General features: G+C 39.7%; 36 protein-coding genes and 1 pseudogene. 17 read left to right on the forward strand and 20 right to left on the reverse strand.

Translation table 11 applies throughout. From position 1 onward, the window contains the following. Positions 1-22: 22 nt before the first annotated feature. The gene (locus tag ACM0OR_RS18215) at positions 23-265 is read right to left on the reverse strand and encodes a hypothetical protein (RefSeq protein WP_414577835.1); all 243 of its coding nucleotides are present in this window, start codon (positions 263-265) and stop codon (positions 23-25) included. Positions 266-562: 297 nt separating this feature from the next. On the opposite strand from ACM0OR_RS18215, the gene ACM0OR_RS18220 reads away from it, so the two are divergent. The 4 genes and pseudogenes from ACM0OR_RS18220 (at position 563) to ACM0OR_RS18235 (ending at position 2,687) form a co-directional block, all read left to right on the forward strand. Next, complete coding sequence (locus ACM0OR_RS18220) at positions 563-745, forward strand: hypothetical protein (RefSeq protein WP_414577836.1); 183 nt, start codon at positions 563-565, stop codon at positions 743-745. Further along, positions 735-1,124 carry a type II toxin-antitoxin system VapC family toxin gene (locus ACM0OR_RS18225; protein WP_323265794.1) on the forward strand — a complete coding sequence of 130 codons (390 nt, stop codon included), beginning with the start codon at positions 735-737 and terminating at the stop codon, positions 1,122-1,124. Before ACM0OR_RS18220 ends, ACM0OR_RS18225 begins: the two co-directional genes overlap by 11 nt. 95 nt (positions 1,125-1,219) lie before the next feature. Further along, positions 1,220-1,291, forward strand: a pseudogene (locus tag ACM0OR_RS18230) (DNA-binding response regulator); the annotation flags it as partial. A gap of 34 nt (positions 1,292-1,325) precedes the next feature. Then, the gene (locus ACM0OR_RS18235) at positions 1,326-2,687 is read left to right on the forward strand and encodes a DUF3370 domain-containing protein (protein ID WP_323265793.1); all 1,362 of its coding nucleotides are present in this window, start codon (positions 1,326-1,328) and stop codon (positions 2,685-2,687) included. A 162-nt stretch (positions 2,688-2,849) separates the two neighbouring features. Here ACM0OR_RS18235 and ACM0OR_RS18240 read toward each other — a convergent pair whose 3' ends face one another. Further along, entirely contained in the window at positions 2,850-3,005 is a 156-nt protein-coding gene (locus ACM0OR_RS18240) for a hypothetical protein (protein WP_190707252.1), read from the reverse strand. A gap of 114 nt (positions 3,006-3,119) precedes the next feature. On the opposite strand from ACM0OR_RS18240, the gene ACM0OR_RS18245 reads away from it, so the two are divergent. Further along, positions 3,120-3,944 carry an S-adenosyl-l-methionine hydroxide adenosyltransferase family protein gene (locus ACM0OR_RS18245; RefSeq protein WP_414577875.1) on the forward strand — a complete coding sequence of 275 codons (825 nt, stop codon included), beginning with the start codon at positions 3,120-3,122 and terminating at the stop codon, positions 3,942-3,944. A gap of 89 nt (positions 3,945-4,033) precedes the next feature. Continuing rightward, complete coding sequence (locus tag ACM0OR_RS18250; RefSeq protein WP_414577838.1) at positions 4,034-4,690, forward strand: DUF2301 domain-containing membrane protein; 657 nt, start codon at positions 4,034-4,036, stop codon at positions 4,688-4,690. Positions 4,691-4,929: 239 nt separating this feature from the next. Here the strand turns inward: ACM0OR_RS18250 and ACM0OR_RS18255 are convergent, their stop codons facing one another. Together ACM0OR_RS18255 and ACM0OR_RS18260 are read right to left on the reverse strand one after the other, a co-directional pair. After that, complete coding sequence (locus ACM0OR_RS18255; RefSeq protein WP_414577839.1) at positions 4,930-5,892, reverse strand: hypothetical protein; 963 nt, start codon at positions 5,890-5,892, stop codon at positions 4,930-4,932. A 9-nt stretch (positions 5,893-5,901) separates the two neighbouring features. Continuing rightward, positions 5,902-6,840, reverse strand: a complete 939-nt coding sequence (locus tag ACM0OR_RS18260; RefSeq protein ID WP_414577841.1) for a hypothetical protein — start codon at positions 6,838-6,840, stop codon at positions 5,902-5,904. A 393-nt stretch (positions 6,841-7,233) separates the two neighbouring features. Here ACM0OR_RS18260 and ACM0OR_RS18265 point away from each other — a divergent pair, with 393 nt between their 5' ends. From ACM0OR_RS18265 to ACM0OR_RS18275, 3 genes are all read left to right on the forward strand, one after another. Continuing rightward, positions 7,234-7,992 (forward strand): class I SAM-dependent methyltransferase, encoded by a 759-nt coding sequence (locus ACM0OR_RS18265; RefSeq protein ID WP_414577843.1) that lies wholly within the window; start codon positions 7,234-7,236, stop codon positions 7,990-7,992. Between the two features lie 127 nt (positions 7,993-8,119). Then, positions 8,120-10,519 carry a lyase family protein gene (locus ACM0OR_RS18270; protein WP_414577844.1) on the forward strand — a complete coding sequence of 800 codons (2,400 nt, stop codon included), beginning with the start codon at positions 8,120-8,122 and terminating at the stop codon, positions 10,517-10,519. A gap of 394 nt (positions 10,520-10,913) precedes the next feature. Next, a complete protein-coding gene (locus ACM0OR_RS18275; protein ID WP_414577845.1) occupies positions 10,914-11,498 on the forward strand; it encodes a hypothetical protein in 585 nt (194 codons plus the stop codon). 107 nt (positions 11,499-11,605) lie between these two features. Here the strand turns inward: ACM0OR_RS18275 and ACM0OR_RS18280 are convergent, their stop codons facing one another. The 9 genes from ACM0OR_RS18280 to ACM0OR_RS18320 form a co-directional block, all read right to left on the reverse strand. Continuing rightward, entirely contained in the window at positions 11,606-13,207 is a 1,602-nt protein-coding gene (locus tag ACM0OR_RS18280) for a mechanosensitive ion channel family protein (protein ID WP_414577846.1), read from the reverse strand. Between the two features lie 78 nt (positions 13,208-13,285). Then, entirely contained in the window at positions 13,286-14,908 is a 1,623-nt protein-coding gene (locus ACM0OR_RS18285; RefSeq protein WP_414577847.1) for a mechanosensitive ion channel family protein, read from the reverse strand. A gap of 114 nt (positions 14,909-15,022) precedes the next feature. Continuing rightward, positions 15,023-15,418 (reverse strand): slr1659 superfamily regulator, encoded by a 396-nt coding sequence (locus ACM0OR_RS18290; protein ID WP_323265789.1) that lies wholly within the window; start codon positions 15,416-15,418, stop codon positions 15,023-15,025. A 9-nt stretch (positions 15,419-15,427) separates the two neighbouring features. Further along, the gene (locus ACM0OR_RS18295) at positions 15,428-16,045 is read right to left on the reverse strand and encodes a DUF6272 family protein (RefSeq protein ID WP_414577849.1); all 618 of its coding nucleotides are present in this window, start codon (positions 16,043-16,045) and stop codon (positions 15,428-15,430) included. Positions 16,046-16,098: 53 nt separating this feature from the next. Continuing rightward, a complete protein-coding gene (locus ACM0OR_RS18300) occupies positions 16,099-18,195 on the reverse strand; it encodes a CHASE2 domain-containing protein (RefSeq protein WP_414577851.1) in 2,097 nt (698 codons plus the stop codon). Positions 18,196-18,207: 12 nt separating this feature from the next. Continuing rightward, a complete protein-coding gene (locus ACM0OR_RS18305) occupies positions 18,208-19,137 on the reverse strand; it encodes a DUF928 domain-containing protein (protein WP_414577853.1) in 930 nt (309 codons plus the stop codon). Positions 19,138-19,157: 20 nt separating this feature from the next. Beyond that, positions 19,158-21,827 (reverse strand): CHAT domain-containing protein, encoded by a 2,670-nt coding sequence (locus ACM0OR_RS18310; RefSeq protein WP_414577855.1) that lies wholly within the window; start codon positions 21,825-21,827, stop codon positions 19,158-19,160. 74 nt (positions 21,828-21,901) lie between these two features. Further along, positions 21,902-24,904: a filamentous hemagglutinin N-terminal domain-containing protein gene (locus tag ACM0OR_RS18315; RefSeq protein WP_414577856.1), complete on the reverse strand. Its 3,003-nt coding sequence runs from the start codon at positions 24,902-24,904 to the stop codon at positions 21,902-21,904. A gap of 57 nt (positions 24,905-24,961) precedes the next feature. After that, positions 24,962-25,567 (reverse strand): PEP-CTERM sorting domain-containing protein, encoded by a 606-nt coding sequence (locus tag ACM0OR_RS18320; RefSeq protein ID WP_414577857.1) that lies wholly within the window; start codon positions 25,565-25,567, stop codon positions 24,962-24,964. Positions 25,568-26,105: 538 nt separating this feature from the next. Here ACM0OR_RS18320 and ACM0OR_RS18325 point away from each other — a divergent pair. Together ACM0OR_RS18325 and ACM0OR_RS18330 are read left to right on the forward strand one after the other, a co-directional pair. Further along, positions 26,106-28,538 carry a hypothetical protein gene (locus ACM0OR_RS18325; RefSeq protein ID WP_414577858.1) on the forward strand — a complete coding sequence of 811 codons (2,433 nt, stop codon included), beginning with the start codon at positions 26,106-26,108 and terminating at the stop codon, positions 28,536-28,538. Next, positions 28,535-29,527: a nucleoside hydrolase gene (locus ACM0OR_RS18330; protein ID WP_414577859.1), complete on the forward strand. Its 993-nt coding sequence runs from the start codon at positions 28,535-28,537 to the stop codon at positions 29,525-29,527. The genes ACM0OR_RS18325 and ACM0OR_RS18330 overlap by 4 nt, the downstream gene beginning before the upstream one ends. 127 nt (positions 29,528-29,654) lie before the next feature. On the opposite strand, the gene ACM0OR_RS18335 is transcribed toward ACM0OR_RS18330, so the two are convergent. Together ACM0OR_RS18335 and ACM0OR_RS18340 are read right to left on the reverse strand one after the other, a co-directional pair. Beyond that, the gene (locus ACM0OR_RS18335; RefSeq protein ID WP_414577861.1) at positions 29,655-33,395 is read right to left on the reverse strand and encodes a HEAT repeat domain-containing protein; all 3,741 of its coding nucleotides are present in this window, start codon (positions 33,393-33,395) and stop codon (positions 29,655-29,657) included. 185 nt (positions 33,396-33,580) lie between these two features. Continuing rightward, a complete protein-coding gene (locus ACM0OR_RS18340) occupies positions 33,581-33,874 on the reverse strand; it encodes a TIGR03792 family protein (RefSeq protein ID WP_414577862.1) in 294 nt (97 codons plus the stop codon). A 136-nt stretch (positions 33,875-34,010) separates the two neighbouring features. Between ACM0OR_RS18340 and ACM0OR_RS18345 the strand changes: the two genes are divergently transcribed. The 3 genes from ACM0OR_RS18345 (at position 34,011) to ACM0OR_RS18355 (ending at position 35,827) form a co-directional block, all read left to right on the forward strand. After that, complete coding sequence (locus ACM0OR_RS18345) at positions 34,011-34,334, forward strand: phasin family protein (RefSeq protein ID WP_190707293.1); 324 nt, start codon at positions 34,011-34,013, stop codon at positions 34,332-34,334. A 78-nt stretch (positions 34,335-34,412) separates the two neighbouring features. After that, positions 34,413-34,937: an FKBP-type peptidyl-prolyl cis-trans isomerase gene (locus ACM0OR_RS18350; RefSeq protein WP_414577864.1), complete on the forward strand. Its 525-nt coding sequence runs from the start codon at positions 34,413-34,415 to the stop codon at positions 34,935-34,937. 164 nt (positions 34,938-35,101) lie between these two features. Further along, positions 35,102-35,827 carry a class I SAM-dependent methyltransferase gene (locus ACM0OR_RS18355; protein ID WP_414577876.1) on the forward strand — a complete coding sequence of 242 codons (726 nt, stop codon included), beginning with the start codon at positions 35,102-35,104 and terminating at the stop codon, positions 35,825-35,827. A 349-nt stretch (positions 35,828-36,176) separates the two neighbouring features. On the opposite strand, the gene ACM0OR_RS18360 is transcribed toward ACM0OR_RS18355, so the two are convergent. Next, entirely contained in the window at positions 36,177-36,899 is a 723-nt protein-coding gene (locus ACM0OR_RS18360; RefSeq protein WP_323265775.1) for an SDR family oxidoreductase, read from the reverse strand. 51 nt (positions 36,900-36,950) lie between these two features. Next, on the reverse strand, positions 36,951-37,706 hold the full coding sequence (locus tag ACM0OR_RS18365) for a glucose 1-dehydrogenase (protein WP_414577866.1): 756 nt from the start codon (positions 37,704-37,706) through the stop codon (positions 36,951-36,953). 90 nt (positions 37,707-37,796) lie between these two features. Here ACM0OR_RS18365 and ACM0OR_RS18370 point away from each other — a divergent pair, with 90 nt between their 5' ends. Continuing rightward, positions 37,797-38,186, forward strand: coding sequence for a winged helix-turn-helix transcriptional regulator (locus ACM0OR_RS18370; protein WP_414577868.1), 390 nt, complete (start codon positions 37,797-37,799; stop codon positions 38,184-38,186). Between the two features lie 17 nt (positions 38,187-38,203). Here ACM0OR_RS18370 and ACM0OR_RS18375 read toward each other — a convergent pair whose 3' ends face one another. Beyond that, positions 38,204-38,419 (reverse strand): hypothetical protein, encoded by a 216-nt coding sequence (locus tag ACM0OR_RS18375; RefSeq protein ID WP_323265772.1) that lies wholly within the window; start codon positions 38,417-38,419, stop codon positions 38,204-38,206. A 244-nt stretch (positions 38,420-38,663) separates the two neighbouring features. Between ACM0OR_RS18375 and ACM0OR_RS18380 the strand changes: the two genes are divergently transcribed. Beyond that, positions 38,664-38,897 carry a hypothetical protein gene (locus ACM0OR_RS18380; RefSeq protein ID WP_323265771.1) on the forward strand — a complete coding sequence of 78 codons (234 nt, stop codon included), beginning with the start codon at positions 38,664-38,666 and terminating at the stop codon, positions 38,895-38,897. A gap of 13 nt (positions 38,898-38,910) precedes the next feature. On the opposite strand, the gene pbpC is transcribed toward ACM0OR_RS18380, so the two are convergent. Beyond that, positions 38,911-41,208, reverse strand: a complete 2,298-nt coding sequence (gene pbpC / locus ACM0OR_RS18385; RefSeq protein WP_414577870.1) for a penicillin-binding protein 1C — start codon at positions 41,206-41,208, stop codon at positions 38,911-38,913. Positions 41,209-41,454: 246 nt separating this feature from the next. Here pbpC and ACM0OR_RS18390 point away from each other — a divergent pair, with 246 nt between their 5' ends. Further along, the gene (locus tag ACM0OR_RS18390) at positions 41,455-47,181 is read left to right on the forward strand and encodes an alpha-2-macroglobulin family protein (protein WP_414577871.1); all 5,727 of its coding nucleotides are present in this window, start codon (positions 41,455-41,457) and stop codon (positions 47,179-47,181) included. A gap of 85 nt (positions 47,182-47,266) precedes the next feature. On the opposite strand, the gene ACM0OR_RS18395 is transcribed toward ACM0OR_RS18390, so the two are convergent. After that, positions 47,267-47,540 (reverse strand): DUF5615 family PIN-like protein (locus tag ACM0OR_RS18395; protein ID WP_414577873.1); only part of this gene is annotated, 274 nt, incomplete at its 5' end.

The following is a 47,540-nucleotide window of genomic DNA, read 5'->3' on the forward strand; positions in this document are numbered from 1 at the left end:
CGATTCACTCAGCCCTGCTGTGTTATCTTGCATTGCTTAGTCTAAACTCCAGAACTAATGCCGTCACCGGAATCATCACAGCAGATCCAGATTTCGCAGAGGAGGCGATCGGTGTCACCACAATACCTAACAGTTGATTGGTTTGGGGATTGACTTTCACGCGATTAATGCCACCTGTTGCCTGAAATTCATCACCATGTCCAACGTGAGCAAATACAACAGTGGGCGCACTGATAATTAAACTGGCTGCCAGAATGGAACTCAATAAGCATATATGAAAAATGCGAATGTTGTCTGTCGCTCGTATACTCGTAAAGCCGCAGAAAGCGCAATTCTAGGAGTTCTTAATAAATCAGTTGATCCAACGCTTGGTCATTAGCTATGATGCGCTCAATTCCATTTTGTGACACAGAGGAATAAGGGTTTGAGAGAGTTTTTGCGTAAGCCCTGATAAAGTAGATGGAGTTGGCGCAGCAATCGCAGCGATTATCTACGACCTTAAGAAAAGGAGGAGAGAATGAGTGTTTCCATTATCAATGAAGTGATCAAACGGCTAGAAATAATGCCGCAGCACTTGCAACAACGAGTGCTTGAATTTACTCAAGCGTTAGTAAAAGCTGAAGTTCGAGGAACTCCAGGGCAGCAATTGCTACGTTTTGCAGGTTCAATCCCTCCGGACGATCTCCAGGTAATGCGTGAGGCGATCGAGCAGGATTGTGAACGGGTAGATGTCGATGAGTGGTAAGTATTTGCTTGATACCAACATCATTATTGCTCTTTTTGCAGATGAAGCGATGGTCAAAAGCAATCTTGCTCAAGCCAACGAAGTTTTCATTCCAAGTTTTGTGATTGGTGAGTTGTGTTATGGAGCCAGAAAGTCAGGACGAGTTGAAGCAAATTTGGCCAGAGTTGATGAGCTAGTTGCTAGCAGCACGATATTGGGATGTGACGCTGAAACCGCACGGCAATACGGTGAGGTCAAAAACAAGTTAAGGCTCAAGGGTCGTCCGTTACCTGAGAACGATGTCTGGATTGCATCTCTTGCACTGCAACACGCTCTGATTCTAGTAACACGCGATGCTCATTTTCAAGAAGTGGAGAGTCTACAAGCAGTAGCGTGGTGAGTAAAGCTGCCGCATAACAACCCGGTCGGAGCGGACTGCCGAAAGTCCTGAGTGTGGATGCAAAGGTGGCTTGCCGCCGCACAACTTCACTCAGTATAGTCAAACCGTTTGTGATGGCAGAATTGCTGGTACGGTTGCGCGCCCTTCAGAGGCGATCGCAATTCCAATAATTTGATATGTGGAGGTGAATATTTTCAAGCTATGTTGGATTTATTACTAAGCTTACTCGTCGCTCAATCTACTCCTGCTGCACCACCATCGGAAGAAGTGGTACAACCGCAACAAGTGCGCCCGTTACCAGGACAATTGGATGCAGTACCAACATTTAATAGCAATAGCCCCGAATTGGTTTTAAAAGAGGGGATTTTACTTTCTACCTTTCCCGCAGAGGGAAAAAAAGTACCATCAGCCCATTTGAATTTTCCCTTTCGCGGTAGATTTGATGTGTTTGCTCACCACGTCGCCAAAGCTGATCCGCCGGAGGATTTACGCTCATTATATTTAGGGATAATTTTACATAACCCCACGGCTGAAGCAGTAACAGTCAATGTGTTGCAAGGAGCAAGTTATTTAAGTCAACCGGATGCACCGTTTATTCAGTTACCGGCGTTTAGTCCAAATTTATTGGGTAATGTGTTCGCTGGGCCAGGCGATCGCGTTATGCTAGATGTCCTCAGAGGACGGCGACAAGATATTTTCCCTGACCAAATTGTGATTTCACCAGGGGAAAGTCGAATGCTACTCAATCAGCCGATTCCCGTGAAAGGACTCACACCACCCCTGAATGGTCGCTCAACTTTGGCACGACTGCGGAGTAATGGTACAGTCTATGCAGCTAGTTTGGCTATGTTTGCTCAGACTAATGCTGATGGTAGTGAACGTGCGCCGACCGTGGAAGAGTGGCAAAACTTATTAAATAATAGTGATGTATCTAGTCCCAGGGATAAAGTACCCACACCCTTAGAAGAAACTGGTAAGCCACGTATTTATGGCCGGGTGGCTGGGGTAGCGCGTGGGGCGCAATGGCGAGCCTTTATTGTTGATAGTCTCAAAGCCAAGTATTTAACTATTCCCCAACCAGGACAAGCATTTTCTTATGGTCTTAGTACCCTGCATGGTGGGACTTTAGGAACAGAGCAAATTCAAAGTGCGCCGCTTTTGGTACGTTACCCTGACACCGCTTATCGCGCACATGGGAATTACGGTCTTCAATATAGTTTGAAGTTACCCTTGTATAACAATACTCCTAGTTCTCAGACTGTTACTGTATCAATACAAACCCCACTTAAAGAAGACCGACTTACACAACCCGGACTACGCTTTTTTACTACTCCAGCCCGTCAAGTCTTTTTTAGGGGAAGTGTGCGGATACGACATAGAGACGATAATGGCCAGCCTAAGACTAATTTTATCCATTTAGTGCAGAGGAGAGGGCAACCAGGGGAAGCATTAGCTGTATTAAACATGAAAACAGGCGATCGCCGATTAGTAGAAGTAGATTTTCTCTATCCCCCAGATGCGACACCACCGCAGGTGTTAACAGTCTCTACCCAGGCTAAATAAGACTAGGGGATATTTTCACTGTCCGTTTGCTCATTTTGCCATTTTGAGAGGTAATTATCTCAAAATAAGCCAACGGACAGATGCCAGTCCCTAATAATAAAAAACCCGCCTAGGCGGGATTACACACAACAACACTTATTAACAATGAAAAGAAAACTAGACTTAGCTAAAATGTCTCATTTCTGCTTCTAGTTGCCGAATTAGCCTTTGATCACCATGAGCTTTAGCTACTTCTAAGCGATGCTCGATGTTTCTTTGAATATTTTGTTTGTGTAGTTCTTTGGCAGCACTCACTGCTCTGAGTCTATTTTGGCTCATAGTAGTTAAACCCTTTAATTTTCTTCTCTATATTTGTTATCCCTAACATAGCATAAAATTTAGTAGCCGTTGTTACAGAAACTTTCAACTTAATATACATTAACTTAAATTATGATGTTGGAACATCATGTAAATCATGCACTTGTGACCCTATTAAGCGATTTTGGCGATCGCGATGTTTATGTGGCTGTAATGAAAGGGGTAATTGCCCAAGTCAACCCTAAATTGCAGGTGGTGGACTTGATGCACCAAGTTCCAGCCCAAGATATTGCTGTTGCTAGATTTTGTTTGATGAATGCTTATCCCTATTTCCCGCAGGGGACAGTACATCTAGGCGTTGTAGATCCGGGGGTGGGTAGTCAAAGAAAGGCGATCGCCGTAAAATTTGCTGGTGGTTTTTTGGTAGGGCCAGATAATGGCATATTTAGTGGTGTATTAGCTCAAAATCCTGCAATTACATCTGTTGAACTCACTAATTCTCAATATTGGAGAACTTCCCAGCCTAGCAAGACTTTTCACGGTAGAGATATTTTTGCACCTGTAGCTGCTCATCTTGCCAGTGGTGTCTCAATACAACAGCTAGGACAAGAAATTGATCCACGATCCTTAGTAAAACTTAATGTTAAGCAGTGTAATCAAACAAAAACTGGTGTCGCGGGTTGCATTCAATATATAGATCACTTTGGTAACTTAGTGAGTAATATTCCAGAGAGTTATGTGCAAGCTAAAAAATGGTGTGTACAAATCTCAGGTGTAATGATTCCAGGGTGTGAAACTTACAGTGATGTTCCGTTTGGAGATGCTATTGCTTTAGTTGGGAGTCATGGCTGGGTAGAAATTGCCGTTAATGGTGGTAATGCACATTTACAGATGCACATCAATTTTTATGATCAATTAGAAGTATTATTTTTGCATAAAAATCAGAATGCTTTGGCATAGTTATCTATAGTCGAAAATAGTACAATTGGCCTATCAGCTAATTACCTGAGCTGTTTACTGAAAAATTGCAATTCTACTGTGATATTTATATGACTACATCAACAGTATCTACACCAGAAGTTTATCAAGGTCAGTTTGGGGAGTTTACAATTACTCAGAGCGATCGCACAGGTGTAATTATCTATCGCGCTGGGTTAATGGTAGCGGCATTGAGTTTTGCGATCGGCAGTGCTTTAGTATTATTCAACAACAATCCCATTGTTATCCAGGCTGTTACTCCTTTATATACTTGTTTCTGCCTGGCTCTTGGTGTGAGTTTATTAACAATACATATTTACATGGCATCGTTGCACAGACTATTGCAAGCTTTTTGGTTGATTGGTAGCATTTCCGCATTTGTAATAGGGCATTATGACAGTGAACCTTTTGCTATCACCGTCTACAATCAACCACTAACTTTATTTGGTGTTGGGTTTACCTTCGTTGCTTTGACGGGGATTTATTTTAAAGAAGCTTTTTGCTTTAATCGCGCTGAAACTAAAGTGTTAACTGTCATAGTCCCTCTGCTATTATTAGGGCATTTGTTAGGTATTTTACCTACTCCAGCCGAACAATTTTTGTTAGGAGGATGGGCAATTTTATTTTTGGTATTTGCTGCCCGTAAAGCAGTGCAAGCAATTCCTCCTGATATTGGTGATAAATCTGTATTTACTTATTTAAAAAACAAGTCATCGGTCGGAGTTTAATACCCAGAAAAAATCAATCGCCTATTGCTCAACTAACACCTGAAGAGGCTGCTTCCCGGACTGGCTACAATTTCATTTTTAATGCCCTATCTGACACCAACATTTTTTGAATTGGTATCAAATAAATTTGCTGAATTTATGTTAATGGTAGTCAAATTTTGAGTCTTGAGGTATTGCAAAACATCTTGATATATTTGACTGCTAACGCAATCGCCTAGTTTGCAATTTTCTAATTTGATTCATCCTGCTTTTTGGGCGGAGGTATTGGATTGTGGGACTGCATAGTCATGCACAAAGGTAAACCATCCTCGCTCACGGTAGGACTGACTAATGATTTCAGCGTAGCGGCGGGTATGGAATGTTCCAACTAAAAAGGCGCGATCGCCCAGCGAATAATCTTCTTGTGCTGCTGATAATTCAGCTACAACCGTACTTTCTTGATCCTGTTCTGGATGTACAATCACCCCGAACCAAAAACCGCTTTCTTGGCCGATATACTGATTAGTCATAGCTGTTAATTCTTCTGCAATCAAATCCTCATCCGGCGTGATTTCGTTATCCGCAGCGATCAAAGATTGGACTAAATCACCAAACAGTGCAACCTGTTCTTTTGGAGGTTCTAATCTCAAGTATTCGGTAACGGACTGAAGCAAATATTGAAACTTGTCAATGCCTTTTTCTGGCGGTTGATAGTTAAGAATATCTTTAGTATCGATGTTCCAAGCTTTCGCAAAGGTTTCAATATACTGACGCTCCCGTTCATCCAGGCGATCATCTAACCAGGCTAAACGGTGCAAAATTCCCAGTAACTGTTCTTCTCCAGTTGGCTTGGTCAAGTCTTTAACTAGATTGCCTATTTCATTCTGTTCTTGTCGTAGAGACCGGAAAAACTTTCGCCAAAAGCTTGTGCGTTTGCCACCTTTCACCCACACCCCAATGCCAATCAGGAGAAACACGCCATCGTTGACCCCCATAAGCAGATAATTAGCTGCACTACCTAAATCGAGTTTGACCAAAGAACTCATTAAAAACGGGATGATAAAAGCAACGGCGAGGATTCTAGCCCCCACTGAGACACTCTCGGCAACGATGGGTTCGTGTTTACGGCTCCAAACTTTATTAATGTTTAAATAAACCATAATCGCAGTAGTGATCACAGCTATGTAAACTAAACCTTCAATAATAGATTCAATAGTTTTCATAATCCCGTCTCACTTCGGTACAGCATATTCATACACAACCGTGAACCATCCCTGTTGACGGTAAGATTCACTCATAACTTCAGCATAGCGACGAGTATGGAACGTTCCGGCCAGAAAAGCATGGCCACCGAGTAAAAATTCCGCCTGAGCTTCTGGTAAAGCGTTGCGAACTGAATCTTTCTGTTCTAAGTTACGAGGATGAACAATGACACCAAAATAGTTAGATGCTCCTTGACTGATGTATTGGTTGACTATTGCGGCCATTTCCTCGGCAATCAACTCTTCTTCTGACGTAATCACCTTGTCTGCTGAGATGAGAGTCTTAACCAAGTCATTAAACATTTGAACCTGTTCTATTGGTGGTTCTAGGTTTAAGTATTCCTTCACTGCTTGACGCAAATACTGAAAACTCTCTACCCCCGTTTCAGGAGGTTGATGCATTAAGATATCTTTTGTGTTGATTTCCCAAGATTCTGTAAAGGTTTCGATGTAGTGGCGTTCTTGCTCACTCAAACTGCCGTCTAGCCAAGCTAAACGATGCAAAATCTCTAGTAATTGTTCTTCACCAGTGGGTTTGGCGATTGCTTTAATCAAGTTACCTGCTTCTTTTTTCTCCTGTCGTAGCGATCGCCAAAGTTTTTGCCAAATACTAGTACGTTTACCATCTCGAACCCAAAATCCAATTCCTGTTAGGAAAAGAATAATATCGTTGCTGAACAGGATTAAGTAAGAAAGCACAGAAGGCACATTTGCCTTAAAAATGAAGTTGAGGATGAACGGTAAAGAAACCAGTATTGATATGGATCTACCGCTAACTGAAATACTTTCAGCCACGGCGGGTTCGTGCTTGCGGCTCCAAATTTTGTTGATATTGAGATAGACAGCGATCGCAACGATCACAATTGATAAATTGACCAACCATTGAAGAATTAATTCAAAAACTTGCATAAGAAACAAAATTTTCCTGAAGTCTTAAATTAGGTCAGCTTGACGTAGAAAACGCCAAAAAGCCTATCTAGCCTTAGATTATTTCTTTTAACTCAATCTTTTATTGTTGAACTCAATTACTTGGGTAAATGATTATATGCCGATTATCTTGTTGAGCGCATCGGCCACTTGTGCTATTTTAACAAAATTTAAGTATGATTTCAATATGGTATATTCTACTAGGTCATTGATCCTAGTCAAAAATAGGACAGATATACGATGCGTTGAGCAAGGCGATCGCTGTAAGATTATGACGCCAATAATGTAAGCAAAATTTAGGCGATCGCCTAAATTTTGTAGTCGAGCTTAGACTAACTTAACGATCTTGATAAATATCTAACGCCATTTTTGAAAATGATGAATCAACAGAATCAGACTGAGTTTATTCAGAATATGTTGTATCGCCAACCTGCACTTTATGAACAAGTATATAAAAGTGACAATTATGGGGTTGTTAAGGAGATAATTGAACGTTACCTGAAGCGTCTACCAACATCAATTCTAGATATTGGATGTGGTACGGGACGAGATTTACAGTATCTCTCAGCACTTTGTTCTGATTGTGTTGGTATAGATTATTTACCTGGGATGATTGACTATGCCAAATCAAATTATCCCAATCTGAGTTTTCATGTCGGCGATATGCGTTCATTCCGTTTAGGGCGAACTTTCGATACTATTCTCGCTCTCGGATGGGTGCTAAATTATGCCTGGACAGAGGAGGATTTGGCTAAAACTCTAGAAACTTGCCAAGCACATGCACAACCAAACACATTGCTGATATTAGAAATGTTGAATGGTGGCCGTTTAATTGGTAAAACTTTTCGTGATTTCTTTGAAATTGACATTGATAGCTTCTACGCTCAAGCAACGGCTAGTTATCAATATTCGCGTCACCAACAGATACTGACACGCGAACGAGTTTGGAAACTTCCCGACAGCGAATCAGTAACCGACTGCTGCCAGTATCGTTTGTACTTCCCTGCTGAGTTAAAACGCTTACTTCGGCAATATAATTTTGAAATTGTAGGCTTATTTGATGATCGCAGTTTACAAACTAGCGAACTAGACGGGGAATTATTGTTTGCCGCAGCTGTCTATCACGGTAAATAGCAGAAGTATGTGATTAGAGACTTCCAAATTAAAAACACTTCAAAAGATTAGTTATTTTACTTATTGGAAGTAGGAAGTCCCTAAAGTTTGAACATAATTTTTTTGCATTGTTAAGGATAATATTCTCATGGAAACGACAGAAAAGCGAATGCGATACGATAAAGATTCATTGGGAACAATGGAAATTCCCAATGAATTTTATTACGGGATTCAAACAATACGCGGAATAGAGCTTGCTGGTGATGTAACGGGTATGCCAATGGGAAAATACCCACGGTTAATCACCGCCCTGTGCTGGATTAAAAAAGCCTGCGCTAAAGCGAATGCATCAATCGGCAAAATATCGCCCGTGGTGTCAGAAGCAATTTGTACGGCTGCCGACGATGTAATTTCTGGTAAAATTGATGCCAGTCAATTTCCTAGCGATATTATTCAAGGTGGAGGTGGTGTCACCATCCACATGAACATCAATGAAGTCCTAGCAAATCGGGCGAATGAAATTATCACTGGACACAAAGGATATGATTTTGTTCATCCCAATAATCACATTAATGTCGGACAATCTACGAATGATGTTTTGCCGACAGCAATGAAATTGCTGCTACATTTAGATATTTTAGATGTAATTAAAACGGTTCATTTACTAGAAATAGCTTTGGCTGAAAAAATTGAAGAGTTCCAAGGCATTGTTAAATTAGGTCGTACTTGTCTGCAAGATGCTGTACCGATTATGGTCAGTAGTAATTTCAGTGCCTATCTCTATGGTGTAAAAGAGGCTAGTCATTACTTAAAGGATCTTGCCGAAAAATGCCTAGAGCTACCCTTGGGAGGTACTGCCATTGGTACAGGTTTAGGTGTCAGTTATGGCTACGTTGATCAGGTTTATCCTTATTTGGCAGAGGTAACGGGTCTAAAAGTGCAGCAAACCGAAAATATCTATGCTGAAATGCAATTTGGAGGGTTGTATTCTCAGGTTTCTGCCACTTACAGAACAATAGCGATTACCCTTTCAAAAATGGCAACCGATTTGCGGATTTTATCTAGTGGTAATCGGACAGGGCTGATGGAAATTATATTGCCAGCAGTACAGCCAGGATCTTCATTTATGCCTGGTAAGGTTAATCCAGCAATGCCGGAGTTACTCAATCAGATTGCCTACCAAATCTGTGGCAATGATGTTGCAGTGACAATGGCAGTTGAAGGAGGCGAACTAGAGTTGAATGTCTGGGAACCAATTGTTATTAAAAATATGTGCGAGTCAGCCCAGATGTTAACTCGTGGCATTCCTCTGTTCGTTGAAAAATGTTTGCGTGGGTTAAAGATTAATGAAAAAGAAACACGCCGCCAAGCTGAAAACACGCTATCTATCTCTTCAGTAATTGCCACTATATATGGCTATGAAGCTGGTCTTAAATCAGTTAAGTATGCCTATCAAAATAATACTACACTTAAACAGGCAGTGGTTGAATTGGGCATAATGCCTGAAAAATTAGCTGACGAAATTCTAGATCCAAGTGCTTTGTCCAACGTGGAGCGAAGTACAAAAGTTGCTCATCAGTTGCTGCAAGAGCAGAAAACAAAAATTGACAGCTTAGTTGCGAACCTTTCGCTATCAACCCGGCAGAAAGTTTTTGATGCTTTAATAAACATGGCTTGGGTTGATGGTTCTCTAGCCAAAGAAGAGTCGCTAGTGATGGAAGTTGTCGCTAATGCTCTACAGCTTGGTTTGACAGCTGATGAGGTATCGCGTGAGCTTCAACGAAGTTCCCGTAATTTAGAAGGTTTAGATGCAATATCATCGCGCGATCGCGAGTTAATCTATCTGTGTACCAGTTGGCTTTCTCAAACTGATAAGGAAGTTGCCATCAAAGAGCTGGAGGTACTCAAGCAATTGCAAACGTCTTTAGGTATCTCTGACACCAGAGCAGAAGTTCTAGAACAAAGGGTAACAAAGATCCGCACAGAAAAAGCAGAATTTGTACCACAATGGGAAGACCTACCTTGGTGGGAAGAGTTCAAGACCGTTTTAGTGCGTGCATTAGACCTTGCTAATGTTGGAGAACTTGATTTATTTACTCGCCAAGAAATCTTTGAGTTAATGGGACGGGTCGCTTTAGCTGACCAGGAAGTTACATTTTCAGAAATTAAAGCCATGGAAACAGTTGCTGAAGCTTTGCAACTTGGTATGACAAATGATGACATTGCTGAATGGCTAAAGTCACTAAGTCAAGGCAATATCACCCCTCAAAAATTGGACAGCAGCGTACCTCTAAAGGATCGCAAATTGGCTTATTTTTGTGCGACTTGGTTAGCAACCATTGACGAACAGGTAGCTGAAGAAGAGATATCTAAGCTTGAAGAGATACGAGCTGAACTTGAGCTTGATAAAGACACGACAGATGAGTTGTTTAAACAAGCTAAAACCCTTTGGGCAGAACGAGGCTCATTTAAAGCTTCTAAGACTAACTTTCCTTGGTGGGAGGATGTAGAAAAGTTATTAAACCGAGGTCTATCGCTAGTTAACTGAGTTATTTATCTCGGACAAGCACACAAGCCGTAATTTGAAGATGGTTCTTCCGTTTGATGGTGAAAAAGCTTATGCTTAACTAAAATCCGTAATAGGTTTTCACTAAAACTACGGAAGAATCATTTGAGATACGAACTTTAATTTAACTGGCTCTCCTAGACTAGTTATAACAAATTAATACCTTATATCAGGTTAAATCCTTATATAGTCAGGGATTAAAGAGGAATAAAGTCAATTTTTATTAAATCCTTGACTTTATTTTAGATAAACCTTGTTATATCAATCGTTTTAGCCGTTTTTTAGTGTTAATTTATCAACCCAAGGATGGGAGAGCCATTTAACTTTACTATCCCTTCTGACAAAGCCTGACATCTTTCCTGACAAACTCAATATTATGGAAAAACCTAATATGCAACCGCAAAAACCAGTTCAAGCTGCTATTGAGGACTTGCAGAAAAAGCATTCTCGTCCTTTCAATAGACGGCAAATATTTTTCAATACCTTCAAGAAAAAATATCCCAACTTTCACACTTTTTATGTATTTTTCAACATCCTTGCTATGTGGACTGGCTCTTTCACTATATTTGAATCATGGGCTAATGGAATAAATCTGTTAGAAGCACTCGCTCCTAAAGTCCCTCCAGAAGTTATTCTGCGCTTTCTTAGTTTGTTATTACTTGGTCTGATAATGCTTCTCTTAGACGATCTATCGTTGAAGGAGTTGCTATTTGGAAGAAAAACTCCTTCTGAAAAACCTTTTGACGCTATGAATTTTAGGGAAAAAATATTTCATCAATTTAAAAACAAGTATCCCAATTTCTCTACTATTTATACTCTCATTGCCATCATCTTATGCTGGTGTGGTGTCTGGGGTTTCTTTTATACAATTCCGATACAACCCTTTTTGCGTGCCGTACTATCAGTATTTGGTGGTTTATTCTTGCTTTATATTGACGATATGAAGTTGGACGAACTTTAGGGTTCTCGGATAATAGAGGATATAATAATCGTTCTTTTGCAAGTTTTTAAGCTCATCCCACCCCAAAAAGCAAGTGGGGTTGCCTCTGCTTGGGTAAATTGCCGAATTCACGTTATATTGCTAGTATTGACATTTTGAGACTTGAGATATTGTAAAACCTCTTGATATATCTGACTGCTAACGCGATCGCCTCGTTTGCCGTTTTCCAGTTTGATATCATCTACAAATAAATTGAGTCCAAATTTCATATAGGCAACTCCTTCTTCATATTCCATCCCTTTAACCGAAACTTGGGGATCTTGCCATTTTTGTCGTGGTTCTTTAAATCTTTCCATCAACCATTTGTTTAGCTCTAAAACATAATCATCTAAGCGAGTTTCTTCACGTTGAGGATTAGAAATTTTCTGATAAAGCTTCTGTACTCGTCGCTTGATTAAATTTATTTTCCGTTCCCATTCATCAGAAATTAAATAGCTGTCGTTATCTAGAAGATTTGGGTCACGAATGCAAGCACGATACCATGCACGAACTAGTTCAATCAGTGTATCTTTAGCACGAGTTTCATTAAAGGTAAAAATAGAGCGATTGTTTTGCATTTCAGTGATGGATTCCAACCCAATTGAGCTAAGAATCTCTCCATATTCTTGCTGTATATTTTCGATCTCATCTTGGGTGAGACCGCCTTTTTCTGCAAATTGCAAGGTAACTACTAATGCTTCAAGTCCTTGCTGAATTTCTTCTAGTTTTAAATTTACTTCTTGTTCTGCAAGTAAGCGTATTCTACCGATTTCACGTTGTTCTGCTAGTTCTGCTAACTGATAGTAATTATCTAGTATTTTTAATTTGCTATCTATATCGCCTAAAGTATCTGGATGAGCTAGAATTGCCTCCTGGATAACTCGCTTTACTTCATAGAGGTCAAACTCAGTTGGCAGTCGCAGTTCTGTAGAAAAGTGATAGTAGGATGTGGGACGGCTGAGATTGGTAATATTTTGGCTTTGGAGATTGCTGTTGGGAATATAAATATCACAATGTTTTTCCGGTATATACAGTTGAGTTACCCGTACCCCAATTCTGCGTAATATGGCAACAGAGTTATTATCTAGCAGCAACACATCCCCAAATTGAAAGGGTGTATCAATTAGCAGAACTACACCACTAAAAAAGTTTGCCAAAATTCCTTGAGCTGCAAAGCCAATAACAAAGGTAGCCCCACCCAGGGCAACCCAAATGCCTGTAAGATCGACCCCAAACGATCGCAATACAAACACGCCAGCTAGAGTGAAAATAATTACAGGAACTACTGCTTCAACCAAAGGTAGCAGCACATCATCCCACATGGCCTCAGTTTGTTGGGTGTATTCTCTTAGGTAATAAATAAATACTTGTAGCAGAAGTTGTACTAACCAGTAGCTAATGGAAATAATCAAACCTGCTGCTAAGATACTTTCCAACCCATCAATAATTTGATTATCAGGTAACTGATGTAATGTGAACTTTAAAAGAGCTAATACAAAAACTGTCAGTGCAGGATAGGCAGAAACATTAAGTGTTACTAATGCAATGTCTCGTTCAAATTTGCGGAAAATGGAACGCAACACATAAAATAAAATGACATAAAGTAAGATGCCACCAACAACTGTAATTAGTAAACTACTCAGAACGAAAGCCCAAGTATTAGTTTCAAATGGTAAAAGTTTGTTTAGCATTGTAGTAGTTTTATTGCTTTTATTTATAATGGATTCATTATATTAGTAAATCTTACCTTTCTACCTCCTAACTGTTAGCTAAGTCCATCGTCCTACTACATAACTTTGAAGACATTTGATAATTTCGCTGTAAATCTCACTACTGACGCGATCGCCTCGCTCGCAATTTTCTAGCTTAATATCATCAATATAGTATTCAAGCATAAATTGAATAAAAATTGCACTACTACCGTAGACAGTTTTATCCATTAGCACTTGTGGTGCTTGCTGTTGACTTCGAGTTTGTTTAAACCTTGTTTTTAGCCAAGTGTTTAACTCTATGACATAGTTATCTAGACGAGTTTCTATCCGGCTAGGATTAATAATCTTACGTTGTAATTGTCCAAGTCTACGCTTCAAAACTTCAATTTTATATTCCCATATTTCTGGTAAAAGGTATTGGTCTTCCTCGTGTAAATTTGGATCTCTTAACCAAATACGATACCAATCTCTGATTAAACTAATAAGCGAATCTGAAGTGTTAATTTCTTTAATTTGAATCTTGGGTTTTACAGAATTAAAATGCCAAGGTCTACTTTTATTTTTAATTCGCACAAAAATAATTTGTAGTCCTATTAAATTCAAAACATTTTGATACTCTTCTTGAATAGTTGTAATATCATCTAGGCTGAGTCCTCCACGCTCTGCAAATTGTAGAGTTACCACAATTGCTTCTAGTGTTTGTTCAATTTCTGTCAATTTGAAATTGACTCGGTTTTCTGCTAACAGTCTATCAGCTCCATTTTTTTTCTTTTCTAGAAAACCATCTTGATTATTTTCTCTAATAAAATACTTATCTAGACAACTCAACTTCGTGTCTATATCTCCCAATGTATCAGGATGAGCGCAAATGATATCAGACATAACTTGACAAGCTGCATCTAAATCACCTTCTGGTTTTAATAAAATTGGTTTAGAAAAATGAACTGATGCAATAGGACGATTAAGATTAATAATGGTCTGTCCCTGTAAAACACTATTAGGAATATAAGCTTCAGTATGGCTATCAAATAAATAAACTTGTGTTACTCGTAAACCTATTTTTTTGAGTATACCTAATTCTCCATGTTCTAACTTTAAAACATCCCCAAATTGGAATGGAGTATCAATTAATAAAACAATACCACTAAAAAAATTAGCTAAAATATCCTTTGTCGCAAAACCAACAATAAAAGTTGCTCCGCCTAAAGTAACCCAAACACCTGTCAAATCAATATTAAAAGCAAGTTGCAATATTAAACCAAAGCTTGATAAAGTAATCAAGAAAGGAATAACACCTTCCAGCAAGGGAATAAGAACGTCATCCCACATAATTTCGGTTTGTTCGGCAAATTCTTGTAAATAATAGACAATAACTTCCCGAAAAAATTGAATCATCCAGTAGGCGACTGTACCAATAATGGCAGCAATTAATAGTTGATCTATCCAAGCAAATTTTGTATGCTTTAAATCATCAAAAGTCAACTTGATACCAATTAGAATAAAAACAAATAGGACTGGATATATTGACACGTAGAGTGTAACGAGGGCAAAATCACGCTCAAACTGTCGAAATATAGCTCGTAGCCCATAAAACAGGATGCCATATAAGCAAGCTGCTCCAAGTGCGGTTAATATTAAGTTTTGTAAAAACGGTATTGTCCGATCAATGTCAAAAGGCAATGATAATAAACTCGGTGCAGAGTAGTAGCTTAGGTATGTCTCTATCATAATTAAGTTAAATGTCAAAAAGCTTAAACCCAGCAGTAATAAGGCTTAAGCTTCTTAGTTTATTTATTATTGAATTTCTAGTTTGAGACCAGGGAGCAACCGCTCTAGATTTTTCAACGATTTTCCTTGCCAAGGCATAGCATTTGAACCTAAAACAATCAACTGAATTCCTTTTTTCTTACGTAAACTTAGGACAAATTTTGATAACATACTAATACCGGAACTGTTGAGAAATCCTAAATCTCTTAAATTCAAAGTCATCATTGCCGGATCAGTTGCGGCAATTTCATTGAGTAGATTAGTAATTGGTTCATATTCACTTGATCCCCCAAGACTCAGTTCTCCTTTAAAGTTGACTGTTGCAGAGTCTTTATCACCTTCAACTGTGTAATCTTCACCTTTAACTTCTTGCATAACCATATTATTTTTTCTTCCTAAATCAACAATAATTGAATCAGACACCGACGAATACTATACCTTGATTTGTGCCATTGTAGTTACAGCCATGATGAGAGATTCTTTCTGAATAGTTTCTAACCTCCAACCAATTTTGGCTGAATAGTCATTAATCATCGTTAACAGACCTAAGCCGGAAGAACCATTTTCTTCAGCACTTTTTTCAATTTGGCGTACATACATTTCATGGGTGTCTGAAGCTAGTAATTCTTCAATAAATTTTCTCAATTTAGCTTCACCGCCTGGTCTGATGCTATTGCTGGCAAAAATTACGGCAGTGACACTATCTGAGTCATTTAAGAAATGAATGCCAAATCTTACTTTGTAGCTAGAAATATCATCATTAAATTTCATAGCATTTTCTAGAAGTTCGTTGGCGACATAGCTAACAGCACTTTTACTTTCTTTAATTATTTTCTCTTGATTTGGTTCATTTTCATCTAGAGGTAAAAAATTGGTGAAGTAGTCAGCAAAAAAATGTGCTGAAAGTCGATTGTTTCGCCAACGTTGTTTGATTGGGCGAGAACTGGGTGTAAAAGAAAGTTCCAGAGAATCATGCTCTGGAGGAAAATCAGAGATAAAATCGCCAAATAATTCAGTCTTGATGATAGAGCCTGTAGATATTTGAATCATAGATTTTTCACCTTAAAACAATGATAAAAGAATATTCTTTTTATTTTTCATTATTAATTCTCAAAAACTTCTTCTGGTCGCTTGAATACGAGCAATGTGATGTCATCAAATACTTTTTGTTTGCCAATATGTCGCCGCACATCTAAAATTACTGCATCTTTAATTTCTGGTGCTGATTTGTGCCAGTTTTGACTAATAATTTCACATAATGGTTCTAGACCGTATTGATTCTTATTCATATCTTTAGCTTCGGTAATACCATCGGTGTAGAGAACAACTCCATCACCGGGTTGTAATTCCAGGGTTATATTACTAATAAAATCAGCAATGTCATCATCTAAACCTATGGGGAAACCCAAGTCCATCGTGTCAATCAGCTCAATTTCTCCACCTTTGCGGACGATAATCGTTTCTTCATGCTGTCCACTGATACTTATTTGCCCTTGAGTATAGTTAAGAATCACCAATGTCAAATTCTTCTCAGAGTTCATCCGTTGCACGTTTTTGTAGATGGTGCGGTTGAGTGTGTCCATGAAGCGCACTGAGTCATATTCGGGGATTTCTCTGAGGAGGCGAACTGCGGTTTGCGTCATTAGCATTAACAATCCGCTTTCCAGTCCATGTCCAGTCACATCTCCAATCCCAAGTGTTACTATTCCATCGGTGTATAGTACGTCGTAGTAATCGCCGCCGACTTCATCCGCAGCTTCCATAAAACCAGCGATATCTAGTTCTTCAATAGCTTCTAGTTCCTCTGGTTTTGGTAGAATCATCTGCTGCATTTGCCGAATTATATCGAGTTCGGCACTCATGCGGAGGTTTTCTCCTTTGAGTTTTTCATTAAGGAGACTGATTTCTTCATTAGCTGAGGCTAGTTCAGCAGTGCGTTCTTTAACTTTAATTTCTAGATTGCGGGCATAATCTTCCAACTGCCGATAAGAAAGCATCAGATTTTGCCATAAAACCTGCATAAGACCAATTATTAACGCACTGACAACAGTCAATATTGGTGTAAATACAGGAATTAACCAACCACTAAGAAAGGCAACATAAGCACTGCTAAGAATAATCACTACAGCCAGTAACAAACCACCTATGGTCAGCCAACGTTTTTTGATATAAATTGCGCCAAGGGTGGCACTATATCCAGACCAAAAGAAGATTAATAACCAGTTTAGAGGTTTAATAGTAGCTCGCATCATTGGCCGGCCATCTATAGCGGCACTGAGGATCTGGCTGGCAAGATTCGCGTGAACTACGACTCCAGGAATTAGCTCTGTAGGAAAAAATAAGTTGTTATTGTAAGGGGTACTATAGTTATCATTTAAACTGGGAGCTTTTGCGCCGATCAAAACGAGGCGATCGCGGATAAAATTAGCCGGTATACGATTTTCTAAAACATCGGTCAGAGAAATATGGGGAAAGCTGTTAAGTCCGCCTCGATAGTTCATTAAAATTTGATATCCCCCCATGTCGGCTTGGTTGTATTCTCCATCATTACTAGATAGAGGCACAAACTTAGCTTTGCCTAAACCATAAATTTGTTTATCTGCGTTGATTTCTGTTAATTCAATGCCTGATTTTTCTAAATATGTTAAGGCTAGTTTTACTCCTAGACCTTGAGCTAAACTTTGATCGGGTTTACCTAATAAAATAATACCCCGGCGAATTTTGCCATCTGTATCTAAGAGTAAGTCATTGGCAGCTACTTGACCCTGTTTAGCTAGAATTGGTGGTGGTGCAATTGGGTTGCCGGCAACTTTTTCAATGCCAATAAAATTGGGAGTATTTTGGAATTCTTTGACTAGTTCTGGGTGTCCTGGTTCTACTGGTAAATCTCGATAGATATCGATGGCGATCGCTCTTGGTTGTTGGGCTTTGATATTGCGAATCATTTTAGCCATGACACGATCAGACATCGGCCATTGCTTGACGTGTTGAATATCTGGCTCATCAATTGTGACAATCACAATTCGATTATCTACAGATTCTTGGGGACGCAGACGAAATAACTGATCTAAAGTTGCCCATTCTAAAATTCTCAAAATACCGATATTACTCCCCGCAATTACTAATCCAGCAACACAGGGAGTAATTATCAGTGTTCCTTGCCATTTTTTCAGTGAGTTTTTGAGTTTTTGCCCAATCATTTTATGATCACATTAAAAAGCTTCTGTTAATGGTTGAGAGGCAATGTCTTCTAGTCCAACTTGCTTTAGTAAATCGTGCCATTCGGTCACAAAAGCTTTGTTATTTGGCTGCGATCGCTTTGCATCTACTAAGACTTTGATAGTATCGTACCATACACCAGTCTCAGCATATTTAGTTGCTAATTCGACAGGAGAGGAGGCTAATTCTTGTTGATTAAATGTTGGCTCAACTCGTTTGATCCAGCCTGTTACAGAATAATTATCAGGTCGAAGAACTCCGCCTGGTTCAATCGGTGCAAAATACCATAGGTAATTTTTATCCATGACCAAAGCTGGAGCTGTTAGCGGTAAGGTAATACTAACGACACCGCCATCGGGAGAGACTTTCAGCATTGTGGAGTAAAGGAAATTTCCGTCTTCATCTTGGAGGCTGAAAAACACAGTTTCTGCACCAACCGGAGGTAAATAAGCAAAAACGGTGGGTCGTGCTAATACCGTGCGTCCCTGTTTGTTGGGAGGAACTAATGCTGTTAATGGTAGGGTTTTTCCCCTTGTTCCGCCACCTATGCTGCTTCTGGGGGTTGAGTTTCCACTAGGTAGAGTTAATTGCACGTTACCTCTAGTTCCGCCACCAACGCTGGTTCTAGGTGCTGAACCTCCTGGTAAGCCGAACTGCACGTTACCTCTAGTTCCGCCACCAACGCTGGTTCTAGGTGCTGAACCTCCTGGTAAGCCAAATTGAACTTGGCCGCGAACACCACCACCGACGCTGGTTTTCGGGGCTGGATCTTTGGGGGGTTTAAATTCCAAACTAATAAGAACTTGATTGCTAACAGTAGAATGCTCTTGAGGGAGCAGGCTGGCTAATGTCGTCTTACTTGTTAAAAGTAGTATGTTGCTAACAGTAATAAAGAAAAGTATTTGAGAATTAAATTTCATCATTTCCGCATTTTTTGTGATGTTTACAACCAATTACCGACAAGAACGAAAGAAGACCAAAAATAGGGATGTTTGTATAAAGGATTAGCCATGATTTTTATTTGTGCCTGTCGCAATGCCTCCGCTTTGTTGAGTTTTGGGTTACTCAATTCGGCATAAAATTCTTTCATCAAGGAAGAAGTAGATTCGTCACTGACTGACCACAAACTAGCTATAGTGCTTTTAGCTCCAGAACGCAAGGCAAATCCAGCTAAACCTAAAGTTGCACGATTATCACCTACGGCTGTTTGACAAGCACTCATCACCAATAATTCAATCGGTTCTAAATTTTTTTGTCTTCTATTTTTAAATAAATTGTCAAAATCTTGAATGGAAATGCGATCGCCCCAGGTCAACAAGAAGGTTTCTTCTGGGTTGGAACTAAATTGACCGTGAGTAGCTAGGTGAACTATGGGGAAAGATTTATTGGCGATCGCTGTTTTTAAGGTATCGCTGGTAAAATTATTATCTAGCAATACTTGAGAATTAGCTTCTGTTGTGACTTGTTTAATTTCTCCTGTCACTCCTGGTAAGGGATTGAAGCCTTGGCGCGCTTCCGTTAGTCCAGCAGCTAACACGCTCAATTTTTGGCGTTGTAGTCCTTGAGGAAATAGTTTTAAACCAGGACTGAGGGCGACACTGTAATTTTCAATTAAATACTTTTTACCATCATACAGAACACCCATTGGTAAGTTTCGCAGCAAACTATCTGGCACAAAAACTAAAGTTTTGATATTACTTTTGGTGAGTGTCCCTTGGGCAGGTGCAACCAGCCAGTTATATACTTCTTGAGAGAGTCGCAAACGCTCGTCATTGGGATAACCAGGGGACAGGGAAGAGTAAAGTTGTTTTAAGGTCGTTTCAACTTGCTGCTTTGACAGTAGGGTGCTGTAATGGCGTAGAGGTTGATTAGGGACTGAAAGAATGACTTCGAGGCGATCGCTTAAAATAATTGGATAAAGAACAGCTGCGTGCAAGTCAATTTTCTCTAAAACTACAGGATTGTTATTATCTAAACAAGCATCGCGAAAAAAGTTATCTAGTTCAGCTATTTGCAAAGCTTCCATCACTTGCAGAGCTTGTTTCAGGTTGCTTTGATTATCTTTTTGCAACAACAGACTGACGTAATTTCGATAGATTGGTTCAATACTTTCTTTAAAATTAAACTGGACATCTCGATTAATCGCGACTAAATCACTACGCAGAGATTGCAAGTTATTAAAAGCAATCTCATAAGCGGCGATCGCCTCCGGCGGGGCGTAGCCCATCGCACTATTATTATCTCCTTGTTGTTGAGCAACTATACCTAACTGTCCCGCCGCACGCGCCACTAAATCAGTAGCATTAATTTCTTGAGCTATTGTTAGTGCTTGTTGTGTCAACGTCGCTGCATCTGCCAACTGGTCGTTTTTTTGGTAAAGTTTACCTAGTTGGTTAATAGAATAAGCTTCGGCTCTTAGATCTTTGATGTCTTTGGCTTGTTGAATAGCTGTTGCTAACAATTGAGCAATTTTGATGGTGTTGGTGTCTGAAACTGCTTTTTTGCTTTTCCCAGATGCTTCTAAATTTATCAAACTTTCTGTGAAATTAATCTTGGCGTAAATAGCAGGACGACTCGGAGGAAGTTGAGCAAGATTAGTTTCGATTTCTGGTATTAGTGTTTGTGCTAATTCCCAGTTTTGGAGTTTAACTAATAAGCTCAATTGATTTAATTGTGCTTCTAATTTAATCTGTGGTTCTGGAGATAATTTAATGGCTTCTTGGTAGTATGTCCAAGCAATATCATCTTCTTGTAAGTCTTGGGCAACGTTACCAATACTAAATAAAACTGCACTCACATCAGTTAGTGAGTTGAATTGTTTACTAATTTCCCAACTTTTATCTAGTATTGTTTTGGATTGCTTTAAATCACCAACAGTTTGCATAGCAATCCCTAAACTTCTCAATCCTTGAGCTTTCAAGAGATTATCAGGTTGATTTTGCAATTCTTTCACCAATTCTTCTAACAAAGTTTTGGCGCGGTTATATTGTCCCGATGCTTGCAAACCTTGTGCTTGATTAATTTGGCTGATGAGTTTACCTGTTTTATCACCTGTGCGCTCATAAGTTTTTGCTGCTTGCTTCCAAGTATCTATAGCTGTGTCAGTTTGTCCTTGTAGTATTTGGAGCATCCCTTGGGTATTTAATGCCTGTGCTAATAGTAAAGTGCTTTTAGCATCGAGATTTTTTAAACTTTTACTGATGTTTATACTTTCAGCAATCGCAGTTTGCGCTTGGGGGATTTTTCCTAAATCTTTATATGCTAAAGCTAAATAATTTAAAACTTGAGCTTGATTAATCAATTCTCTTTTTGATTGATAAATTTTCAGAACATTTTCCCAAATTCTGGAAGATTCGGTGTATTGTCCAGCTTGATAGTATTTTTTTCCTTGTTGTAATAAATCTGAAGGATTTGATAGTTGTTGATTTTCCTGATTTGCATCTGATATTATAGATTGATTTGCAACAGCAGGAATATTATTAATAGTTAATAATAGGCTTAATGTAAAGCAAATACAAAAAAGCCCAATAGTATTAATTTTGATTTTAAAAAATGACAAAAATTCTTTTTTGTTTAAATATTTATGGCTCTTTTGCCTAGATATTTTTTTCATATTAATTATATTTTTATATTTAAAAATAATTTATCTGGATATCTTATATGTAAAATTTATTAATTTATCAAAGTTTATAAATCTCTACAATTAGGATGTTTTGACGATGAACTCTCTTGAGGTAAAGATGCTACTAATTCTACTTGTCCTTGGGCATTAATTATCCAATTTGTAGCTGCGATAATTTGTTGTCTTGTGGGAGGAATTGCAGAAGAAGTATTTGCTTGATTGCTACTTTGTGTAGTTGTAAAATCTCGTGTGTCTGACAAAAGAGTTTGACTACGAATAGTTGCAGTGGGGTCTGTGGGTAAACCTCCCCTACCTGTGATGGTAAAAGAATTACCCCCTGTGGATGTACAACTAGCAGTAACGATTTGATTGTCGCGATCGCTCTGTGGGTTTGATAATTTGATCAAAGCTGAACTCGGAGCAGCGTCTTGTTCATCAATTAATCCAAGACTAGAAACATCTAAAGTAGGACTAGGCACTTCTGGTAGTGGACTAGGCACTTCTGGTAGTGGATTAGGAACTTCTGGTAGTGGACTAGGTACTTCCGGTAGTGGATTAGGAACTTCCGGTGATGGATTAGGACTTCCTAATTTAATGTTGCTGGCAGTAATATTACTGAATGGGGTAGGTGTATCAGAAAACTCGATTCCTTGAATATCTCTGGCGTTAATATCAATATTGCCACCACTACCAAAAAAAGCATTAGCTGAAATATCACTGTTTTCTTCAGGAACAGCGAAGAGTAAATCTGTTTTGATAGTGATGTTAGCACCATTTCCACCTGTAGTTTCATTCCCTGCGATCGCCGAAATCCGACTTCTACGGCGTAATGATAACAAATCTGCTATCTGTAAGTTAATATTAGCCCCTTCCGTACTAGCTGTTTTTGTAGAAATTACAGCTTGATTGTCGAGGGTTAATTTATTTGCTTGAATATCTATACCACCACCAATACCACTTCCTTGGCTATCGGTGGAAATAGCAGCACCATCGCTAATCTCAACAAGTTTAGCATTGACGAAGATATTACTACCATTACCAATAGAACTTAAAGTTGTCTTAGAAAATACACCTGTATTCGCACCATATAAAAGAACTTTGTCTTCAGCTTCGATTAATATATTGCCAGCATTTCCTAACCCTTCTATTTGAGAAAATACCTGACTACCATTAGTAGCGGTCAAGGATATAGTATTAATCTCTATATTGCCTGCTTTCCCTGCATCTGCACCTATGCTCTGGCTGCCTATTTTGGATTCATTTAACAAAATTTCATCCGCATTAATCATGACTTCACCAGCATTACCACCATTGCTGATGGTAGATAATTCAGCTTGGTTCGCTTCTAAAGAATTAGCGGTAATGATCAGCTTCCCACCTGTTCCTGTTGCGCCTTGATAAAGATGACTTTTTACATCGTTACTCAAGAAAATAAATGGTGCATTGAGGATCACATCACCGCCTTTTCCTGCACCATAAGAAGCACTTTCAATAAATGATTCTCTACGTGGAGCTTGTTCTTGAATAATGGCAGATTGACTCTTAAAAGTAATGTTACCACCCACTGTCCCGGCAGAAATAATTCGTGATGATGGCGGCATAACTATATCATCATGAGCGAAAAGTGTGATATCTCCACCAGGTTTGGAAAATGCCAATGTAGAAGCATCAATGCCAAAACTCGACATAAATTGAGGAGTAATAATTTTCCCCCGTGAATCAATCACAATATCACCACCTTTGTCACCACTACCAAATATATTCAGTGCCGATTTAACTGTGATATTGCCCGGTAAGGAAGAATTCGGTTGATATTGATTGGTTAAAAAGACCAGTCCGCCTGAGTTGATAATTTGATTGATAGTAATATCTGCGCTTGTTGGTTGACCCTCTGTGCTAGGAATAGGTGAAAAAACGTTCGTATTCCCTTGAATTCCTGTTGTGTTAAAATTGGTAGTTCCAGCCCTAATATCAACAGTAGGTTGATCGCTGCCATCAATGGAAATTTGTGTTACTCCATCAGAGAGAGTGACTGTTTGATTAATAAAATTAGTTGTATCTGGACTGTTAATATTAATATTATTAATAGTGACTCTGCCACCTGCAAAAATATGGATGGATGCTCCTGTATAATTATTAAAACTCACATCTCCACTTGAACGAATAATAGGGTCATCAAAGCTCTTTAAATCTCCTCTTTGAGAGTTCATTTGTTCGATGCTAAAGTTACCGCCACTAAAAAACTGAGCGTCCCCACCAATCGGATTAGCGGAACGGAACACCATATCTTTTCCAGAAAAGAAGCCACTGGAAGGATGATTTAATGCAGAGATGTCTATTTTATTGCCTTGAGCTAATAGTTTTTGTTCAGCCGAGGCTATGAAAGGGTTATTGAGGCTGTCCCGAACTTTTAGTGTATCGGTAGCTTGCAAAACTAAATTACCACCTGCTCTCAATTGCCCTTGTAAGTCAAGTTTTGTCCCAATTAAAGTCAAGTTTTGTCCAACTGATAAGTTACCAGTATTGGCGATCGCACCTTGGGGCGGTAACCAACTCTCTAACCCCGGCTGAAGATTGACCCTTAATAAAGGGGGTGCTTTGGGATGTTGAGTAGTAAATTGATCACCGTTCTCAAACAGAAGGGAGTTGCTGGTGCTAGCAAAAAAAGAACCAGAGATATCCAAACGCGCATTTTTGCCGAAAATTATCCCGTTAGGATTAATCAAGTAGAGGTTGGCATTTCCCAATACTCCCAGTGTACCGAAGATATTAGAAGCGTTGTTTCCTGTAACTCGACTCAGGATATTTTCGACTCCAGCCGGATTAGAAAAATAAATCCGTTGCTGATTACCAACGTTCAAATCTTGAAAACTATGGAATAGGTTACTACCTCGAATCGCTCCCCCATCTATGCGATCAATCTGACCTTTGGGACTTTGGACATTAGGTGTAAAAACAGAGTGTTCGACTCCTAAACTGTCGTCAGGAACTACCTCAGCTACAGCAGTCGTTGACGAACCAAGAATATAGGCGATCGCAACACTCCTTGTTAAAATTTTCATCAGCATGGTAGCCCTATCATCTCCTCTGTTTCAGCAATACCTGAATTTTTGTTCCACTTGAGGTCAATAATCTTGAACTTTGATTAATTTACGCTTGAGTAGATATAGGCATCCCAACCCACTTATAGCTAAAATTCCTATCACTGGACTAGGTTCAGGAACACTTGCGGAAACAACAGATGTTACTAAATTGACATTAATATAAGTATTTGTATCGTATGATAGTCCTTGCAAATTAACACTAATGGTATCAGCCGTAAAACTGATGCGAGAGTCATTAGCATCTAGTCCGACCATATTAGTCTCTAATATAAATCCCGTTAAAATACTACTATCGTGAAAGTCTAAACTAGAAAGTCTAAATCCGTTAAATAGGCTAGGGAAAAATCCAGAGTCCTTGAAAAAATTAACGATAAACCCTTCTGTTTCTGGGTTGACCGCAAAGATAGTATCCGAAGTGCCATCAGTTTGATTAATCAGATCGGCGAGTCCAGGCTGAACCAACCTTGTAGTAGATGCCAATACTGTGCTTGAATCAGGGATTAAGTAATCATACTTAATTGTATCACCAATCAATGAACTTGCTGTGGCTATTTCAACTTTCATTCCCACACCTATGGTGACACCCGCAGATATCACTATGGTCAGTAATTTATTAATTAAGGACATTTTTTACCTAAATTAAAGATTTTTATCGCAGGCCTGATTATCCTATAGTTTAGTTAAAAAAAGCACTATTAATAGAAATTTAACAGGATTCGACTTACTTCTTCATCAAAATTTTAATTTTGTTGCTTTGGTGTTGTGATATATGTGCCTGAAAACACTGACTGTTTGAACTCTAAAATTGCTCCCTTTTTTTAAGACTTGTCATTAACAACATTTTTCACGCTAGTAAGTGATAAAATCTTCGTCTCAGCAAACAACATCGTCACTATAAGTTAAGTTACAATATTTAATTTTATTTGTGTCAAATTTAGAAGTACGATTGATTTGGTTTTAAACTTTGGAAAAACTACACAGTTAGGGTGTTGATTTGATTTGCTATTGTGACAAATATTCTTCTATCAATAATAAAATAATTTCAAAAAATATACAGCAGATGATGATAGTTTTGTCAACAACATCAACAAAAATCATACAAAGGCACTTACAGAAATATTACAGCTAAACGCTGCAACCAATCTTTGAAAATTTTATAAGAATTATGAATTTAAATTCTAGTAAATATGTTGAAGAGATTCAATTGCTCCAGGTTGATCGATACCTACCAGAAAAAGTCAGAACTTACATCGAAGAAAATTACTATGCCAAAGTTAATCAGCAAGCAGAGTTAGATTATGCTGCTAGAAATGAAGATTTTATCGCCAATCCCCTTCAGCACGTTGCACTTTATTCTGATCATGGTGTCGTTCACGTCAGAGATGTTGCTCGCAATATCTTAGTTGTGCTGGAAGCCATTCATGGAGTTCTCATTCCCCAAAGAGAGCCTCTGTGGTTTGATTTTATGAAAGGTTATGGAATCATAATTGTCTATAACCATGATATGGGAATGCTTGATTTTTCGGCATTTGGTCGGGCGATGCACCCAGAATTTGTCACCCAAGAAGTATTCAGCCCAGCTTTTGATCAGGTAATCGATACGATTTGGACTGAAAATTGTGGCAATGTGTCTTGGCGTTTAATTAATTTAGCTGATCAAGGAGCATTGACAGAAGATCCTAAACTTGTGTTACGTGAAATGGTATCAATGGGGGTTGCCCACAGTAAAAGCAAAGTTCCTATTGAGGTATTGAATAATCCGCAACAGCTCAGACAGGTAATGAGACAAATTGCTACGGTTAATTTGCATCACCTTTATCACCAACAACAAGTAACTAAAGCCGAAAATAAATTAGCTCAGGCTAAAAACTCTCTACAAGAACAGCTGAAAATCGAGAAATTAGAAATAGCTTTACTGCAAGTTAAATCGACTCAGGCAGAATTTCTCAAACAGGGAACTAGCCCCCGTAACGAACGCATCGATCAATATTACAGTGATTTTGAAAAACAGGCATTTTCCTGGCTGGTTTGCGATCATCCAGAAACACAAGCTTTAATTGTTGATGTGAGTGACACTATCCGTGCTTTGCGAGCCGCCGATGCTTTGCGACAGAGAGGTACAGTTTACAAAACATCAGGAGGTTATCAGATTTTTGTTGACCAAAATACAGCTAAGGCAATTTATGCTTTGCAAAAAGGAAGCGGGGAATTATTTTTATTAGAAGCAGCAAATCCTCTCAATGCTGGAGAAGCAAACATTGCTAGTAGTGAATTAACTGCTAACGGCGATTTAAGAATATCTTTCAATCGAGGTTCTTTTTCTAACCAAGATGCTGCACAACGGGCTGCTTACAATTTAGCTGTTGTAATTGACGACATTCAACGCGATATTATCGACACCTTTAGCCGACCAGCTAACGCCAATGATGTGATTAAGAAGAGTGAAAACATTGAAATTTTATTAGAAAATACTGACGACAACCTAGATTTTGCTGAAGCTGTGCAAACAGAATTAGGGAAAATCGCTTCAGAGATAGGATTGAAGAGCAGAGTTGTCCCCTCACTCAAAAATATTGACCCGGAGGAACGCGATCGCTATTTGATTGCTAAAGAACTAGATTGGTCGCTGGAACAGAAACAAAAAATTCTGCTGAGAGTTTCTCAATCTGGTCATAAAATCCAAAATATTGATCCGCTCAAGGCTTTTACTGATGTGTACTTATCCGTCCTTAAAGAAGGTGAAACATTAATCAAAGCGGGATCGCCTCCTGGTTTTGTTTATATTCCTATGGGTATAGGGCTAGTAAGTAACCCATTAGGTGGGTATCAACCCCAAGGTGTAAAACCTTGGATTCCATTAGGTAATATTCGCGTTATTCGGGGAGATCAGCAGGAAGCAACCATTACAGCCGAACAGCAACTTGAACTCCTGATCATTCCTAAAGAGATTTACCTCAAATATTGGCACAATACCTACAATGCCGAAGAATTTTCGCAGCAAATCTTGCGTATTTACGCCGAAGATAATTTGCAAGAGTTAGAGCAGATTTTTAATATTCTCCGCCAAGTTGCCCTAATTGACAAAACTTTGGATGATACCGAAGTTGACTTCATTCAACAACTACTGGGATCTTACCGAATTAACTACTCCACTGAAGAAGTTCGAGAAAAGTTGTTAACTGGTGAAGATAGCGACTTTGTTAGTTTACGGCAAAGCGTACTAGATTATCTCTCATTAGATCCGCCTTATTTTCAAGTAGGGAGACTACGAGATTTGTTAAATCTGTTAGTAAAAGTTGACGAGGAGATTTCAGTAGAAGAATCGCTGATTCTGTCAGAGTTAAATAATTTACTGGACAGTTATTTAGCAGATGAGACGATCCCAAAACAATACAAAGTCTTGATTATTCCTACTACTTCTGAGCAAAACCAGGGAATTAGAACACTATTTCCCACCGCCCCAAAAGTTGAAAATCCTTGGGGAAAAGCCTATCTATGCGGTTCTTTCTACTCGAAGGAATACGCCAATATGATTTTGCAAAGGTATCGCAATTTAAATTTCTACGCCATTCTGGAAGACGAGGAATATTCAGCATGACAAACTCCCAAAATCAGCCTATTCCAGTGATTATCGATACAGATGGTGGTGTTGATGATGCCTTGGCACTGATTATGGCATTGAATTCACCACAATTAGACCTGAAAGCAATTACAGTTTTAGCTGGTAATATTCATGTAGACCAAGCAGCTAATAATGTATTGCGGGTACTAAGTATTGTTGAACCCAAAACTTTACCAATTGTTGCTAAAGGTTGTGAAAAACCTCTGATTAAACCGCCCTTGAATGCTGCGGGTATTCATGGTGCAGATGGGCTGGGCGAATTAGATCAATTTAAAGCAGCAGATGGTACAGCCCGCTATCCGCAACTAAACATTGAACCATCTACAGAGAATGCGATTGATGTCATTCTCAAGGTAGCCCAAGAGTACGGCAATAGTCTGAATATTGTTGCTTTAGGCCCCCTAACAAATCTCGCAACGGCAATTCAAAAAGATGCCGCAACCATGAAACAAATAGGGCGGATTATCATCATGGGTGGGGCTATCACCGTACCTGGAAATATTACGGCCGCGGCTGAATTTAACTTTTTTGTAGATCCTCATGCTGCTCAAATCGTGATGGAGTCAGGAATTCCCTTAACATTGGTGGGTTTAGATGTGGCAATGAAAGCTCCTCTTCCCCGCCGAGTTGTGGAAGATAATTTACAGCGTCGTCCTGCAAAAGTTACCCAGTTTATAGCCGATTGTACTGGAATTTATATGGCTTTCTATCGTGATCATGAAGGCTTTCATGGTTGTTATTTACACGATCCTTTAGCAATGGCAGTTGCTATTGATCCGAGTCTAGTTACGACTGAATCATTCTATATGATGGTTGAAACTGAAGGACGATTTACCACTGGTTTGTCACTAGCAGATCGGCGCGATCGCCGAGATGATAAAACTAATCCACCTAATGTAGAAGCCTGTTTAGATGTTGATACTGAAAGGTTTTTAAAGCTGTTTGATCAACTTATCTCGCCCTGACTACTTAATGTATTTATGGCACTATTTCTCTGTGTTCTCTGCGTCTCTGTGGTATGCGCTACGCGTTAGCGGAGCTTTCGCTTTAGCGATACGTTATTCCGTAATTTGTGCGTAAGTCCTATTGACCTTACTTTGTTTTCTCATTCAACAAAGCCAATTCTACGAGTTTTTTATGAATAAACTCTCGCACTTGTTCGTCTTGGTCATGTTCTGCTCTGTCGCGTAATAGTGGTAGCGTCTGGGGATGATGAGGATAATGTTCAATAATTATTTCTAGTGCTACTTGTCGGGGGTTATGTTGAAAATTATACTCACGGCTAAAGGGATCATTAATGGCACAGTGGTAGAAAACCTCAAATATCTCAGGGTGATCTGCAAAACCTTTAGCTAATTCTTGCAATGCGACTTGACGTACATCTGCATATTTGTCTGATGTAGCGCGTTTCGTCAGGATGGAAAGGGTTTCAGGATCATTAGGGAAACCTGCGGCTAATTCTTGTAATGCAGCTTGGCGCACATCTGCATATTTCTCAGATTTAGCACATTTTTTGAGGATGGGGAGAGTGTCAGGGTGATTATGGAAACTCCTGGCTAATTCCTGGACGGCTGTCCGTCGTACAGATTCATTATCGTCGGCAATGGCGCGTTGTTTGAGGATACTCAGAGTATCGAGGTCATATTTAAAGCCTCTGGCTAATTCTTGCACGGCAGCGCGACGCACATCTGAATAAGTATCAATAACGACACGTTGTTTGAGGATAAAGAGGGTATCAGGGTCATCTTTGAACACCCTAGCGAGTTCTTGCACGGCGGCGCGGCGCACATATTTATCTTCACTAGTAGTAGCGTGGTGTTTTAGCCAGGGGAGGGTATGGGGGTCATCTTTGAACACCCTGGCTAACTCTTGCACGGCGGTTTGGCGAACATCTGAATATTTGTCTGCGATCGCACTTTGTTTCAAAATACAGAGAGTATCACGCTCATCTTTGAATACCCTGGCTAATTCTTGTACTGCGGCTTGGCGCACATATTCATTCTCGTCAGAGGTGACAGCTTGTTTGAGGATGCTTAAGGTATCAGGGTCATCTCTAAAACCCCTGGCTAATTCCTGCACGACCGCTTGGCGCACAGTCCAATCTTCATTAGTGGTGGCACATTGTTTCAACCAGGGGAGAACATTAGGGTAATCTTTGAATCCCCTAGCTAACTCTTGGATTGCTACCTGGCGCACAGTTCCATATTGATCCACATTGGCACGTTTTTTCAACCAAAATAAGGTGTTGGGATTATCTTTAAAACCTCTAGCTAATTCCTGGACTGCTACTTGTCTTACATATTCACTATTATCTGCGATCGCGCGTTTTTGGAGAATAGGGAGGGTATCAGGGTCATCTTTGAAACCCCTGACTAATTCTTGCACTGCGGCTTGTCGTACAGTCCAATCACTATCATTTGTGGCGTGTTGTTGCAGCCAAAGGAGAGTATCGGGGTCATCTTTAAACCCTCTTGCTAACTCTTGTAAGGCTGCACGGCGGACATAATCTTTATTATCATCGGTAGCTAGTTGTTTGAGCCAGAAGAGAGTATCGGGGTCATCTTTCCAAGTTGTGGCTACACACACAACTGCTTTGGTGCGAATTTCTTGAACTAGTTTCGTTTCTTCTTCGTCTAAATAAGGTTTGTAGTAATAGTTAAGATCGTATTTGGTTAAGGCTTTGATTTTCTCTAGTAATTTAGTAGATACTGACGCTACTAATAAGCGATTTCTGACTTCTGCTAGACATTTAGCTGCTAAAAATAAGTTAATAAATTTTTCTTTTTCACCATCTTGAGCTATTAAATAATCGAGGATTTCGCAAACGAATCTCGATTCAATCATGGCGATAATTAAGCGTAACACTTCATGCCAAGTTTCATCTTGCCAGTGTTTACCAAATACTTCACAATTGAGTCCTTTAATAGAGATAACTTGTATCTCTTTAAACTGCCAGACAAATTCCCAAGCGCAGAAATACTCTAAAAAAGTTCGATGCACAAAAGCATAGTAATCTGCACCTAAAAAACATAACATAAAGTTGCGAGTCCGTAGTTGGTTAATCATCACTCTGGCAACTTTTGTTGGTTGTTCAAATTCGATATTCTTGAGATAGCGAATTAAAATTTTTTCTAAATCATTGGCACTAATTAAATTGCCTACTAAACCCTTAGCACTGGTTTGCATATGATAGGCAACTTGCCGCAACATTGCTTGTTTATCTTTATAATCAATGGTTTTAGGATCTAGACGATAATCTTCTACTAAAGCACGTTCTACATCCCATTGATGTAGTAGTACCCGTGATGCTTGCTCATACAATGTTGCCCTATCTCTGGGTAATTCTTGGTTACGGTTGAGAATTGCCATCATTGTTAGCAAGAGGGGATTTCCAGCTAGTTCAGTAATAGCTTTTGATGTATCAATGGCTCTTTGTAATCGTTCTCTTTTTCGGTGTCTATCTCCCTGATCTTGAAAATTTAATTCATGCCAACGGTTGATAAAATCTTGGATTTGCTCTGGCTCTAAATCTTGAATCATGAAATGCCGAAATTCCGCATCTCTTAATCTTTGGGGTTTATAGCCAATCACGCGAGAAGTTACAATCACCCTGACATCAGGATATTGATTGGTAAAGCGATGAATATCTGTAATTACATCCTCTCGCTTGGCAATATCAAATACTTCATCTAAACCATCAAACATTACTAAAGCATTGCCAGCTTTGAGTTGTTCGTGGAGTTTATTTTGATTGAGATGATGGACTATACCACTACATTTATGAAAAAATTCTAAGAAATTATGGCATTCATGATTTTCTCGTCTGCGGATATAAGTGCGTAACTCAATTAATAATGGAATTGCTGAAGAGACGACATTATTTAGAGGTGTTTCTGCCCAGTTTAAAGCTAAAAATTGTAATAAGGTTGATTTGCCAGAGCCAGGATCGCCTAAGATAACTATATAGTTATAGTTTAGAGTATCATTGATAATATCTAAAACTGAATTTGTTGACTGTTCAAAATAAATTTTTTTGTAGTATTCTAATGCTTCTGGAGTAATTTCCTCATCTAATTGTTTACTTTCTCTTAGTCGTTTGAGGTCTTCTTTGGGGAGTTCATGCACCTGTGCTAATACTTGATGAACTTCCCGCACTTGTTGAGGGATAAACATCCGCCATAACTTTAATTCGTTGTAGGCGTAACCAGTAGTATCTAAACTATCTAGTTTTAAATTACCATATCTCTCGCGCAGTCCTTCTTGGTATTTTTTTAAGTCGAAATCTGGGGTAATACCATTAATTTCTAGCACGGTATTATTTAATGATTCTAGATGCAGAGAATCTAAAATAGGGCGTAATTCATCTGACTCACGAATAATTGCTTTAACTTTTTTCAGATAGCGTTTAGCCAATCTTTCCCAATCGAATTGCTGGGGTAGATTGGGTAATTTCATTTCATGCCAGGTATTGGTTAAAACTTTGGCATTTATAAGTTGGCAATTTGGTTGAAAAGGTTCACCGAGAATTAGCTTAATTGATTTATGATTAATGAATTTTTTTAAAGCATAATTATATTGTTGCAGTTCCGTTTCTTCTAAGTCTGCATCTTCTAATTCTTGCTGCATTAATTGCAAGAATTCTTTCAAAGCTTTGCCCGCAGCAATGTCAATATCTTCTGGCTTGAGTTGCTGTAAAATGTTACCAGGAATACCTTTTAATAAGTCTTTCGCCCAGTCTTTAGCAGCATCTTTCGCTAAATCTTCAAAAATTGACTTAAAAGCAAACCCGACAGCTTGAGTTATGCCCCAAACAGCTAACCAATCTAATATCATACTCGCGTCTGCTGAAGTGGTGATTTTGAGTATATCTAAGAGTTGAGAAAATCGCTCTAGATTTCAACATAATTGCAGAAATTGGGTTCTACTGGGTAAGTAAGTCTTATCGGGATTTATGCCCAGCGATCGCAATTTCTCTGCTAGTTTTTGGGAGCGTTGTTCTGCTTGTTGAATACGTTTGACTACTGTACTTGATATTCTTTTGACTCGACTAACTCATAGGTATTACCTACCGCTTGGGCAAATTTTTGCTCGATCGCCTGTAAATCTTCTAGGGGTATGGCTTGCCATTGTTCTTTCGTTGCCCAACGAATAATAAATATAATTTCTGTGGAGTCTTGCGGATTAATCCAGACTTCTTTACCCAAAAACCCCGGATACTTAGCCAAAACAGTTGTCCAAATGGCTGCATCCTTTTGCAGATAATCTTCTCGTGTACCAGGGGTAACTTTAAACTTAAGAAATTCTATAACCACACCCTTTCATCCTATGTGTTTGCCAATTTGCCAAAATAGAGTTGTAGGCTAGAATAACGACGCTTCCAGCATAGCTTGATTGCACACACTTAAAAGCAAGGGTCGGCTGGTTTGAAATAAATAACAGGAAGGATATATGGACAGCAACAACTGGTTGCAACAACTAATGATGCTTGGTATTGGGACAACTTCTCTCGTAGCGGAAAAACTGAAGGAAGTGAGCGATGAATTGGTAAAGGACGGCAAACTCAATCCTGAGCAAGCAAAGGCGGTGATGGATGATATTGTACAGCAGTTAAAGTCAGAGCAGGGAACGTGGGAAACGCAAATGCAACGGCAAATGCGAAATATGATGCAGGATTTGGGGGTAGCGCGTCAGTCTGAGGTGGATGAATTGCGGGGTAGAATTGACCGATTGGAACGGCAAGTCCGAGATTTAGAAAATAAGCTTTGGCGTTAGTATCTGCTTGTGATTTAAACTAATTTTGTTCTGTTGGTAATTTTCATCGCCAAACTACCCCTGTAGGGAGGACTAATTTTGAAAGCAATTTTACTTAGCGTGGGTATCATGCTGGCCTGTGTTGCGGTTTTAGTATTGTCACAAATCGGCGGTAAGCAGGAATCTGCCTTCGCTGCGACTGTGACTCCAACCCCACCAGCAACCACCATCGTTACAGAAAACAATACCTTAATAGCGAACAATCATATGTCTGATGCCTCCAAAGTCGTTACTACCCCTTCTGGTTTGAAGTATGAGGAAATAGAAGAGGGAACTGGTGCAACACCTGTCAAGGGACAAACCGTGACAGTGCATTACACCGGTACTTTAGAAAATGGGACTAAATTTGATAGTTCCCGCGATCGCAATCGTCCTTTTAGCTTTACCATCGGTGTCGGTCAGGTAATTCAAGGTTGGGATGAAGGACTTAGCACTATGAAAGTAGGTGGTCGTCGTCAGCTAATTATCCCCGCAGAATTAGGTTATGGTTCTCGCGGTGCTGGTGGCGTGATTCCTCCCAACGCTACCTTATTGTTTGATGTGGAATTATTAGAGGTTAAGTAGAGGTTAGGGGTGTAGGGGCAAACAAATTTCAAAATTTAAAATTATACTCCTGCGGAGAAGCAAGCTACGCGTTAGCGTCACGCAGTGAAGAATTTTTGACTTTTGAGTTTTTCATGCCCTATGCCCTATGCCCAATTCCCTATGTCCAACGCCCAATACCCAAAATGTCTAAAAATTCTTCCTACAATCCTCTATTTTCCCTCAACACTCAACAAGAAAAATGGCAGCAGAGGGTAGCGCAGGTAGCATATCGCTTCAATAAACAGTATCAAAATGAACCATTTGAACTACCTGAAGAAGTACAGTCGATGCCGATATTTCAAGAATGGAAATCGGGACTGTTGACAGGGAGAATTGTTTCGCCTTTCTGGGAAATTGCTAAACCCCAAAAAAATCAGCACTGTTTGGATATTGGTTGCGGTGTCAGCTTTTTGATTTATCCTTGGCGAGATTGGCAAGCCTTATTTTACGGGCAAGAAATTAGTAATGTGGCGCGAGATACTTTAAATTCTCGTGGTTCGCAGTTGAATTCTAAATTATTTAAAGGGGTAGAATTAGGGGCAGCACATCAATTAAATTATGCCCCAGAGCAATTTGATTTAGCGATCGCTACAGGATTTAGCTGCTATTTTCCCCTGGAATATTGGAGTGCTGTGTTAACAGAGGTCAAACGTGTATTGAAACCCGGTGGACTATTTGTATTTGATATCCTCAACCCTGAACACTCTTTAGCAGAAGATTGGGCTGTGCTAGAAACCTATTTAGAGGCGGAAGTATTTCTAGAACCTGTAACTGAGTGGGAGAAAACCATCAAAGCTTCTGGAGCGAAAATTATGACACGCCAACCAGGAGAATTATTTGATTTATACAAGATACGTTTTCAAGCCTAGTGGAGATGTGATAATTCGCTTCTGCAACCAAGGATATATTACTCCGTGTGCAACTTTCTCTCAAACCTAACCCCCAACCCCTTCCCTACATTCGCGCAGCGTGTCGTTCGCGTTAGCGTTGCGTAGCAAAGACAGGGAAGGGGAGCAAGATTTAAAGCCTCTCTCCTTGCACGGGAGAGGTTTGGAGAGGGGTTTCAAAAATAAGTTGCACATCGCGTTATATTTTAAATTAAATTGTGGAAATGAATGTAGAGAGGTATCATTGCTACCTCTCTACAGGCGTTATTATTTCGGCAAATTATCTGATCCGAAGCATATTGCGTGCCGACTCGCTCTGATTACCGTGGTGCTAAGTTGCAGGCTTTTCATACAAGCGCAGTAGACTACTATTCACCATAGATGCTTCTGACGAAGCCAGCCAAGCTGTAAATTCGCCAATGTCATCGGCACTTATCCAGGTTGGTTGACTGCGCTCTTGACTGCTGCGAGTTGCCACCCAGCTATGAACAATGACTTCATTAATTCGGACAGAACTACCCTTGTTTTCCTGCATCAAAACCTGAGCCAGCATCAGCTGTCCAGCAGCAGTAATGCTGACAGGGCTGACATTGGGAATCGGTACTTCAGCTGCTGCGCCACCAATCAAAGTGTAGCTAGCACCCTGATTTTCTTGCAGAACAGGTAGGAAGGTGCGGGCTGCGATGAAGTGACTGGTTAAATTACTATCTAGATATTGTTGCCATTCGGCGATTGAGACTTCGGTTACAGGTTTGTTACCAAACCACCAACCACCAAGGGAAGCAACCACAGCATCAAGTTTGCCAAATTGTTTCAGCAGTTGATCGCGAATAATCTCGGCACTCTCAACTTGACTAATTTCTCCCACAATCGGCATAAAGCGATCGCCATGAGCAAGTTCACCTAAATAAGTGCGTAGTTCTTCGAGTTTTTCGGCTTGGCGCGACGGTACAACAACGATCGCCCCTGCTTTGAGAAATGCTCTGACAATACCTTCTCCCACATTGCCTGCACCACCAAGAATTAATGTAACTTTGTTCTCTAGTTTGCTCATGATTGCTCCCGCATTAATTTTTTTTTCGCGAACATCCACATAAAGTAGTAATCACGCTGCCAATACCCCGCCATCGACAGCAAGGGTATGACCGTTCACAAAATCAGTAGCATCAGAACACAACCAGATCACAGCATTAGCAATGTCATCGGGTTTACCTAAACGTCCGGCGGGAACAGAACTCTCAAAAGCTTTGGGATTACCACCACTTGCTAGACTAAGCATTTCCGTTTCAATCGGCCCTGGTGCGATCGCGTTTATGCGGATTTTTCGGGACGCATATTCTAGTGCTGCGGCTTTTGTCAGCATCACCACGGCAGTTTTAGAGGCATCGTAAAGCGATAAGCCAGGGGCTAAGGGACGAAAACCATTGATGGAAGAGGTATTGATAATTGCTCCACCATCCCCTTGAGCCAACATCTGGGCAATTTCGTGCTTCATACACAGAAAAACCCCCTTAACATTGACTCCAAAAACCCGGTCATAACTTTGCTCTGTCTGCTCTGCCAGCAAGGCATTTTGACCCAGCAACCCCGCGTTATTAAATGCGATATCAAGCCTACCAAACTTATTAACAACGGCAGCAATGGTTGCTTCTACATCAGTTTCTTGAGATACATCGGCTTTCACAAACAAACCGTCACTTCCTACCTCATGAATCAATCTGACAGTTTCATTCCCTTCTTCTTCGCGCCGTCCGACTACAACAACTTTAGCACCAGCATCAGCAAAGGCGATCGCTGTAGTACGTCCAATTCCAGAAGTACCACCAGTAACGAGGGCAACTTTGTTTTCTAACGGTTTCATCCAAATCTCTCCATTTTCACCGACTAGAGCAGTGTGCCTGATTTGGATTCTTCTTTACAAGAAGGAACTTCCAGGTGATATAGTTACCTCATGGTTCCCAAAAATGACCGAATAGTCCTCAGTGCCGACTGTCCTATACGGCAGATGCTCGATTTGGTAGGAGATAAATGGACACCGCCAATACTGTATCTCCTATATTCTGGTACTAAGCGATATACTGATTTTCAACGTCAAATTCCCAAAATCTCCAAAAAAATGCTGACACAAACCCTAAGACGGTTGGAGTCAGCTGGTGTTGTTAACCGAACTGTATATCCCATTGTGCCGCCCAAGGTGGAATATAACCTTACTCCCTTTGGTGAAAAACTGATTGAACCGATTGCAGGTTTGGCAGAGTGGGCTTGGCAACACCAAGAAGAATTAAAGCTAGTTTACGAACGTCAAAAGATGTCCTTGAGCAGCCAGAAATTAGAAGTTTGAAGCTTTTCAAAATGAATTCAGGAGCGATGAGGATTTACTTCCTCATCTGGGCGTTGGATGGCTGGGGGATAATCAACATATTCACCTGCTCTAATTGTTTCTGCGTTGGTTAAATCTTCAGGTAGGAGTTCTTCCGGCTCTACCGATTTATCGGCAGCTTCACTTAGCACCCCTTCAGCATTGACGTTGGGTTTATCAGAACTTCCTTTATGACTTGCACGACCACCAGGCATAAATATTTCCTTTTGTTTTAGTTATTAAACATTCCCAATTTAAGCTGTTGATTTTGATAGAAACACTATCAAAAGTCTTAAAATGAAAATTTGGTAATCAAGTCGTAAGTAATAAATTTGAATATTGACAGAAGAATATTCAATTGAGTTTAATCTCTATAAAAAATACACCAATTGTCAGAGGTAAAAACTATCTCTCATATTTTAATTTATGTAAATAGTTAACTTATGCAATTGAGAGGTAATGATGACTGAAAAGCAAGACAAGCTGATTAATTTATCAGTTCATGAATCTTCAGACCCCAATGTGATTAGCTCTAGTCATCATGAAGATATCTCTGGAGATAATAAAAAATCCGATAACTCTCTCCCTGATGAAAAAAATCGTGATATTTCCACTTCCGAATCAGTTGATAATATGGGTGAGCCGAATATTGTGAACAAGCAAATTACAATTGCCAACTTAAGTGCTGGATAATGCCATGAAGATATTATTGGGGATTGGCGATAGAAAACCCCCGACGTGTAGAACTAATATTAGCTAGATCGACTTGAAAACTAACTTTATCTCGCCTTTCCCCGCTTCTTGCTTCTAAAGTCCAGCTACCAGGACGCAAATACCAAAACATAGAATTAACTTGGCTATCTAGCTTTTCTCCATTCAGCCACCACTCCACGGATGTAGATGTATTTCCTGCTAGTTTGAATTCTAATTTTTGCTGTCCCTCTGTACCGGGATATACCAAAAATAAATCACCATTGTGGGGAGAGACAATCCTTAAATTATTAGTAATTAAACTTGACGATGGCTGTTTTGCCAGCCATTCGTCATACTCTGGCGGTAAATTAAAATCTTGCTGATTCTCATAGGCAATTTTATCTTCTGGATAGAAATATTCCTGCACCACAGAGTTACATTCTGGTGTTGGTTTTAACCCAGAAATTGCACATATAGGTAGTTTAATTAACCCACCTGGAGAGGAAAAAGCTGCCGGTTCTTGGTGTTCATGCAGGTGTAGCATGATGCGATTCCATAAAGGTGCTGCACCCATGACTCCCGACACTTGGCGCATCGGTTCGCCGTTGAAATTTCCTACCCAAGTCGCCACGGTGTAGTTGTTAGTAAAGCCAACCGTCCAAGTATCGCGGAAATTTGAGGAAGTACCAGTCTTGACAGCTGCGGGGAAAGGCAAGTTTAATACTGAGTCTACACCAAAAGCTGTAGCACGGGCATGGTTATCACTCAGCATATCGGTGATGAGTTGCCATGTAGTGGGGACTGGGGAATTGGGTATTGGGAATTGGGTATTGGGAATGGTAGTAACTAAGGGTGTAGTTTTTCCTTGTTGGGCGATGGTGAGGTAACCTTGGGCTAGTTCCCAGAGAGAGACTTCGCCGCTACCGAGAGTTAAACCTAAACCATAATATTCTGGGGTTTGCTTGAGGTGGTTAAACCCTAGTTGATGCAGACGTACTAAGAAAGATGGTACGCCGACTTTTTCTAAGACGCGCACGGCTGGTATGTTGAGGGAATTCGCTAAAGCTAGGCGTACTCTAACAGGGCCGAGGAAGTTTTGGGTGTAATCTGTGGGACTATACAGCTTGGCACCGGGAATAGCGTAGTGGGTGGGGACATCTGCCAAAATGGTGTTTGGGCGAATAGCACCTTTTTCTAAAGCCAACTGATACACAAATGGCTTAAGGGTAGAACCCGGTTGACGTAAAGCTTGTACGCCATCGTTGCGTCCTAATTTGGCTTCGTTAAAGTAATCAGGTGAACCGACATAAGCTAAAACTTCCCCAGTATGGTTGTCAATCACTAAAGCGGCCGCATCGTGGACGTTGTTGGCGGCGAGGGTAGAAATTACTTGCTGTACTTGCGCTTCTACAAATCGCTGTAAAGGGCGATTGATGGTGGTGTGGAGAGGGGAAATTATTTCTGTTTCAGATGACTGACTAGCTAACCAAAATAAAAAATGAGGTGCGGCGATAATTCCTCTTTTACGCGACTGGAAAACTACTTTCTCGGTGAGTGTTTTCTCAGCTATTTGGTTAGTAATATACCCATCCTGCACCATGCGGTTAAGGACGTATTTTTGTCGCTGCTGGAGTCTATTCCAATGCTGCAACGGATCAAAGTAAGTGGGATTATTAGGGATAGCAGCGAGGAGACTAGCTTGGGCGATATTTAAGTCACTGGCGGGTATGGAAAAATAAGTTCTAGCGGCGGCTTCTACACCATATATATTCCCTCCCATTGGTAGACGATTAACATATGCAGACAGGATTTCGTCTTTGTTCATCCCTGCTGCTAACCGCCAAGCCAACCAAATCTCATTAATTTTCCCAGAGAAGTTGCGGGGGGATGGTGCTAACATCCGCGCCAATTGCATGGTAATTGTGGAAGCACCGGAAACAATTTTTTTGGTATGAATGGCTTGTTGCATGGCGCGGATAATAGCCTGCATATCCAATGCGCCATGCTGATAGAAACTGCCATCCTCCGCCGCTACAATTGCCTGAATAAATTGGGGTGAAACCTGCTTGAGTGGTACAACTGCGGTATGTTCTTGGTCACGAGTGAGGATTGTTCCTAATGGTAGCCCATTGCGATCGCTAAATTCCAACGCCAGTTGATTCTGTGCAATATCTCCAGCACGAATCGGTGCAAAATAAGGCAATAATCGCACACATAGGCACATCAACACCACAGCCAAAATAATTTGAATACTTCTGCTATATCTAAGTTTATGCTTAATTTTCCATCGCCAACTCTTTACCCTTTTCATCACTCAATTAGCTTCAATTTCATCTCAACTAATAAATACACATCACAATTTTCAGGTTAACGTTTTTCACTAAATTAATTTACAAAAATTCATTAAAATCAAATAGTTAAAAATTGTAATGATTTCCAGGAACAGTCAGACAAAATTGGTTATCCATGTAATGTGACATTAGTCTCAACTCTCAACCTCTCCCTCTCTGCGCCTCCGCGTGAGGTAATTCCTATTTTAAATCACATATAAACCAGCATGATTATTAAAACTTTTATGCGCTTCCTAGTAACCTTTACACTCATATTAGGAATTGCAGGGTGCAACTTTATCGGCATATCATCAAAACCACAACTCCCAACCGTTACAGCACTCACCCCACCCAACTTACCAGATTGGATTGAACAAATTAGCCCCATCGGTAATGCCAAACCCCTCAACCAAATTCGCATCCGCTTTAAAGAACCATTAATCCCCGTCGAAAAACTAGACAGTCCCGAACAACAAAACCTATTACAAAAATTTGCCCTTTGGCCACCCTTACCTGGACAATTTCGCTTTTTAACACCGCGCATGGTAGGCTTTCAACCAGAACAAGCCTTACCCCAAGCCACAAGATTACAAGTTACCCTCAAAGCAGGTTTAGCAGACTTAAAAAATCATCGTCTAGAAAAAGATTTAGCTTGGACTTTTAATACCAACCCCATTGAATTAACTAACTTACCCGGTGTAAATCCTGTAGAACAAGCAGAAATTCAGCCAGTTGACTTACAGCCAAAACTGCAATTTACCTCTAATACAGAACTTAACTTAGCTTCTGTGCAAGAACATCTCCAGTTAATTTCCGGAGGTAAAAGTAAAGGTGTTAATTTTAAAGTAGCTTTAGCTAAAGCCGAACAGCCAACAGCAAGTGAAGAACCTTTAGAAAAGTTCGACCCTTCAGCACGTAATTGGGTTTATGATTTATTTCCCCAACAAAATTTAGAAAAAGCTACGAGTTATCGTCTAGTATTTTCTCCTGGTATATTACCTGCGGATGGTAACTTACCTACAGATAAAGAAGTTATCAGTAAATTAGCAACTTATTCACCTTTAGCATTTAAACAAATTAACTTTTATGGACAACCAGATGCAGGCGGAACTTATGGGAGATTTGTAAAAGGCAGTCCCCAGCTAGAGTTTAATAATATATTAGTTGCAGATACTGTTAGAGAACATATTAAAATTGACCCTACACCAAAAGATATTTCTAGACTGCTACAAATAGGTGATGAAGATAGATTTGTAACCATAAATCCCTATGCTTTAGCACCAGCTACTAACTATCAAATCACTATTGATAAAAACCTCAAAGATAAGTTTGGACAAACCTTAAATAAACCTGTAACACTTAACTATAATACTGGAGATTTAGCAGGAGATATCTGGACTCCCTCAGATTTGCATATTTTTCCATCCGGGCAAAATTTGCAACTTAATATTAATACGGTTAACCTACCAGAGTCACAATATAAAGCCGCTTATCGGGTAGTACAACCTACAGATTTAGTTTACGCTAGGGGGGCTTATCCCCAAGGTAATGATAATGATTTATTACCAAAGCCCAGTGAGTGGCAAAATTTTAAAGTTTCAGCTAAAAACAATCAGCAAACTAATGTCAACGTAGCACTCCGAGAAAAACTTGGTGCTGCTACAGGAATGTTAGCTTATGGGGTGCAGGCACGCACAAATAAATATCAAGACAACGGTAAAGAATTGTGGCGAGAACCTACGACTTATGGCTTAGTACAGTTAACAAATTTGGGTGTATTTAGTCAATGGTTTCCTGATTCTGCTTTCATTCGCGTTAATCATCTCAGTGATGGTTTACCTGTGAAAGCTGCACCTATCGAAATTTATCAATTAAGATTAGATGCTAAATATCGTGATCCAGTTCAACCTTGTGTCACAGGTAAAACAGATAATGATGGTAATTTAAGACTTCAGCGTCAAGATTTGCAGCAATGTTATATCACCAATAAAGAGTTCGTCAAATCACCAGAATTATTAGTAATTGCCCGTGAAAATCAAGATTGGGCATTTACAAAAACTGAAGAATATAGCGGTGTTTATGGTTATGGTATTGATGGAGGTTGGGCAGATAATAAACCAGTTTCACGCGGCGTAATATTCTCAGATAGGCAGTTATATCAACCAGGAGAAAAAGCTGCTTTTACTGGTTTTGCTGATTATTTAGAAAATGGTATTATTCAGCAAGATAAAAATGCAGTGTACCAAGTAAGTTTGCTAAATCCTGATGGACAAAAGACAGACTTAGGTAATAAAACCACAAACGAATTTGGGACATTTTCTCTAGAATTACCAATCAATAATAATCAAAAATTAGGGTACTATACAATCCAAGCTAAGGGTAAAGACAACAGAGAAATTTCTGGTGAGTTTCGGGTAGCTGAATTTAAACCGCCGAATTTTAAAGTCGAACTCGATGTAGATAAAGAATTTGCCTTGGTTGGGGATAAGGTGGAGACGAACGCAGCGAGTAATTATTTATTTGGTGCGCCAGTCGAGGGAGGAGAAGCCAAATATTTTGTGACTCGTCGCCAGGAAAATTTTATCCCTAAAAATTGGGAAGAATTTAGTTTTGGTAGACAATGGTTTTGGCCGGAAGAAATTCCTGCTGTTACTAGTGATGTGTTACAAACTAACGCCAAATTAAATGCAAATGGTAAAACCAGTCAAACAGTAACGGTGGCAAAAGATTTACCCTATCCCATGACTTACCGTGTGGATGTACAAGTTGCAGATGTTTCTAATTTATCTGTGGCTAGTTCCAAATCCTTTACAGCTTTACCAAGTAATCGTTTGATTGGTTTAAAAAGTAATTTTATCGCCAATGCTGATAAACCTTTCCCTGTAGAAGTGATTGTGACTGAACCTACAGGAAAACTCATGACTAATCAACGAGTCAGGGTAGAATTACAACAGATGAAATATAGTAGTGTGACGCAATTAGTAGAAGGTAGTCGCACAGCAAAAAATCAAGTTGAATATAAGACGGTAGCACACGCAGAAATTACATCGGCGGAAAGTCCCCAAATTGTAAATTTCACACCATCCGCATCAGGTTCATATCGCATTCGAGCTAATTTTAGCAATGCTAAAGAAGAATTAACAGCCACAGATAGCCAAATTTGGGTGACAGGAAATAATCCAGTTTATTGGGGTTCAGAAGAACAGAACCGCTTAGAAGTTAAACTGGATAAAAAAGAATATAAACCGGGTGAAATTGCTACCGCTTTAATTCAATCTCCCTACCCAGATGCAGAGTTATATTTCGCCGTTATTAAAGATAAACCCCTGTATCAACAGCTAACTAAAACCAAGGGAGGCGCACCACAAATCCAATTTCAAGTCACGTCGGAAATGTTACCCAATGCAGCAGTAGAAGCTGTGTTAGTCAGACAAGGTACGCCTCTAAATCAAGTAGAAGCAGGAAGTTTAGATAAGTTAGTTAAAATTGGGTTTACGCCTTTTAAAGTGAACTTGCAAGATAAATATTTAAAAGTGCAAGTTACACCATTGCAAGCGTCATTAGCACCAGGTGCAGAGGAAACCTTACAACTGGAACTCAAAGATAACCAAAATCAACCCACCCAAGGACAATTAACCGTTATGGTGGTAAATGAAGCGGTGTTACAACTGTCTGGTTATCGTCCGCCAAATTTGGTAGATACAGTTTACGCAGAACAGCCAATATCTACGCGCTTCAGTGATAATCGTCCTGATGTGGTGATACAACCCCAAGATGTAGCGAAACCTAAAGGTTGGGGTTATGGTGGCGGGTTTTCAGCCAATGCAGCTAATACCCGTGTCCGCACAGATTTTCAAGCTTTAGCTTATTACAATGGTTCTATCCTCACCGATGCTGATGGTAAAGCGCAGATATCCTTGAAATTACCAGATGACTTAACTACATGGCGGGTGATGGTTGTCGCTACTGATGGAAATCTCCGCTTTGGTAATGGGGACGCGACGTTTATCACCACCAAACCACTACTCACTAATGCCATCTTGCCACAGTTTGCCCGTCCAGGCGATCGCATCTTAGCCGATTTATCTGTCACCAATAACACGGGAACTTCAGGAAACTTAACAATAAACGGTGAACTCAACGGTACAGTCAAGTTTGCTGAAAAGAACCCCAGCACTACTAATTTACAAACCAAAACGCAATCAACAACTCAAGCTTATCGCTTTCCAATGGTGGCTGAGAATGTCGGCGTGGCGCAAGTCCGCTTTACCACCCAGCTAAATAATACCGCCGCCGATGCCTTTGCTGTGCCTTTAGAGGTCAAGCCATTGGAGGTGACAGAACAAGTTGTAGAAACCGGCGTGACTGACAAGCAAGTTAAAATTCCTCTCAATGTTGATAAAAATGTCTTCCCCAATGCTGGCGGTTTAGATATTCAACTAGCGAGTACCTTAATCCCAGAAATCAAAGCACCAGCGAAACAAGTATTAGCAGATAATGATTTACCCTTCGCTGAACCTGCGGCGAGTCAGTTAATTATTGCGACTAATCTACAAACTTTGACGCAAAAATATAATCAAACCTTTGCAGAATTTAATCCTCAACAACAGGCGAATCAAGCCATTACCCAATTACAAAAATTGCAAATCGCCGATGGTGGTTTTGCAGCCTTCCCAGGACAAGAAAAATCTGACCCTTGGATTTCTGCTTACACTGCTGAAGCTTTAAGTCAAGCCAAGTTAGCCTTCCCCAATGCGGTAGATGCTGCAACATTATCTCGCTTAAAAAATTATTTGCAGAAAGTCTTGGCGAACCCTGGAAGATATGACTTTTGCAAACAGAAATTATGTAGAAATCAACTACAACTTAATGCTTTAATTGGATTAGCAGAACTGGGAGATAAACGCAATAGTTTCTTAGGGGATATTTATCAACAACGTAATAATTTTGATATCGTTACCCAAATCAAACTAGCAAGGTATTTATCTCAATTCCCAGAATGGCAAGATGAATCACAACAAATGTTGAACCAGTTACAAGAAAATATCTACGAAACTGGACTTACAGCCGTGATTAGCTTACCCAATAGTTGGGGATGGATGAGTTCAAATACCACAGCACAAGCACAGGCTTTAAGATTATTTATCGCCAAACAAAGTAAGCCGGAAGTCATCGATAAATTATTCCAAAGTCTGTTAGCACAACGCAGAAATGGTACATGGCAAACAGATTATAATAATGCTCAAGCTTTAACAGCATTAGTAGAATATAGCCAACTCCAATCAACTCCTCCCAACTTTTTAGCCACAGTACAATTAGCAGGAAAAAAACTCGGAGAAAATCGCTTTAATGGTTATCAAAATCCTAGTTTACAATTAAATGTAGCAATGGATAAATTACCTCGTGGTCGTCATGATTTGAACTTGCAAAAATCTGGTACTGGTAAGTTACATTATTTAGTAGCTTACAATTACCGCTTGCAAGGAAACCAACCGGGGAGATTTAACGGTTTACGAGTTACAAAAGCCATTAGCAAAGTTGGAGAAACTAAGCCTCTGCAAAAAACAGGGATTTATGCTTTTGATAAACCATTAAATGTAGAAAGTGGACAAGTGTTTGATATTGGTTTAGAAATTATTGCTGACCATCCTGTGGATCATATAGTAATTAAAGACCCATTACCAGCAGGATTAGAAGCCGTAGACCAGAGTTTTCAAACTGCAACAGCCGCATTACAAGCACAGGCCGATAGTTGGCAACTTGGCTATAAGAATATCTACCGCGATCGCATTATCGCCTATGCTGACCACCTCGAACCAGGAGTTTATAGCCTCCACTACTTAGTCCGTTCTGTAACTCCCGGTACATTCCTCTGGCCTGGCGCGGAAGTGCATTTGCAGTATATACCAGAAGAGTTTGGACGTTCCGCCAGTTCTACGCTACAAATTCAATAGACCTGTTGTACCAATATTTAATATCATGTCTGGTTGAATACTTTTCATATCTTAAGTAATTTATCGGACGTGATATAATCTTCCCTTAAATTGGCAATTGCCTCACTCGAAAATCGCGATCACTCACAGAAATAATCACCCCTGTGGCTAAATCCGACCCAAATCGGTTTAATACTTCTGCCAAACATTCATTGATGATTTCGTAACTTTCATTCCCCAATCTAAACAAAATTACACTGGGTAATTTAGCTCTACTTACTGCTAATAAATAACCAAAATCCAAATCTACTGTTAACAAAATGCGCTCCAATACTTCTCGGTTAAGAACAAAAGCAAGGTAAAGTGATAATTGTTCACTT

It is taken from the genome of Anabaena sp. CCY 9402-a, from assembly GCF_963920945.1.
In the GTDB taxonomy this organism is placed as follows: domain Bacteria; phylum Cyanobacteriota; class Cyanobacteriia; order Cyanobacteriales; family Nostocaceae; genus Trichormus; species Trichormus minutissimus.

Coding starts and splice junctions, on each gene's coding strand:
- ACM0OR_RS18235 (WP_323265793.1), top strand. CDS start 1,326: ATGTTGGATTTATTACTAAGCTTACTCGTCGCTCAATCTACTCCTGCT.
- ACM0OR_RS18310 (WP_414577855.1), bottom strand. CDS start 21,827: ATGAAAAAAATATCTAGGCAAAAGAGCCATAAATATTTAAACAAAAAA.
- ACM0OR_RS18260 (WP_414577841.1), bottom strand. CDS start 6,840: ATGCAAGTTTTTGAATTAATTCTTCAATGGTTGGTCAATTTATCAATT.
- ACM0OR_RS18270 (WP_414577844.1), top strand. CDS start 8,120: ATGGAAACGACAGAAAAGCGAATGCGATACGATAAAGATTCATTGGGA.
- ACM0OR_RS18390 (WP_414577871.1), top strand. CDS start 41,455: ATGATTATTAAAACTTTTATGCGCTTCCTAGTAACCTTTACACTCATA.
- ACM0OR_RS18380 (WP_323265771.1), top strand. CDS start 38,664: ATGATGACTGAAAAGCAAGACAAGCTGATTAATTTATCAGTTCATGAA.
- ACM0OR_RS18360 (WP_323265775.1), bottom strand. CDS start 36,899: ATGAGCAAACTAGAGAACAAAGTTACATTAATTCTTGGTGGTGCAGGC.
- ACM0OR_RS18345 (WP_190707293.1), top strand. CDS start 34,011: ATGGACAGCAACAACTGGTTGCAACAACTAATGATGCTTGGTATTGGG.
- ACM0OR_RS18330 (WP_414577859.1), top strand. CDS start 28,535: ATGACAAACTCCCAAAATCAGCCTATTCCAGTGATTATCGATACAGAT.
- ACM0OR_RS18255 (WP_414577839.1), bottom strand. CDS start 5,892: ATGAAAACTATTGAATCTATTATTGAAGGTTTAGTTTACATAGCTGTG.
- ACM0OR_RS18365 (WP_414577866.1), bottom strand. CDS start 37,706: ATGAAACCGTTAGAAAACAAAGTTGCCCTCGTTACTGGTGGTACTTCT.
- ACM0OR_RS18280 (WP_414577846.1), bottom strand. CDS start 13,207: ATGCTAAACAAACTTTTACCATTTGAAACTAATACTTGGGCTTTCGTT.
- ACM0OR_RS18335 (WP_414577861.1), bottom strand. CDS start 33,395: ATGATATTAGATTGGTTAGCTGTTTGGGGCATAACTCAAGCTGTCGGG.
- ACM0OR_RS18275 (WP_414577845.1), top strand. CDS start 10,914: ATGGAAAAACCTAATATGCAACCGCAAAAACCAGTTCAAGCTGCTATT.
- ACM0OR_RS18370 (WP_414577868.1), top strand. CDS start 37,797: ATGGTTCCCAAAAATGACCGAATAGTCCTCAGTGCCGACTGTCCTATA.
- ACM0OR_RS18220 (WP_414577836.1), top strand. CDS start 563: ATGCCGCAGCACTTGCAACAACGAGTGCTTGAATTTACTCAAGCGTTA.
- ACM0OR_RS18325 (WP_414577858.1), top strand. CDS start 26,106: ATGAATTTAAATTCTAGTAAATATGTTGAAGAGATTCAATTGCTCCAG.
- ACM0OR_RS18300 (WP_414577851.1), bottom strand. CDS start 18,195: ATGATTGGGCAAAAACTCAAAAACTCACTGAAAAAATGGCAAGGAACA.
- ACM0OR_RS18320 (WP_414577857.1), bottom strand. CDS start 25,567: ATGTCCTTAATTAATAAATTACTGACCATAGTGATATCTGCGGGTGTC.
- ACM0OR_RS18245 (WP_414577875.1), top strand. CDS start 3,120: ATGTTGGAACATCATGTAAATCATGCACTTGTGACCCTATTAAGCGAT.
- ACM0OR_RS18305 (WP_414577853.1), bottom strand. CDS start 19,137: ATGATGAAATTTAATTCTCAAATACTTTTCTTTATTACTGTTAGCAAC.
- ACM0OR_RS18355 (WP_414577876.1), top strand. CDS start 35,102: ATGTCTAAAAATTCTTCCTACAATCCTCTATTTTCCCTCAACACTCAA.
- ACM0OR_RS18265 (WP_414577843.1), top strand. CDS start 7,234: ATGATGAATCAACAGAATCAGACTGAGTTTATTCAGAATATGTTGTAT.
- ACM0OR_RS18295 (WP_414577849.1), bottom strand. CDS start 16,045: ATGATTCAAATATCTACAGGCTCTATCATCAAGACTGAATTATTTGGC.
- ACM0OR_RS18250 (WP_414577838.1), top strand. CDS start 4,034: ATGACTACATCAACAGTATCTACACCAGAAGTTTATCAAGGTCAGTTT.
- ACM0OR_RS18315 (WP_414577856.1), bottom strand. CDS start 24,904: ATGCTGATGAAAATTTTAACAAGGAGTGTTGCGATCGCCTATATTCTT.
- ACM0OR_RS18240 (WP_190707252.1), bottom strand. CDS start 3,005: ATGAGCCAAAATAGACTCAGAGCAGTGAGTGCTGCCAAAGAACTACAC.
- ACM0OR_RS18225 (WP_323265794.1), top strand. CDS start 735: ATGAGTGGTAAGTATTTGCTTGATACCAACATCATTATTGCTCTTTTT.
- ACM0OR_RS18375 (WP_323265772.1), bottom strand. CDS start 38,419: ATGCCTGGTGGTCGTGCAAGTCATAAAGGAAGTTCTGATAAACCCAAC.
- pbpC (WP_414577870.1), bottom strand. CDS start 41,208: ATGAAAAGGGTAAAGAGTTGGCGATGGAAAATTAAGCATAAACTTAGA.